We start from the raw sequence: 57,671 nt of genomic DNA on the forward strand, positions 1-57,671 counted from the left end.
AATTTTCGATCGTTTTAATACAGATGATTTCTATGGTAAGGCCGAACATCAATTTGTACCTCATTTTACAATTGCTCAAGGTCTTTCAAGCCAAGAATTTGAAGATATTTATGGTCAAGTAGAGTTAGCAGGGGTAGATCATAAAGAGACAATCGAAGAATTATCATTACTACAATTTAGCACTGAAGAAGACAAATGGAAAGTTATCGATACATTTAAATTAAATTAGAAATAAAAAATAGTTATAAAAAAATGGAGTGAGATAGTGGAATCTATGGTACATAGATCTTTATCTCACTCCATTTTTAATTACTTAGCTCGTTTTCTATTTATAAAGTAATAGCCATAGAATAATGCTAAAACTAAGAAAATAAGTGCAGAAAAATAGAATGTATTATTTAAATTATTAGTAAACTGTGTAATTAAGCCCCCTAATAAAGGACCAATCATAGAACCAAAGCCTTGAACACTATTAAATACACCCCAAGTTTCTTCTTGTTCTTTTGGATTAATATGTCCAGCCATAAATGTGTTCCATGCCGGTAATAAGATGCCGTACATGAGACCAATGAATAGCGCGATACCCCACACAATATATATATTAGTGATTAGAGATAATCCAAATATCATAAGTGTGTATAAGATGAACCCACCGAATATAATACTATACATAAATCCTTTACTATTTTTATCAATTATTTTTGAAAGAAATAGCATTGAAACAGCACAACCAATTCCACCAATCATGATTGCGATTGTATATTCAATCGTTGATACATGTACAATTTTTGTAGCGTATGTAGGTAGAATAGGTATTAATGCTGAAATCGCAGCACCTTGGAGTAATATACCAGGGAATAAAACAATGTGTCGTTTAGTTACATTTATAATCTGTAATAATTGTTCTTTAACAGGCTTAGTATTGTAATTAGTCAATTGAATATTAACGAAGTAGTATAATATCCATGCGATTAATACTACTAAAGACATCATAAATACAAAATGTAATGGATGTATTTTAATTAAGAAGTTCATTACGACCCAACCAACTAATAAACCTAACAACCATGCAAAATATACATAGCCCATTTGTTTACCACGTTTATCTTCTTGAACGCTTGATAACATAATAACCCAAATAGGGCTAACGGCTATACCTAGCATGATAGCACTAATAATGATGACAATTGGTGATGATGGAAACCAAATGACTAAGAATAAACTTAGAAATGCTAATAAAAACCCAGAAGTTAATACTAGCTTAGCACCAAACTTCTTTAATAAAAAACCTATCACAAAATTTGTTGCTGCATCTGCAATAAAATGAATAGAAAATGCTAATGACGTCACTGCAACTGCAATTGAAGTGACAGTAGGTAGGTAGTTTATATAACTTAATATGTACATACCTCTCGCAAATTCCATAAGAAATAAAATGACTAGCATTATAATAAAATTTTTATTATTAGAATAGTTATTTAACGAAGAATCTTGCATATAAAGGCACCTTTCCATAAATCTCTTCTGGTTGCGAAGAATGGCCTAATAGTTCTAATAGATCTTTGCATAACTTTTGAGTGGCATACTCAATTTTAGATTCTTTCATGTTTGAAGTCATTTTATTTAATATTGATTCATTATTTGTAAGATGTGTAACGATATCTATAGCTTCATCTGGTGTATTGGCAATTTTACCAAATTCCATATCCTCAAAATAATTAGCATTTTCTAATTCTTGTCCAGGAGCTGGATTTAAGAAAATCATTGGAATACAACGAGTAAGTCCCTCTGAAATTGTAATACCACCAGGTTTTGTAACCATTAATTGACTTGATGCCATCCATTCATTCATATGTTTTGTGAAACCTAGAATGAGAACATCAGGATGATCTTTGAATTGAGCTTGTAAAGAACGTTTTAATTCTTTGCTACGGCCACAAATCATAACAACTTGTGAATGTTTACTTTTCTCTAAGATTTCATTAATCATTTGGTCGAACCCTTTTGAAACACCAAAAGCACCTGCAGACATTAATATTGTAGGTCTATCAGGATCTAAGTGATGTTTACTTAACCAAGCTCTTTGATCAATATGTTCTTCGAATTTATCTGAAATCGGGATTCCCGTGACTTTAATTTGTGAGGCTGGTACGCCTACTTCTATAAAATCATTTTTGGTATCTTTAGTTGCTACATAATAGCGATCTGATTCAGGTGTAATCCAGTTTTTATGCATTCTATAATCAGTCATCACTGTAGCTACTGGAATATTGATATTAAATTGTTCTGTTAAAACAGACATGACTGGTGTAGGGAATGTTAATAAAATTAAATCCGGTTTCTCATTAATGAGTATATTAATCAATTTATTTAGACCGTAATATTTATAAAAACATTTATCTAGTTGATCAGGGCGGCTATAATAAAAGTTTTTATACATATTTCTGAAATATCTAAAGCTATTGATATACCATTTTTTACATATAGAAGTTAAAATAGGATGCGCTTCCATAAATAAGTCGTGTTGAATCACACTTAAATGGTCCAAATTCATTTCATTTAATTGGTTTACGATGCTTTGAGTAACTTGCATATGACCGTTACCGAAAGAACCAGTAATAATCAATATCTTTTTATTTTGAGTAACCATTAAAAGCCACCCTCCGTTAATTTTTAAAATTTATAATAAGTGTAACGTATTTTAATACATTATAAAAGGAATATCGTGATTACATGTACATGAAATACCATTGATTTGTAGCAATTTAGTCTTAATTACAATTTAAAAGGGTAATTAGACACTGCCCGAAAATTTGTATTTATGCATTATACCACAACTAACTTAAAAATAAATTTGAAAGAACTTAATACAAGTGATGTATTATCTTTATAATTACTTTAAATAAGGTTGATAATCTATTTATAATGTTAGCATGGTTTAACAAGTATGTATTATTAAAACCTATCAAATAACAAGAATTTTAGTTTTATTTAATAGTAAATTAATAAATGGGGTATAAATTTACATTTTCATAGCTTTGAATGAGCTAAATGATTATCTTTCGTGGGCTTACAAGAGGTATAACCTCATTTAATATATGTAAGAAAAATCAAAATGATGATATAAGAAATTGGCTTGAAATAAGTTAGTTTTTGTTGTTTTAGAATAACCAATATTTAATACAGTTAAATAGAAAGAATAAATTTATCATAGTCATCAAAACGTGTATAATAGACTTATTGTAAAAAAAGGAGCGATTCATTTTGAATGCGAGTGTATTGTTCGAAAAAATTCGAGTAAAACAAGTTATAGGAACATTAGATAAAGAAGTAGTAGATATCACTACAGACTCAAGAACAGCTAAAGAAGGCAGTATTTTTGTCGCATCAAAAGGTTATACAGTTGATAGCCATAAGTTTTGTCAAAATGTAGTAGATCAAGGATGTAGTATCATTGTAGTCAATAGAGAGCAAGACTTAAAAGGTGAAGTTACTCAAATTATTGTACCTGACACTTTAAGAGTAGCGAGCTTATTAGCACATGAATTATTTGACTTTCCAAGTCATCAATTAGTTACATATGGTGTAACAGGAACAAATGGTAAAACATCTATAGCAACAATGATTCATTTAATTTATAGAAAATTAAATAAAAGTAGTGCTTATTTAGGAACGAATGGTTTTCAAATTAATGAAACAAAAACAAAAGGTGCGAATACAACACCAGAAACAGTATCTCTAACTAAAAAAATCAAAGAAGCTGTTGATGAAGGTGCTGAAGCAATGACAATGGAAGTATCTAGTCATGGTTTATCATTAGGTCGATTAAGAGGCGTGGAATTTGATGTTGCGATTTTTTCTAATTTAACGCAAGATCATTTAGATTTTCATGGAACAATGGAAGCATATGGACATGCTAAATCACTATTATTTAGTCAATTAGGAGAGGACCTCGCTAAAGAAAAATATGTAGTATTAAATAATGATGACGATTTTTCAGAGTATCTAGCTTCTGTTACGCCGTATGAGGTGTTTACATATGGTATAGATCATGATGCACAGTTTAAAGCAATTAATGTAGAAGAATCTTTACAAGGTGTTAAATTTGAATTTGACACACCATTTGGTAGTTATCAAGTTGAAAGTCCATATGTAGGTAAATTCAATATTTCAAACATTATGGCAGCTATGATAGCGGTTTGGAGTAAAGGTGCGACATTTGAAGACATCATTGAAGCGGTCAAATCGCTTGAACCAGTAGAGGGACGTTTAGAAGTATTAGACCCTAATTTGCCAATAGATTTAATTATAGATTATGCACATACTGCAGATGGAATGAATAAACTCATTGATGCAGTTAAACCATTTGTGAAACAAAAACTTATCTTCTTAGTAGGTATGGCTGGTGAAAGAGACATGACTAAAACGCCTGAAATGGGTAGTGTCGCTTGTCGTGCTGATTACGTTATTTTCACGCCTGATAATCCTGCCAATGATGATCCTAAAATGCTTACAGCTGAATTAGCTAAGGGTGCCACTCACTCAAATTATATTGAATTTGAAGATAGAGCAGAAGGTATTAAACATGCCATTGATGTTGCAGAACCTGGTGATACTGTAGTATTAGCTTCAAAAGGTAGAGAACCTTATCAAATTATGCCCGGGCATGTAAAGGTACCACACCGTGATGACTTAATTGGTTTAGAAGCGGCTTATAAAAAATTTGACGGTGGGCCTGTTGAAGATTAGAGAATATACAGAAGGAACATACGTATTTCAAGTATATTTTCAAAGATTGAATGATACAATGCTTATTGCTATACCTGATCAATTTTGGTCAGTTGAAGTCGCCATTGATTTAACTAGGTCAGAAATAAACGATACGTTATTGATGCAATTTTTCACATTTAATGATGAAGAAGAAGCTCAAAAATTAGCAAATGTTATAACCAATTGGTTTGAAACAATATTAAAGGAGAATGATTAATGAATATAAAGGAAGAAGTAGAGTCAAGAAAGACTTTTGCTATTATATCCCATCCGGATGCTGGGAAAACAACCTTAACTGAAAAACTACTATTCTTCAGTGGTGCTATTCGTGAAGCAGGTACTGTTAAAGGTAAGAAAACAGGTAAGTTCGCTACAAGTGACTGGATGAAAGTAGAACAAGAACGTGGTATTTCAGTAACGAGTTCTGTAATGCAATTTGATTATGATGATTATAAGATTAATATTTTAGATACACCAGGTCACGAAGACTTTTCAGAAGATACGTATCGTACTTTAATGGCAGTAGATAGTGCTGTGATGGTAATTGACTGTGCGAAAGGTATAGAGCCCCAAACACTCAAATTATTTAAAGTTTGTAAGATGCGAGGTATTCCTATCTTTACCTTTATTAACAAGTTAGACCGTGTTGGTAAGGAACCATTTGAATTATTGGATGAAATTGAAGAAACATTAAATATTGATACTTATCCAATGAATTGGCCAGTAGGTATGGGTCAAAACTTCTTTGGTATTATTGATAGAAAATCTAAATCTATTGAACCGTTTAGAGATGAAGAAAATATCTTACACCTAAATGACGATTATGAATTAGAAGAAGATCATGCGATTAAAAATGATAGTGCATTCGAACAAGCGATTGAAGAATTAATGTTAGTAGAAGAAGCAGGAGAAAATTTTGATAATGAAGCATTATTAAATGGTGAATTGACACCAGTATTCTTCGGATCAGCATTAGCTAATTTCGGAGTTCAAAACTTTTTAAATGCTTATGTCGATCATGCACCAATGCCAAATGCTCGTCAAACTAAAGAAGATGTTGAAGTAAGTCCTTTTGATACTGACTTTTCAGGATTTATATTTAAAATTCAAGCAAACATGGACCCGAAACATAGAGATAGAATTGCATTTATGAGAGTAGTCAGCGGTGCATTTGAACGTGGTATGGATGTAACCTTACAACGTACGAGCAAAAAACAAAAGATTACACGATCAACATCATTTATGGCGGATGATAAAGAAACAGTTAATCATGCAGTCGCAGGAGATATTATAGGTTTATATGATACAGGAAATTATCAAATTGGAGACACATTAGTTGGTGGGAAACAAAACTTTAGTTTCCAAGATTTACCACAATTTACACCTGAAATATTTATGAAAGTATCTGCGAAAAATGTTATGAAACAAAAGCATTTTCATAAAGGCATTGAGCAATTAGTACAAGAGGGTGCGATTCAATACTATAAAACATTGCACACGAATCAAATTATTTTAGGTGCAGTTGGACAGCTACAATTTGAAGTTTTTGAACATCGAATGAACAATGAATACAACGTAGATGTAGTGATGGAACCAGTAGGCCGTAAAATTGCAAGATGGATTGAAAACGAGGAAGATATTAAAGATAATATGAATACATCTCGTTCGATACTTGTACACGATCGTTATGATAATTATGTATTTTTATTTGAAAATGAATTTGCGACACGTTGGTTTGAAGAAAAATTCCCAGACATTAAATTATATAGTTTATTGTAAAATGTTTGGCTATATATATATGTGGGTATCGCTTTTAATGTAATGATGATGTTATTAAATAATAAATTGTCATTATAGCAATTAACCTGTATAATATTTATATTCACAAATAAATACCTATGACACTCATGTCAGAGGGGAGTAACTTGATGGTCACTTAAATGATTTAAGTGATTTTACGCTTTATCGTCATTACGAAGTATTCACTTCCGGTAAAGTGGGCAATAATATTTGCTAAGTGAGACCTTTGCTATTATTTAGCATAGGTCTCTTTATTTGTATAAAATTTAAAGGAGTTGTCCACTATGGATCCGAGTTTGTTGTTATCCTATGCATGGGTATTACTAGTCTTAGTATTTTTAGAGGGTCTTTTAGCTGCCGATAATGCAATAGTAATGGCAGTTATGGTAAAGCATTTACCACCTGAGCAAAGAAAGAAAGCACTATTTTATGGTTTATTAGGCGCATTTATATTTAGATTTTTAGCATTATTCTTAATTAGTATTATTGCTAATTTCTGGTTTATTCAAGCAGCAGGAGCTGTATATTTAATCTATATGTCAATTAAAAATTTATGGGAATTCTTCCATAAGAAAGATGACAAGAATCAGGAAAATGTTGGAGATGACCATCACTTTGACGAAGAAGGTCAAGAAAAGAAAGTTGGTCCCAAAGCATTCTGGGGTACTGTATTTAAAGTAGAATTCGCAGACATTGCATTTGCTATTGATTCCATGTTAGCAGCATTAGCAATCGCTGTGACTTTACCAAAAGTAGGTATACATTTTGGTGGCATGGATTTAGGTCAATTCTCAGTGATGTTTTTAGGCGGAATGATAGGCGTTATTTTAATGCGTTTCGCAGCAACATGGTTTGTTGAATTATTAAATAAATATCCTGGTTTAGAAGGCGCAGCTTTCGCGATTGTAGGTTGGGTCGGAATTAAATTAGTCGTATTAGTATTAGCACATAAAGACGTAGGTATCTTACCAGAAGAATTCCCACATACAGTTTTATGGCAATCTATTTTCTGGGCAGTCCTAATATTACTAGTTGTTATCGGTTGGTTAACATCAGCTGTAAGTAATAAAAAGAAAAAGAAATAATAATCTAAGGCTTCGTATATTAATACGAAGTCTTATTTAATATTTGTTAAACATTGCAGTTTTAATAATAAAATATTAAAATTTATATATACATAATACTATTTATTGAGGTTATACATATCGCAGTGAAAAATGTTACCTTAAACCCATTGAGTATGTCATAATAAAAGTAATTGATTGAAATGATAGGAGTGGCTATCTAGTGGATAAAAATAAAAAACAAGTAATTCCTCGTAAAAGCTATCGACGTCAACGTCGTGAATTTTTTCATAATGAAGAAAGAGAAGAAAGAGTAGAAAAACAAAGACAAAAAGAAAGAATTCAAGCTAAAAAAGAAGAATACCAAGCTAAAGTTAATGAAGAAAGGGTTAAAGATAACTTAAGAAAAGCAAGAATAGAAAAGCTAACTAAAGAAGAAATCCAACAACAACAAAATCAAGTATCAAATCAAAATGATAAAACGAATAAAACGCAACAAGATCAAGAAAATGATAAGTCGAAATTAACATTACCTGAGGAACAACAACTTAAACGAACGCAAAATCGTAAAAATCAATCATCAAATGATAGCAAACAAGAAGATCATGAAAAATCTACTTATGGGGAGCATCAAAGTGATAGATTAGCATCAAAAGCATCTCAAGAAAATCACCTAAATAACGGTAGTGAAATTGAAAGTGAAAAGAAAAACAATAAAACAGAATCTAGTAAGAAGTTAAATAAACAATCAACTTCTGTTGAAAATCGTGATTTTGATACTGAAAAGAAACATCAGCATCATAGCAAGCAAAGTGCTAAACAAAATCAATTTGAAACAAAGAAAGATAATGCATCTTCAACTCAAAATAAAGTAGAAAATAAAACGGATTATCTAGATATTATCAAGTCATTCTTTAAGGAACATTGGCCTAAAATAGCGATTATTATAGGCGTGATATTATTAATTATTATACTTAACGCTATTTTTACTAATGTTAATAAAAATGACCATACAAATGACAGTGCTTTAACACCTACGAATAAACATTATACTGACACAATGAAAAGTGCGAATAGTACAGTAAAATCTGTAGTAACAGTAGAGAACGAAGGGACAAAAAATACTTCAGTTCCAAATAATACATCTAAAGCAGATAATGAAATTGGTTCAGGTGTCGTCTACAAAAAAGTGGACGACTCTCTTTTTATTATGACAAATGCTCACGTAGTTGGTAATAAGGATAAACAAAAGATAACATTTGGTAATAATAAGTCGGTTCAAGGAAAAGTGATTGGTACCGATAAATGGTCTGATATAGCAGTCATTAAAGCTAAAAGTGCAGATGATTCTGTAAAAGCCATCACTACTGGTAATTCTAATCATCTTGTTTTAGGAGAACCTATTATTGTAGTGGGTAATCCATTAGGTGTTGACTTCAAAGAAAGTGTATCTGATGGTATAGTCTCTGGTTTAGATAGGCATGTACCAGTAGATATTGATAAAGACGATAGCTATGATGTACTAATGAAAGCCTTCCAAATTAATGCTCCTGTGAATCCTGGTAATTCAGGTGGTGCAGTTGTAGATAGAGATGGTAAACTGATAGGTATTGTTTCTCTGAAGATTGATATGGATAATGTGGAAGGTATGGGATTTGCAATACCAATTAATGATGCTCAAAAAATAGCTGCTCATTTAGAGAAAGAAGGTAAAATTGAATATCCTAATACTGGAATCAAAATTAAAAATGTAGCAGATATTGATGATGACGAACGCCAATCAATCAAATTACCCGATAGTGTTAAAAATGGTATTATAGTTGGTGAAGTAAAGCCTAATGCCCCTGGCGATAAATCAGGGTTGAAAAAAGATGATGTCATAGTAGAATTAGATGGGAAAAGAATTGAAGATAATTTAAGATATAGACAAATTATATTTAATCATAGAGAAGACAAAAGTACATTAAAAGCTAAAGTGTATAGAGATGGAAAAGTCATTAATATAGATATAAAACTAAAATAATGTTGAGGTGAAATGAATGTCGATATTTGGCCAACTATTAAAAAGATCCAGTCCTCAACAAGGGATAGTTCTATACTATTTAGCAGCAATTGTTGTCGCGTTCTTGTTGTTAAATCTACCATATGTACACAAATCTGGAGTCGACGTTAATCCAATAGATACATTATTTGTAGCAGTATCTGGAATAAGCGTTACGGGATTAACACCAATTAGTATTGTTGATACGTATTCTACGTTTGGTCAAATTATTATACTAGTCATTTTAAATATTGGCGGTATCGGTGTGATGGCCATTGGAACATTATTGTGGGTCGTATTAGGTAAACATATAGGTATTCGTGAACGCCAGCTAATTATGCTTGATAACAATAAAGATACAATGAGTGGGACTGTAAAATTAATCTTAGAAATAGTTAGAACCATATTTGTAATTGAATTTATAGGTGCACTTTTACTTGCATTTTATTTTTATAGAGATAATCCCGATTTAAAATATGCTATTATGCAGGGGATATTTGTTTCTATATCAGCCACAACTAATGGCGGTCTCGATATCACAGGTGATTCACTTGTCCCATATGCAAAAGATTATTTTGTGCAAACGATTGTAATGTTCCTAATCGTTTTAGGTTCTATTGGCTTTCCAGTGTTGCTTGAAGTCAAAGCCTACATTAAAAATAGAGTAACAAATTTTAGATTTTCATTATTTACGAAAATTACAACATCAACATATTTATTCTTATTTGTTTTTGGTGTTATCATTATTTTCTTACTTGAACATAACCATGCATTCAAAGGGATGAGTTGGCATCAGTCGTTGTTTTATTCGCTGTTTCAATCAGCTACAACTAGGAGTGCAGGATTACAAACCATTGATGTATCCCACTTTAGTGATGCAACAAATATCATTATGAGCATTTTGATGTTTATAGGTTCATCTCCTAGTTCAGTAGGTGGTGGTATCCGTACTACTACTTTCGCTATTTTAATTTTATTTGTCATTAATTTTAGTAATTCTGCAGATAAAATTTCAATTAAAGTATTCAATAGAGAAATTCATATTATGGATATACAACGATCATTTATGGTATTTACCATGGCTTCCATTTTGACCTTCACAAGCATGATTATTATATCTGTAGCAGAGCAAGGAAAACTATCGTTTTTACAAGTTTTCTTTGAAGTTATGTCGGCGTTTGGTACATGTGGTTTAACACTAGGTGTAACAGATGATGTAAGCAATATTACAAAAATTGTATTAATGATATTAATGTTTATAGGACGTGTAGGTTTAATTTCCTTTATTATAATGATAGCTGGAAGAAAAGAGCCTAAAAAATTTAGCTACCCTAAAGAACGTATACAAATTGGATAAATTTAAATTAAAGACATTTTAAGTATCAAAGACAGTTTATACTTAAAATGTCTTTTGTATTATTGTTGATAAAATAAGTTATCTATCCAAAGAGATATCACTTAAACAAAAATACATGTTAAACTAACCATAATGAGAGGTGTGTTGAGATGGAGAGAAATGAGAATATCGATGTAGATGTCATAGCAACTTCTGATATGCATAGTCATTTTTTAAACGGAGATTATGGCTCAAATATATATCGTGCCGGAACTTTTGTTAAACAAGTAAGAGACAATAATCAAAATGTAATCTTATTAGATAGTGGCGGTAGTTTGGCAGGGTCATTAGCAGCATTTTATTATGCTATTGTTGCACCATATAAGCGCCATCCAATGATAAAGTTAATGAATGCCATGCAATATGATGCTAGTGGTATTAGCCCTAACGAATTTAAATTTGGATTGTCATTTTTAACGCGTTCTGTTGCATTATCTAGATTTCCATGGTTATCGGCTAATATAGAATATATCAAAACGAAAGAACCATACTTTTCAACACCATATTCTATTCAACATTTTGATAATTTAAAAATTGCAATAGTAGGATTAACAGCTGATGGCCTTATGAAAAATGAATATGCAGAGATGGAAGAAGATGTGAGTATTGAAAAAACATTATTATCAGCTAAAAGATGGATTAGATATATACATGAAATCGAAGAACCAGATTTTTTAATAGTGATATATCATGGTGGATTAGACAAAATTAGCAAATCTAATAAGAAACACGAGGTAAATGTCAATGAAGCTGAAGTATTGATGGAGGAATTAGGGGTTATAGATCTCATCATTACAGCACATCAGCATCAAACTTTAGTTGGTCAAGATCATGGAACAATTTATGTACAAGCTGGACAAAATGCAGAAGAACTCGTGCATGTGAAAATTAGATTTAAAAAAAGAACTAATACCTATGAGGTTGAGGAAATTTTACCTGAAGTCATTGATTTGAATAATTATGATGAAGATGAAGATTTACTTAATGTCACGTATTACGATCGAAAAGCAGTTGAGCATTGGGCAGGCGAAGAGATAAACGAAACTGAAATAAACGCATCAGTTAAAGATTTAGCAGAGTTAGTTGGACAACCACATCCTTTTGCTCAATTATTACATGATAGCATTAGATTAGCCTATAATTATCAAATTAGTTGTGTACATATACCACGAAATGGTGAAGAAGGACTAGACGGCGTCATAACGAATAGAGTTTTATATGATGCGTACCCATATCCAGATAAACCTGTTGATTTAACAATTAAAGGGCAATGTATTAAAGATATATTAGAATTTTCATATTCATATCTTGAATTTGAATCAGACACTTTAAAATCTACACTGATTGATGAAACGTTATGTACATTTTGGCAAGGATTTAACTATACCATTGACATGAATCAAGCACCATTTAACCGAGTAACTTTAGATGGTATTGATTTAAATGGATTATATAGAATAAATATGACTGATTATTGTTATAGAAACTATCAAGCATATTTAAAAGATGCTATTATTCATCAAACTAGTGAAAGTACAATGAGTACACTAATTGCCAAAAATTTATCAGATAAGCACTATTCAATTGAATTAATAAATAATTTTAAAGTGATTAAGTAATTCGATATCATTTCACCTTCATATTAATTAACGTATGTGTCGAAATAATTACTTTAAAAAATAAATAGAGCTCTAAATCATGTAAGGACACATGGTTTGGAGCTCTAAACTTATACTTTAAATATTTATTTTCTAATCATTTAATATTCTAAAAATTATCCGTGAAAAATTAATAAAAGAATAATAGCAACAATTTGTGCAATAGATGTTGTAGCAATACGTCTTGTATATTCATAACTAATTGACAGTAGTAATTGAGTTATAAAAATAAACAGTACTATCCACCAATTATCTAAATATATAAATAGAGAGCTTGAACAAATTGCAGTGATTAAGATAGATAACCAATTCGGCAAATTGTACTTATTTAACTCATTTTGTAAAACAGTGCGCATATATAATTCATGACACGGTATAACGAATGCTAATGTTACTAACATTTGCCATTTCCAGTGTACACCAGTTTTGGCTAATTCTTTTATTAATGAAGCATAAGTTAGTTCAGACGTCATGAGTGATAAGATCAATTGAATAATGATTAAAATAATACTGGCAATAATCCCAATACCTATGGATGTTAATAACCGTTTAGAATGTATATCACGTTGATAAAATACATAACTAATACCAGCTATTAGCATAATTCCAGTATACAAATACCAATATTCTTGATGTTCACCCCACATAACAAATAAAATGGCATGAAAAACTATGAAACTAATTATAAACCATAATAAAGCTTTCGAAACTTTTTTCATTACAACTAACCTTCTTGTTCAACAATTTTATAACGTTTATGATTAATAACCGTTTTTTCAGGTAAGTCTAGTGAGTTAAAGTTTTCCATTATTGTTAAGTCTACAATAACTGAGTTATCATTTATTTTTTCAACTCGGCCTCTTAAACCATCATAAAATTCTACGATATTACCTACTTCTGCAACAGTCATTTCGAGTCCTCCCTTAATTCATAGCTAGACTATATTGTACTAAAAAAAACACTACAAATAAACTAATAACACTAAAAACGCTTAGAATTAATGCATAAATTATGAAAATTTTGTCATTATTGAGTAAATAATTGGAATTTTAAATGTAAATTGTGCATAAATAAAGTAAGGGCATATATAGAGAATCTATAAGGAGCGTTTGTTATGAAATTTGTTAGTAATAATGATATAACTGATCCAACACTTAACTTAGCTATGGAAGAATATGTATTAAAAAATCTGCCGTCAGAAGAAAGTTATTTTTTATTTTATGTAAATAGACCTTCCATTATTGTTGGTAAAAATCAGAACACGATTGAAGAGGTCAATAAATCATATGTTGATGAAAAAGGTATAGATGTTGTACGTAGAATCTCTGGCGGTGGTGCAGTTTATCATGATACAGGTAATTTAAACTTTAGTTTTATTACAGATGATGATGGTAATAGCTTCCATAACTTTAAGAAGTTTACAGAACCTATCGTTCAAGCTTTACAATCATTGGGCGTAGACGCAGAAATGACAGGACGAAACGATATTCAAGTTGGTGCTGCTAAAATTTCAGGAAATGCAATGGTTAAAGTTAAAGATAGAATGTTTAGTCACGGAACATTAATGCTAAACAGTGAACTTGATGAAGTTCAAAATGCATTGAAAGTTAATCCAGCTAAAATTAAATCAAAAGGTGTTAAATCTGTTAGAAAACGTGTGGCTAATATTGAAGAATTTTTAACAGAGTCTATAGATATTGACCAATTTAAACAGATCATTTTAAAATCAATATTTGGTGAACAACAAGTTGAAGAGTATGTATTAACTGATGAAGATTGGAAAAATATCGAGAAATTAAGTAATGAAAAATACCGTACTTGGGACTGGAATTATGGTAAAAATCCAAAATATAATTTTGAACGAGAAGAAAAATTCGAGAAAGGATTTATTCAAGTCAAATTTGATGTGAAAAAAGGTAAAATTGAACATGCAAAAATCTTCGGTGATTTCTTTGGTGAAGGGGATATTAGTGATTTAGAACATGCCTTAGAAGGGGGCCTTCATGACTTTAACCATTTAGAAGAAGCATTGGCAAATTATAACTTATATTATTATTTTGGTGATATAGATAAAAATGAAATATTAAGATTAATGTCTTAATGTCTAATAAATTAAAAGGTCTATTCTCTAACTTTTTAGTAGGGAATAGACCTTATTTTGAATGACTCGAATCTAAATTATTCACTGAGAAATGCCTCCAAATTTTTATATTCTGTCGTGTACTCATTGAATGCTTTCTCATCTTTATTTACTAAAGCTTCATCAATTAGTAATTTCAATTCTTTTTTTCTAACTTCTCTAAGTGCTTCATCAATGACTAGTTCAACGCCTAAATCATTAACCGTAGTTACAAATTCTTCAAGTGTCGTATGTTTCACATTTGTATTATGATTCATAGGGATCTCGACCTTTCGTTTGAATTTAATATATAAATATTATACATTTTTTAAATTTTGAAATCAATGAATATTCTGACATTTTATGCGAAAAAATGTACCATATTACACTTTAAGAATAACTTGACTTTTGACATTTTTATTATAAAATAAAAAACATATTATTGGTTCTATAAAATAGAATTGATAATAAAACTTAATAAAGCGAGGTTTTCCCAATGACAACTCAGAATATATACGTAATTAGAAAGGGAGACATGGTGATTAGGCCTAATTATGATGATCAAAATCAACCAAATGGTTCAGAAATTATTCGGTTTGATAAGACAGTCCTACAAAGTCCATATAAAGTTCAGAAGATTATTGAGAGGTCATGTAAATTTTATGGCAACAATTATTTAAGTAAAAAGGCTGAAACCAATCGAATTACAGGTATCTCTAGTAAACCCCCAATTTTATTAACTCCTTTATTCCCAACTTACTTTTTTCCTACTCATTCAGATCGACAAGAAGAAAATTTATGGATTAACATGCATTATGTTGATTCTATTAAAGAATTAAAACATCGTAAATGTAAAATCATATTTGCAAACAATGAAACCATTACCCTAAATGTATCATTCCACAGTTTATGGCATCAGTATACGAACGCAATCTTCTTTTATTATATGGTAGATAAACAATCCCGTATGAAATCTAATGACCCCGATAAACCTATCGATTATGAAAAATCCTCACTAAACATTTTTGAAGCATTATCACGTTATTCGCTATTTGTAGATAAATAAATTATGATGAAATTTAAAATATGCGGAACGTTATATTAATATAGTGTAAATGTTCCGTATATTTTTTTAAGTTATCTCTTGATAAATTACGTAAAATTGATATAATAATATTTGTGCTTGATAGAGAAAGCACTGCAATTTAATTATTCCACAGTAGCTCAGTGGTAGAGCTATCGGCTGTTAACCGATCGGTCGTAGGTTCGAGTCCTACCTGTGGAGCCATGGAAACGTACTCAAGTTGGCTGAAGAGGCGCCCCTGCTAAGGGTGTAGGTCGCGAGAGCGGCGCGAGGGTTCGAATCCCTCCGTTTCCGTTTTATAGTATAAATCAGTTTAATTCTGATTTTCTTAAACTACCTAGAACGTTGTTAAATCAACGTTCTTTTTTATTTTGTTAAAAATCCGTTTAAGTTTGTTTAATATATTTTGGTCAATATATGGTCAACACACTTTATTTAATGCGAATGGATAGTCCCTTCGTTACTATAAATAAGCCTAGAATGGTTTTAATCCATTCTAGGCTTATTTTTTTGACTTATTAAGAGTTGAACTTATTTATTTATAACATGTACTACGAAGAGTTAAGATTCTTTAGTGCGTGAGACCTTTAAAACGAAATACATTGAACATAGTAGCAAGCCAACTATGAGGCTAGGCGATAATTGAATATCATAGTATAAAAACACCATGAAATTAGAATCTAACCATAGGGCTGATTTAAAATCATGGTGTTTATTATTATAATATCAATGCAATACTTAAGCTGTATTCCTAAAGTGATAAGATACTTACAAAAGTCTGTTAATATTAAATAAAATGATTAGTAAAATTGTATCCACTTTTTCCAACTATAACTGCTCATCACTGCTACATTCATTACGATATGAATTACTTCGAACTCATAACCACTAACGTATCCTCGGGTTAACTTTAAGGTGAATATGGAACCTAACATCACACAAATATAGAAAACATTAACATACGGTGTTAAAATCCCAAATATCAAGAAGATACCTCCAACAACTTCACCAATTGACATTAAAATAGCAAGTAGTGGGGGTAAACCTAATGAACCTAGAAAATGTATCGTACCTTCTAGGTCTACAAATTTTAAAGTACCATGTACTAAAAAAGATGTCGCTAACATCCATCTAATTAATAAAATTCCAAATCTCATTGATAGACTGACCTCCAGATTGTTATAAAATAAAAAAGTAAATTTCATAAGTAATTAAGAATAAAAGACTTTAAATTTCTAATAAAAATTATAATACTTATAAAATTTATCTTATTATATAACGAATGGAAGGTTTTGTCTTTATTAAATGACCATTTATATAAAAAAGCCCATCAATAGTAATAAATACATTGACGAGCGATAATTTTGATAAAGCGTTCTTTATTTTTTACCGTTTGATTTACCTGAAATCAAATCACGGATAATTTTAACAATGTAACCTGTTATAAGCGATCTTACTACACGTTTAGTAATGTTCATCATGGTTATGTCTCCCTTTTGCTTTTACTTGATAGATATAATATACCCAGTTTTTTATGTTTTAAAAGTGAATGGAAGATAAATCGTTAGAATAGGATAAATATTATTATTCAAAAACAATGTAGCCATCTTTGTCAGCCTTTTTAGTAAAAGCGACAATAACAGCATGAATAATAGCCACAATACTTGGAATACCAGTCCAAAAGAAGGCAAGATGTAAAATACCTTGTCCAACTTTGTCAGCATAAAACTTATGAACACCAATACCGCCTAAAAAGATAGCTACTAATATATAAATGACTTTATTAACTCTCATTATGATTGCCTCCTAAAGATAAAATGTATCGTTTAAAGATTTAAGTACATGACAAACTTATAAATCTATTTTAGATAGTCCTTCTAATAATTCAATTCTACCACCGAAATTTTTAAAATCTATATGAGGTAGGTCCTTTGATTTATATTATATCGTAGATTCTATATAATGAAATTAAGACATACTTTAAGGAAGGATATATGATGATTAGACAAGCGCATCCAAGTGATAATAAGCATATCGCTGAATTATGTTATATGATTTGGGAAGATATGGAATTAGATATAGTTAATGAAATTAGTAAAGAAAGAATGATGAACATACTAGATTTAAGTGTTGTGAATGTTGAATATCGAAGTTATTATAAAAATGTTTGGGTTTATGAAGTGGATGGCAAAGTTGCAGGATGTGTCATTGCTTATGATGGTAAACATGAACTTGATTATGAGGAAAATTGGTTAAAGTTACCGCTTGATGAAGATATCCGTAAATATGGGACGCCTTTACCAGTGAAAGAAGCAGCGGACGATGAGATGTATATTGAAACTGTCGCTACGTTTCCCGAGTATCGAGGACAAGGTATAGCTACACAACTAATGACTTATCTCCTTGAGATGTACTCTGAGAAAAAATGGAGCTTAAATTGTGATTATGATAATGAAAAAGCGTTAGGATTATATGAAAAATTAGGGTTTAAAACTGTGAGTGATATAGATCTTTATGGTCATTTATATAGACATATGATTAAGCAATAAAAAACTCGACAATGAATGATTATCATTGCCGAGTAATTAAATGTCATTAAATTGCACCTAACAACGCACTAATATAAATGCCTAATGCATATAATAAACCGAAAATAGTATTTGTTTTACCTGTAGCAGCCATGGCAGGCATCATTGTTGCAGGTGTATCATTTTTGTTAAATCTTCTTACAGCTTTAATTGGCATTGGGAATGACAATAAAACTAATAAATAGAATAATGATCCACCAGATTTAAATAAGGCTGTAAATACTACAAGCGCATATGCAACGATATACATTATTGCCATAAAGATAACTGAGGCGCGTTTACCAAGTAAAATAGGTAGTGTTTTACGTCCACTAGCTTTATCTTTGACGCGGTCTCTAATGTTGTTAGCCATATTTATAAGGCCAATCGTTATGACGATAGGGATACTTAACCAAATGATTAGTCCTTGAACATTACCTGTTTGAATGAAAAAGGCTAATAAGATGATAATCATACCCATAAATACGCCTGAGAATAATTCGCCAAATGGCGTCCATGAAATTGGCATTGGTCCACCAGTATATAAATAACCAATTGCCATACAAAACACGCCTATTGGAATAATCCAAAATGAACTATGGAAAGCTAGGAATATACCCAGTAAAGCTGCGATAATATAAAAAGCAATTGCGATATTCATCACAAGTTTAGGACTCATACCGTTTCGTACAATTGCACCACCGATACCTACAGAAGTATGATCATCTAAGCCTTTTTTAAAATCATAGTATTCATTAAACATGTTTGTAGCTGCTTGGATTAATAAGCAAGCAATTAACATGGCTAAGAATAAACTAAATTTAAGATGATCTTCACTACCAAGTAGGAATAATTTAGCTGATGCTGTACCAACTAGTACTGGCACAACTGCGGCAGTTAAGGTATGAGGTCTCATCAATTGCCAATACTTTTTAACCGTTGAATATTGTTGATATTGATCTGACATTTTTTATAACCTCTTAATTTTTTTAGTTTTAACATTAATATTTTAAAGTAATTATGAATAAAGGTCAATTCACGTGAAAAATTGCATGTGATTATTAAGCAATTCACACCAAAATTGGTATTGAAAAATGATACAATATACTAATGAGTAAATATAGAAGAAAGAAGTGAGATGAATGACTGTTAACGTAAGAGAAGATGAGATTGTCGACAAGCTATATGGAAGTTCTAAGGATTGGGTCTCCGTTGAAGTAGAGATAGAAAAACAGTTAGATCCAAGTAAGTTATTTCATATAACTGAATCGCAAGCAGGTGATCGTTTTTATTTGCGATTAAATGACAATCAGTCTTCATATTTCGGTTATCATGCGATTCGAAAATTTGAAAATGATTTCGAAAATAAACAGTCTATCTTTAAAGAATGGGAAACGTTAAAAAAAGATATAGAATTAATTCATCCAGATTGTGATAAACATCATTTACGTTTGTGTGGTGGGTTCCAATTTTCAAAACATAAGTCTGATGATGAATGGCGAGCATATGGTTTAAATCATTTTGTGTTACCTGAGGTATTGATTTCTACAGAAAACGAACGAACATTTGTAACTTATACAACTGAAAAAAGTACATTTGATATGGAGACATTCAAGTCATTAGTAAATGATTTGGAACAAGCCAATGTTGATACAGAAGATGATCACCTGGGAAATGTTACACGTATGGAGGATATCTATTTAGATGAATGGCGAGATTTAGTACAAGAAGCGATTGATCATATTGACTATTCTAAGAAAATTGTACTTGCACGTAGAAGATTAATAAAATTTGATAAAAAGATTAGCATTCCATATATTTTAACTAGAGCATTAAAGAATGAAAAAAACAGTTATATCTTCTTACTTGAATCTAATGAATCTGTGTTCTTCTCACAAACACCTGAACAATTATTAAAGGTTGAAAATCAAGTGCTTTCAACCAAAGCAGTAGCAGGTACGATTAAACGTTCTCAAAATGAACAAGAAGATGAAGCAAACATACAAGCTTTTCTAAACGATAAAAAGAATTTAAATGAACATCAAATTGTAGTTGAGAGTATATTGAATGACATTCAACCCTATGTTGAAGATGTATACTACAATGAAACACCAAACATTTTAAAAAATGACCATTTGTATCATCTATTTACAAAAATAGAAGGTAATTTAAAAGAACAGTCTTATATTGGGTTAATTGATCGAATGCATCCTACACCAGCGTTAGGTGGTTATCCTAAAGATGAAGCACTAGAATTTATAGAACAAAAAGAATTTGGCACACGTGGTTTATACGGTTCACCGGTAGGATATATAGATGTCTATGATGATTGTGAGTTTATCGTAGCAATTCGATCTATGTTGATAAAAGGTGATCAAGCAACACTATTTGCTGGATGTGGCATAGTTAAAGATTCTGATCCAGATAGTGAGATTGCTGAAACAGCAGTGAAATTTTCACCAATGATGAATGCTTTAGGAGTAGATAAACATGAGTAATAAAAATGAAGCTTTAACGACACAAGTCTTTACATTTGCATCAGAACTATATGCTTATGGTGTGAGAGAAGTTGTTATTAGCCCGGGGTCACGTTCGACGCCATTAGCTATTGCGTTAGAAGCACACCCAAATATTAAAACGTGGATTCATCCGGATGAACGTAGTGCAGCATTTTTTGCATTAGGTTTAATCAAAGGTAGTCAAAGACCCGTCGCTATTTTATGTACATCTGGTACAGCAGCGGCTAATTACACTCCAGCAATTGCAGAAAGTCAAATTAGTCGAATACCACTCATTGTATTAACGAGTGATCGACCGCATGAACTAAGAAGTGTAGGTGCACCACAAGCAATTAATCAAGTAAATATGTTCAGTAATTATGTCAATTTCCAATTTGATATGCCAATTGCTGATGGCACAACCAATATGCTAGATACGATACATTATCAAATGCAAATCGCAAGTCAGTATCTTTATGGACCACATAAAGGGCCGATACATTTTAATATGCCATTTAGAGAACCATTAACACCTAATTTAGATAGAAAAGATCTATTGAAATCAGAAACAAAAACATTACCTCATTATCAAAAAATGGTACATGTTGATCCTATTAAGGATAAAATTGAAAAGCCTAAAGGTCTAATCATTGTTGGAGATATGCAACATCAAGAAGTAGATCAAATTCTAACTTATTCAACGGTTTTCGATATACCTGTGTTGGCAGACCCATTAAGCCAGTTAAGACGACATAATCATCCTAATGTCATTACAACCTATGATTTATTATATCGAGCAGGTATGGATTGGGATGTTGATTTCGTAATCAGAGTTGGTAAACCGGTTATTTCTAAAAAGTTAAATCAATGGTTAAAAACGACTACAGCATTTCAAATTTTAGTACAAAATAATGATAAAATTGATGTTTTCCCTGTACCGCCAGATGTGTCATACGAAATATCGGCTAATGACTTTTTCAGATCACTAATGGAAGAAAGAACAATAGACAGAAAAGCATGGTTACAACAATGGCAATCATTAGAAAAACAAGCTCGAATTGAAATCAATGATTTTCTACAACATGCCACTGATGAAGCGGCCTATGTCGGCACATTGCTTTCTAAATTAACTAATGAAGATGCTTTGTTTGTAAGTAATAGTATGCCTATTAGAGATATCGATAATTTACTATTTGATAATGAAGCGGAAATTTATGCTAATCGTGGCGCGAATGGTATTGATGGTGTTGTTTCTACGGCATTAGGTATGGCAGTACATAAAAATGTTACGTTACTCATTGGTGATTTAGCCTTTTATCATGATATGAACGGCTTACTTATGTCTAAAATTAATGACATACATTTAAACATAGTTTTATTAAATAACGATGGTGGTGGTATCTTTTCATATTTACCGCAAAAAGCATCAGCAGCAGAATATTTCGAGAGATTATTCGGAACACCAACTGGCTTAGATTTTGAACATGCGGCATTGTTATATGATTTTAATTTTAAGCGATTTGATCATTTAACTGATTTTAAATTTGAATCGTTATCTAAATTAGGTTCGAATGTTTATGAAGTCATCACCGATAGAGAAGATAATTTACAACAACATCAAATTTTATATAAGAAATTGAGGGAAATGATTAATGTTATATCATAATTTTTATCAATCAAAATCATCTTCCAAGCAATTGTTAGTTATGTTACACGGATTTATTAGCGATGGCAGAACTTTCGATAATCATATTGATAAGCTAACAGAACAAACTAACGTATTAGTCATTGATTTACCAGGTCATGGAAAAGATGAAACTTCTATGGATATAGAATGGAGCTTTGATTATATCAATCAAGCATTAAATCAAGTTTTATCTGAATATCAACAATATCAGTTATATTTATTTGGTTATTCAATGGGAGGTAGAGTAGCTTTATATTATGCGTTGCATGGTTCTATTGAACTTGCAGGTTTAATATTAGAAAGCACATCACCAGGTATTCAAAGTGAAGAAGATCGAATTGAGAGACAACAAGTAGATGCTGCAAGAGCGAAAGTATTAGAAATAGCTGGTTTAGAAATATTTGTCAATGATTGGGAACGATTACCATTGTTCCAATCACAATATGACTTAGAAAAATCAGTTAAAAAGCAAATTCGGAATAATAGAATGAGTCAAGATCCTCATCGTTTAGCAAAAGCATTACGAGATTATGGTACAGGACAGATGCCTAATCTATGGTCATTACTATCACAAATCGATATTTCAACATATATTATGGCAGGAGAGCTAGACGCGAAGTTTGTAAAAATTGCACAAAAATTGAAAGACTCAATTGTTAATAGCAGAAAAACAATAGTTTCTAATGTTGGGCATACAATTCATGTGGAAGATAGCACGGAATTTGATACAATGATATTAGGTTTTTTAAAGGAGGAGCAAAATGACTAGACAGTGGGAAACACTTAGAGAATATGATGAAATTAAATATGAATTTTTCGAAGGTATTGCAAAGGTAACTATTAATCGTCCTGAAGTACGTAATGCATTCACACCTAAGACAGTGGCTGAAATGATTGATGCATTTTCACGTGCACGTGATGATCAAAATGTTTCAGTGATTATCTTAACTGGAGAAGGAGATAAAGCATTCTGTTCAGGTGGAGATCAGAAGAAACGTGGACATGGTGGTTACGTTGGCGAAGACGAAATCCCTCGTTTAAATGTTTTAGATTTACAACGTTTAATTCGTGTTATTCCTAAACCAGTTATAGCAATGGTTCGTGGTTATGCTATCGGTGGCGGTAACGTATTAAATGTTGTATGTGATTTAACTATTGCAGCAGACAATGCGATTTTTGGTCAAACAGGTCCAAAAGTAGGTTCATTTGATGCTGGTTATGGTTCAGGCTATTTAGCTAGAATCGTTGGACACAAAAAAGCAAGAGAAATATGGTACTTATGTCGCCAATATAATGCACAAGAAGCATTAGACATGGGCTTAGTTAATACAGTGGTACCATTAGACAAAGTAGAAGATGAAACAGTTGCTTGGTGTCAAGATATTATGAAACATTCACCAACTGCTTTACGTTTCTTAAAAGCTGCAATGAATGCAGATACAGATGGTTTAGCTGGTTTACAACAAATGGCAGGCGATGCGACTTTACTTTATTATACAACTGATGAAGCTAAAGAAGGTCGTGACGCATTTAAAGAAAAACGTGACCCAGACTTTGACCAATTCCCTAAATTCCCATAGAATCTCATAATAAAACCACTTGTTTGTTATAAAGCGATGATGGATGCATCGCTTTATAACTACAAGTGGTTTTTTATTTATTAAGCAAATTGATTAGGGTAATACGTTTTTAAATACGTTTCTAAACGTTGCATGCCCTCTTTAAGTAAAGTCATATCGTAAGCGTAAGAAATACGAACATGGCCTTTACCGATATCTGTGAAAGATGAACCAGGTACCATAGCGAAGTGCGCTTTTTCTAAAACATCGACACAAAAGTTAAAATCATCTTCTGTGTAATTTTTTATACTTGGGAAAATGTAAAAGGCACCTTCGGGTTTAGCATTCAATTCAAATCCTAATGATTTTAATGTAGTGATTAAGTAATCTCGACGTTCTATATATGCTTTGTTCATATATTGTGGTGCTTCTAAGCCTTTAGTTAATGCAGCGATACACGCGTGTTGGGCAGGAACATTAGCACAAATACAGTTATAAGCATGCATGAATGTTAACTTTTCAATTAAATATTCTGGTCCCATTAGGAAACCTATACGAATGCCCGTAGCAGAGTGTGATTTACTTAAGCCACCTATAAGTAGTAATTGATCTCTAATAATGTCAAATTCAGCAAATGAAGTATGTTGACCATTAAAGGTATTTTCAGCATAAATTTCATCACTAATAATAAATATCTCATAATCAGATAAAGTTTTTGCAATAACTTCAACTTCAGACTGGGATAGGGTTACACCTGTAGGATTAGTTGGATAATTAAGCAAAATCGCTTTAGTTTGATCAGAAATATGTTGCTTGATTAACTCGGGTGTGATTTTAAACGCAGAAGCAGATGTATCAATAAATACAGGTTTACCCCCTAAAGTTTGTATTAAAGGAATGTAACCAGCATAAGTTGGTCCAGGAATTAATATTTCATCACCTGGATTGATGATACTTCTTAATGCGGTATCTAATGCTTCACTAGCCCCGTTGGTAACGATGATTTCATCTACGTTATAGTTAAAGCCATATTTATTGTTAAAGTACTGTCTGATTGCCTCTCTGGTTTCAGGTAAACCTTTATTATGAGAATATGTAGTTTTATTGTCTTCGATAGCTTTGATATAAGCTTTTTTAACAACATCAGGCATAGAAAAATCAGGTTGTCCAATGGTTAGATTAATACAATCATCAATGTGTTGCATACGATTAGAAAATTGACGAATACTAGGCGCTCTTAAAAATTTAGATTGCTCGTTCAATTGTAATTTCATTTATCTTAACTCCTCTAAAAAATACCAAAATATAGTACTGTAATTGTTTGAATAGTCATATAATTCTTTCAAATTATTACTATCATAACATATTTTTTAGTACTACATTTTGGTATGAAAACAAAAATTTTATAGTGATTTTTACCCTTTGAATTTAGAAGGGGGTTTCAAGTTAATAATTGGATTAGTCCATTTACATATTAAGCGATTGGATAAAAGATATACAATAACACCTGATGTTATTATTAAAAACAAATACGTCATTATGGAAACGGGAGACTTGAATGGGTATAGTCCGAATCCACGAATAATACCGATAATTAAACCATGTAATAAATACACATACATTGTTCGACTACCTATATAAGTGTAAAAGCGTAACTTTTGTGATGTTAAATTTAAAAATGCAAACATCGAAGTTAGTATTACAGCATAGAGTAATAAACGTTTAAGAGGACTATATACATCTTCAGCATTATGTTCAAGTGACGTATAGGGTGAACTGCCTAACAACCAATCTGCATTTATAGGATGTATAAGATACCCAATAAAATAAAGGACAAATACAACAATAGAAATAGGTACCCATTTTTTACTTCTAATTATCATACTTTGTTGTTTAGTAAATAAATGACCTAAATAAAAAATAGGGAAAAATACAATCGTACGAGAAATACTCATATATTCATCAATATTAGCAGAGAATCCAGCAAAGATTGAAACAAGTAAAGATGTTCCTAACACAATCATAGGATTATATCTTCTAACGATCACTAGTACAACGTGAAAGAAAAATAATGTTAGTAAGAACCACAATGCAAAGACTGGATTGAAAGGGTCCAATTGTAGACTATCACTTTTACCAGTTAAGAAATAATAAACTGAGTAAAATGCGAAAAATATAAAGTAAGGTAATAATAATTTTTTAGCAATATGTTCTAGATAATAGGGTTTATCCAAATTTTTCGCAAAATATCCTGAAATAAATAAAAATGTCGGCATATGGAAACTATAAATAACAAGATATAATGCAGATAAGTATTTATCTTCAGAAGTGTAAGGTTGCAATAGGTGTCCTAGCACCACTAAAAATATGAGTATTGCTCGGGCATTATCAAAGAAATAATCCCTTTCCTTGATGGAAGGCATATAAATGTCTCCTTTTTTCATGTTTGACTGTACTTAATTTATTATATTTTATGGCAATTATGCAACGATTTTGTCCGTAGTATAAAATTCTATTGTATATCTTATAAAAAAAGCATATAATATTATCAACTAAATAAAGTGGAGTAGAACAGCATGTATAAACAACTTGAAAAACTTATCACACTTACTAACAACGATTTAAATATAGTTAACCGACGCTTTGGACAAAGAACAGACATTACATCAGAACAATTAGAATTACTACGTATATTGTACAATTATGATCGTTTATCTCAATATGATTTAACGATGAAAGTGAGTAGAGAACAATCTATTGTTTCAAGATGGATTAAGAAACTTGTATTGAAAGGTTATATTACAAGTCATCAATCACATGAAGATTTAAGATGTAAAGAACTTGTACTCACTGATGAAGCACGTGCACTTATTAAACAGATCAATACAGCGCGTTGTGAGTTAATAGAAGCCCGTTGCCAATGTTTATCAGAAAGTGAGATTGAGAATTTAAACCAGCTATTAAATAAGTTGAATAGTCGTCATAGTTATATTTAATCATAACCGTGGAGTCAATGTTGTTGTAATAGAGATCATCTTACAATGGTTAGGGTGATCTCTTTTAATATTTAAATATATATAAGCCAGTAGATGAATTCATCTACTGGCTTTTTATCAGGGATTTAACCCGTTATTTTGTATTAAATTAAGCTTTGAATTTTGGAATATCGAAGAATTTACCAACTTCACCAATTTGATCATATAAACCTTTTAATACTTGTGCATTTGAATCTGCCCAATTAATATCTGTTGCATATTGGTGTGTACCAGGATTTTCTGGATTCCAACGCATTTTATATAACGTATTTTGTCCTGCTTTCACATAAGAATTGCCAATAAATTTAGCGCCACCAATAATAGCTTTTGAAACAGAATCCCAACCAGATGCTTTAGCAAATTTCACACCTTCACCTAAAGCATTATAGTCGTAGGCAGCGATACCGAATACATTGTGATATTTAGTTGCAGAACGTGTATTAACTGCACCATTTGTTATATTAGCACCTTTAGCTAATTGAGATTGGCCATTTCCTGTTTCTAATAAGGCATGTGAAATTAAATAAATTTCATTTAGTCCATATTGCTTAGCAGCTTGACTAAATGCAGCACCTTGATTTTCAAGAACGCCCTTACCTTTAAGTAATTTATTTAAAGTAGCTTCAGATAAATATTGTGGTTGATCTAAACGTAAAAATTGATATTTAGAAACTGGATCTTTAGCAAGTTTATTTGAATCCATGGCATTTTTAGTTTCACTAAATGTCGCATTTGACCATACACCAGGTGTTCTTTGTACCTGTGGGCCATAACTTAAGTTATTTTGAATCGACGCCATTTGATTTAATGTACGACCTGTATTTGAATATTTAACTAATTCTTTTGTTAGATCACTTTCTTTAATCCATACGTATTTACCATTAGTAAGTTTACCATAATACCAAGTCACACCATTTTGTTGTTTTTGTTTAATGACTACAAATGGTTTCTCAAAATATGTTTTTAAAGAATAGCCATTTTTAGCACTTGGTTCGTCGTAATAGTGACCATTGTTATTTTTGATAACGAAAGTATAGTTATAAGGTGTAGCTGGATTATTTGAGTTTGCTTGTTCTAAATCTTTAGCAGCAATCCAACCAGTACGATTATTTACAGTACCATATAAATATTTTTCTTTACCAACATATACTGCTTTTGAAGCATTAAATGTTTGATTTGCTAATTGGCTAGCAGGTAATAATTGTTGATTTTTAGTACCCCAAGCTATTGAATAAAGGCCATTGTTATTATTATTAACTTTATATTGACCTGTTAATTTTGCTTCATTACCTAAGTTCTGAACGTCAACATCATTGATATTAACCCAGCCTAAAGGTGTATTTGAAGCTGTATTTTGCAATAATACATAAGTTTGATCGCCTTCGGTTCTTTGTTTAGAAATAGTGAAGGTACGGTCAGCATATTTAGTACCACTCTTAGCAGTTTTATCGTATACAGAACTACGGATACCAGTATTATTTGCTTTCACTTGACCAATTTGTTTAGTAGCTTGTGTTGTATTCACATTAGTTGGTGATTGAGCTTTAGCTGCTTCATTATTAGTTGTATCATTTGACTTTATAGCCATTTTAGGTTGTGCAAGTGCTGTTCTTGTAGCAGTAGGCTCAGTTAAATAATATTTGCTAATCCAACCAGAGATACCATTGACAGTGCCATATAAGTAAGTAGCTTTGTCAATTTGTTGTTGCTTAGTAGCTTTAAAAGTTTGGTTAGCTTTACCAGATACTGTACCAGCTTCTTGTTTAAATGTACCCCAAGGGACTGTATAAGCTTTTGTACCAGGTTTAACATTATAAGATTTATTTACAGAAATAGGGGACTTAGCTGTATTGTAAGTAACATCACTTTGTTTAACCCATCCGTATTTTTTACCAGTATTATAATCTTGTACAAGGTAGAATTTATCATTACCTAAAGTAGCTGTTTTTGAAACTGCTAATGTTTTTTGAACTTGGTCAGTTGATTTACCTGTTTTATCATAAACAGTTGTATAAACACCACTGTTTGATGTCTTAATCTGTGCTACACCATTATTAGCAGCAACCGTTAATTGACTGTTAGTTGCAGGTTTAGAAGGTGTAGTTGGTTTAGTTGTATTAGATGTTGATGGTGTTGTTAAGAAACTTTTACTAATCCATCCATTTACACCATTAACAGAACCATATAAGTAAATAGCTTTATCAATTTGTTGTTGTTTTGTAGCTTTAAAAGTTTGGTTACCTTTACCAGATACAGTACCTGCAACTTGTTTATCAGTACCCCAAGGAACTGTATAAGCTTTAGTACCAGGCTTGACATTGTAAGATTGATTTACTTTAACAGGTGATTTAGCAGTGTTATAAACAACATCACCTTGTTTAACCCAACCAAATTTTTCACCAGTATTATAATCTTGTACAAGGTAGAATTTATTATTACCTAATGTTGCTGTTTTTGTTACAGATAATGCCTTTTGAGCTTGGTTAGTTGAATGACCTTTTTTAGCATAAACAGTTGTATATAAACCATTATTAGTTGGTTTAATTTGAGCCATACCGCTATTAGCAGCAACTGTTAATTTATCATTTGTTGATGGTTTTGTTGTTGAACCACCTGTAGAAGGCTTCGTAGTTGTACCACCAGTAGATGGTTTTGTAGTAGTTGTTGTACCCCAAGGTGCAACTTGGCCCATTTTAATTTTATATTTTTCATTAATTAAATCATATAATTCGTTGTAACTATAATTATGTTGTTGTAAGTAACCGTGTGGATCAGCATGGTCTGTTCCACCTAACCATCTACTAATTGCTGCGTGAGTCCATACAGTACCACTACCGTCGTTTTCTGCACTATTTGGTTTTAAGCCATAGTACTGTAATTGAGTGGCTGCATAATCAGCGTAATTGTTCATTGAACGTGCAAATGAATCATAGTCGTGTGTATGTACGATTTCAACGTTGATAAAACGGTTATTCGCATTTGGACCAGCACCCCATGATAAATAGTCAGTAGGTGCAGTTTCAATAATTCGGTTACCATCTACAAATGCATGTACGAAAGCTGAGTTGTAATTATTTTTCATGTAGTTGATTTCGCCAGTAATTGTAGAATTCTCATTTGCTGTATCGTGAACCACAATACCTTCTGGACGGCCTACACCATTTCTATAGCCATATTTAGGGAAGTATGATGAATAATCTTCTTCGATTTGTGGTGCTTTAAAGTTCTTTTTACGAATATAATCATTAATAGAAGATTTCACTTGTGGTTGATACTTTGGTAATGATGAAGTTGCTCTATTAGCAGTTGCATACATCATTCTTGGTTTAGCTACTGAATTGAATGTAGTGACTTGTTTAGCATTTTCTTTAGTAGCATTGTCATTAGACTGAGTAGATGAAACCTTAGCAGATTCATTTACCACGTTATTAGCTTTTAACTCGTTAGCTTTAGGTGTTGCTGACTGCGTTTTAGTATTAGAAGATGTAGCAACATTTTCTTTAGATTGTTGAGTTGCATGTGCCTTTTGTGAAGGTTCAACTGAATTAGCTTCATCGTCTACGTCATCTTCATCATCATCTAATCTGTAGCCACCATTATCCTTAACGGTTTGTTTAGCATTTTGATTAGTTGTATTAGTTTGTTGTTGAGCTTGTTTCTGAGTTGTAGTCTCAGATGTTTCTTCTTGTGCTGTTTGAGTCTCTTGTTTAGCATTTTGTTGAGCAACCTCTTGTTTGCTTTCTTCAGTTGAATTTTGTTGTGAAGATTGTTGTTTTTCATTGTTATCAAGGGCTTGATTTGATTCTTCTTGTTTCTGAGTTTCCTCAACAGTTGAATTTTCTTTGATTTGATTATTATTTTGATTAGACGCATCAGTAGTTTGAGCTTTTACATTTGTATTTTCATTAGTAGAAGTATTTTCAGTCTTCTGTTGATTAATTGATGCATCATTATTTTCTGTAGAAGTAGTTTTTACTGGTTTGACTTTAGTTGGATCTTGATAAGTTTGAGTACCAGAAATATTTTGTGTAGGATTACTCACTTCTTGTTTGGCATTGTTAGCTTGTTTTAGTGTTGCTTGGTCATCCAGTACATTTTTATTTTGTGTTTGATCTTGTGCTGTTTCTGCTGCATCTGCATGGTGAGCCGTAAATGCTGTTCCCAATAAAGTTACTGCAACCATTGACGGTAATTTGTAATTGAATTTTTTCGTCATTATATAATTACTCCTTGTATCTTTTGAATTTGTATTAATTATAGTATGAGAAAAGGAGTGTGTACGTCTTTTAACAGATTTGTAATAGAATTTTAACCTATAAAAATTTGCCATAGTAGGGATGTAAGGGCTTTAAACATTGATGGTACGCAAGTAATTTCATAGAAATTATTAATTTGAGTTTAATGAAATATTACAAAAGATATAGTGAAGATAAGTTATCAAGTAATCATATTTTTATTCATAACGATATGCTTAATATTTTCTTCATAAAAAGGTCGTCCAGAAGTGATATAACCTAACTTTTCATAAAAAGGGGTAGCATAATATTGTGCATGCATTGTCAAACGGGTAAGATGATGTTCACGAGCTATCGTTTCAATAAAAGTTAATAGTTTTAAACCTAACCCTAAGCCTCTATATTCTTTTAGAATTGCTACGCGTTCAACTTTACCTATATATTCATCTAAGAGTCGTATGCGTGCAGTTGCAATTGGTTGAGAATTATCCACATAACCAATAATATGTATTGCCACTTCTTCAAATTCATCTATCTCATGATCTTCGGCAACATGCTGTTCTTTTACAAAAACTTCTTTTCTAATTTTAAAACAATCTTCTAACATTTGTTCATTCGTCACTTTATTAAACATATTCAAACTCCTTTGGATATAAAATAGGGAAGGAGACAATTAATTCGATGTCTTCTTCCCTAAAGTAATCTATGATTTTATAAAGCTTCTTTTCTAATAATTGCGGTATATTGCCAAAATATTCTCATTTGAGCTATATTCCAATTGTTCATTCCCATTGTAAACCCAGACGGTTTAAATAGTGTTACATCCGTTACTTCAAGTGCCGCGGCAATTAAATATTGTAAAGGAACGCTAATACTTTTCATTTCTTCGGTAATACCATTTTCATCATATACCCAAGAAAATGGCAGTTCTGATTCGAAAATATCTACCTTATTAAAAATCTCTGGAAGAGCTACGATGTAACAAGCCCCATCTACAACAGGATTATGATTACTTTCTTTATAATAAATAAGTAGCGCTTCATAATTTTCTCTATGTTCATGATTCACATAGAAAAATTCATTTCTAAATAAAGCCATGTCTTTACTATGGATAATTTGTTGTTCTAAAACATTAAACATACCATTGATGTTGGCAATCTTTTCATATGTTTTTCGTGACATCTTAGCAACTCCTTTCCTATCATTATATAATTGGATTAATAAGCAGTTGTATCAATTTCTTGACCCTGTTGGGGCTGTTGTTGATTGTTTTGATTATTAACTGTGTCATTTGGTTGTTGTGCATTCATATCTGATTGCTGTGCATCCATATCGTTGCTTTGGGATTGATCATTACTACTATCTGATTGTTGATTCGCATCATTACTGTTATCTTTTTTATGCTTTTTATTTGTTGTATCATTTTGAGCTTTTCTTAATAACGAATCATCTAATTTAGTTAATGGAACTAATGAACCATAATGATCAATGACTCTTTCATTTAAGAAGTCATCTTTATCTGTAATTTTAGATAACCCTAAATCAGAGCGCAAGATATTTGAATATTTTTGAATACTTTTAATGCTAGGATTGTAATAATAAATATTTTCTAACATATCGTCTTTACCTTCTAGTTGTGATTTCTTCATCTCTACACTATCAGATAAATACATTTTAGCTAATGATTTAATTTCAGATTTAGTTAAATTATGTTTCGCATTTTTTCCGACAATACTAATGACTTCGTCTAACTTATCAAATGAATCTAACGTTTGGGCTTTTTGGAATAAGATTTTAATTAAGTCCATTTGACGTTGACCACGTTTTAAATCCGAATCATGGTGGCGTGTTCTAGCAACAGCTAAAGCTTCATCACCATTTAATTTTTGGTAGCCTTTTTTTATTTTAATTCTTCCCGTATCATCACTATTTGGTTCATTCAAATTATAAGGTACATCATAATATATACCACCGAGCTCATCAACAGCTTGAACGAACGCCTTCATATTAACACGTGCATAATAATCGACTGGTACATTCATTGTGGCCTCTACTGAATCCATAGCAGCAATAGCACCACCATATGCGTGTGCATGAGTTATTTTGTCATAATAGCCTACTTTAGGGATATAACTTATCGTATCACGAGGTATGCTTAACATTCTGATTTGATGTTTATCTTGATTAAAAGTTGATAGAATCATTGCATCTGATCTTGAATGTTCTAAACTCTGACCATTTTTTTCACGGCCTTCATTATCATCGATACCTAAGAATAAGATAGAGATTGGATCTTTTTCAGGGTCGATTTTTGAACTTCTTAAGTTAGATTGTCGATCAGCATTACTTTTATCTTGAGAAGATTCAAATGCTTTCTCCGATGATTTGAAAAGATTATTAGCAAAAACAACAGGGATTGCAATAAGAGCGAAGGTTAGTAGAATTAAAAAGAATTTAAAAAATTTATTCATATTTGTTGCTCCTAAATAGTATAAACTTATTTTTTTGTTTCATTAAAAGTTATGTTGTTTCTTGATATCGGTGTTAATTATTTTCCACACTATAGCCTTAAATTGTATTACTTTATTGTTAAAATTACAACACATACATATGCAAAAATATTTACATTATTAAAATTTAATTTACATATCATATTATAAATGATTCCACGTATTAAATGTGAATAGAGAATCATATTTATTGTGAAATTATAGAAAAGTACTGAAATTGATTAACCTATAACCAATGTTTGAATCATTATGTTATATATAGGTGATGCTTTTAAGAGTTTCAAGAAAAATTATGTTGTATATGCATAAATTATTGCATATTTATACCTTATAAATTTGCTATGATTTTATTTTTAACTAATAGTTATTAGTTGTTTGCAGATAAATAAAATAGAAATGACAAATCAGTATATTAAATAAATACTATGAAAGCTGATTCGTGGCTTTAATTAATTTTTGATGTTTATTTTACCTTTATGGTACTAAAGTACAATGGAAATATTTTTTTAAAGAGGTATTATTTAATTTAAAGTGATTTAAAAAGGGATATACGTTATAATTATGCATAGTGTATAAAAGGTTTACCATGTGAATCGACCATATTTTCATTTACTAGATAAGTGTGTATTTATATTAAAGTAGATTTACTTGTTTAAAGGAGGATGGTGTAAGTAAATTGAACATTAAATAAGGTAGTGTTGTGTTACTTCTGTATTCGAGAAAGAAAAAATAATAAAAGATTAATTAAAATATTTTTCTAGGCGTATTATGGATATAAAAAATGATTGTCATAATATCAAGATTTTATACTGACGAAAAGTATTGATATTAACAGGTGAGGCAAATAATAACATGAAACTAAATAAGACTAAAATTATATTTTTTATAATAGTATTAGTAATACTTATTATATTAATGATTATATTTGGAAGAAAGTGGAGCGAATACTTACAAACGGATAGCCGCATATTTCAGAAAAATGATAACGAAACATACATATTGAAAAAAGATAAACATGAAAAGGCACCTAAAAAACTTAAAAATGTGATGGATAAGAAAAATCCTGTCTATAAAGATATTGATAATTATTTGAAAGCAACTAACTTTAATGGTACTGCAACAGTATTCGAAAATGGGAAAGTTAAATTAGATAAAGGGTATGGATTTAAAAATTTTGAAAATGGTGAAAAAAATTCAGCTAATACGATGTATTTAATCGGATCTTCTCAAAAATTTACAACTGGATTGATATTAAAACAACTTGAAGTTGAAAATAAGGTTAATATCAATGATCCTGTGACAAAATACTTACCTTGGTTTAAAACTAGTAAGGAGATAACATTAAAAGATTTGATGCTATATGAGAGTGGTTTACATAAATATGAAGCATCTACAAATATTAAAAACTTAGACCAGGCTGTTAAATCAATTCAACAAAAAGGTATTGATGATAAGTTTTATCATAAGCATCAATATAATGATGGGAATTATTTAGTGCTTGCAAAAGTGATTGAAAAAGTAACGCATAAGCCTTATGTTGAAAATTATTATAATAGGTTGGCTAATCCATATAAATTAAAACATAGTGCTTTCTTTGATGAGAAAGTATATCAAAAGTATATGGCTAGGGGTTATAAAATCATTCATAATAAATTCTCTTTAATGCATCCTAAAATTCTTGATCAGTATTATGGTGCTGGTAACTTATATATGGCACCTCATGATATGGGACAATTAATACTTGCTTTACAACACTATAAAATATTTGATGCGGATGTGACGGATCCACTACTTCACGAATTTGATACAAAACAATATCCTAAGGAATACCGATACGGTTTTTATGTTATGCCGACAATAAACCGAGTGAATGGTGTATTCTTCGGACAGAAATTTACAGTTTATTACAATGACAAATATATCGTGATATTAGCAAGTAACTTAACTGTAGAAGGTGAAACAGCTGATGAAACTAATGAGAATAAAATGAAACATGTATTCTATGATATGCTTCATCAGAAAAAGCAATATAATGTTCCTGGAATTCAAGTGAAATAAGTTGAATGATAAAAATATAAACGCACATGTTGTCTATGAGACAGACAACATGTGCGTTTTTGTATTAATTTATTTACAGTGAGCAAGTGCTTGTAAAAAAGCTTGTTGGTAATGCTTTGAAATAGGGGAATGAACGACCTGACAGTTGGGTTCTATTGGATCAAAGTCTACAACAGTTGCCCCTTTAGTAAGTATACCTTGTAATTCTATTTGAACGTTAGCATCAAATACATTAAATAGGTCAGCATCGATTAAATATAAAATAGTGAATACATCATATAATTTGATACCTTCATGAACATTTTCAGTTCGATAATGTTGGAATAGTTGAAATAACATATCACCGGTCTGATTCATTGTTTTTATTTTTTTTATAAATTCATGAGAAAACATGGCTTGACGTGCTAAATCTAATCCAACCATAACCAATGGAAGTTGAGAATTAAAAACAATATTAGCTGCTTCAGGATCACAATATATATTAAATTCTGCAAGAGGTGTAACGTTACCTCTGCCGCTACTACCACCCATAATTACAATTTGCTTAATCTTTGATTTGATTTCTGGATAGGTAGCAAGTAGAAGCGCAATATTTGTTAATGGTCCAATAGCAACAATAGTAATGGGGGAAGTGCTTTCCTTTAATACATTTTTCATGGCTTCGATAGCGTTCATAGGTGAAATTGTTTCATCTGTAGGAGATTTAAAATCATAGCCATCCATACCGGATTCCCCATGAACTTCAGCTGCATCAACAGGATTTGAAATTAATGGACGTGATACGCCTTTAAAAACAGGAACACTGCTATTAAAAAATTGTTTTAATTTTAAAGCGTTAGCAGTAGTTTTATCAATATTTACATTACCATTTACAGTTGTAATCATTTTTACATCTAATTGAGGATGATTGAGTGCTAAGCTAATCGCTGCGGCATCATCAATGCCCGGATCGGTATCTATAATTAATGGGATCGTCATGTCTATCTGCTCCTTAATAATATTAGATAACTATATTTTGACGTAAAAAAGACCTGCTAGCAAATGCTAACAGGTCTAAAAGTATGATTTTTATACTTTTTATAAGTGGTGTGAGTGACCACCTTGCATAACCCAATATGTTCCGATAACAATAATTAGAGTTATGATAATTGCAAAGATAACTTTGAATAATTGAACTCGTCCATCTTTACCTTCAGTTAAATGCATGAACATTAATAATTGAAGTGCAGCTTGGATAAATGCAAATCCAAAAATAATAGTTACTTTTGCTTGGAAAGTCATTGATGTGTATAGAGTTACGAAAACTGCTAAAAGCGTTAATACGATAGAAGCAATAAATCCTACTGTATGTTTTACGATTGTATTCATCCGCTATACACCATCCCTATCATATATACGGCAGTGAAGATGAAGATCCAAACAACATCTAAGAAGTGCCAGTATAAACTTACTATAAATAATTTTGGAGCATTATATGAATCCAAACCACGAGTAGCAATTTGAATTAATAAGCAAATAATCCAAACAATACCAACTGATACGTGACAACCGTGTGTTCCTAATAGAATAAAGAAACTAGACCAGAAGGAACCGATAGTAGGGTTAACACCCTCAGTTGCGTAGTGTGCGAATTCGTAGATTTCGAAACCTACGAAAACAAGCCCTAGTAGTACAGTAAGAATCATCCAAAACATCATTAAGTTTTGTTTTTCTTTACGCATATAGTAAATTGCAATACCACATGTGTATGAACTTAATAATAACGCAAATGTCATTATTAAAACTAATGGTAATTCAAATAATTCTGTAGTCATCTTGCCAGCGTAATCGCCACCGTGTTGCAAAGTTAATAACGTTGCGAATAGGGTACCGAATAACGCGAATTCGGCTGTAAGGAAAATCCAAAAGCCAAGTTTATTTAATTCGCCTTCATGCGTACGTGAATCGATTGTATTAGTATCATGACTCATGACTTACAGCCTCCCTTTCTTTAATTCGTGCTTCTCTTAAACGTGCCTCAGTTTCAGCTACTTCAGAAGCAGGGATATGATAACCGTGGTCGATTTGGAAACTTCTCCAAATCATTGTACCAAAGATACCTGCTAAGCAGATGATCGCTGGAATGATTGTTTCAAAGATTAAGAAGAAACCACCAATTGTGAAGAAGATACCCATCCAGAAACCAACTGGAGTGTCATTTGGCATATGAATATCTTTGTAATTATGGTTGTCTAAGTAATGACGACCATGTTCCTTCATATCTACGAATGTATCATAGTCATTCCAATCTGGAGTGACAGCAAAGTTGTATTTAGGTGGAATTGCTGAAGCAGTAGTCCACTCTAATGTACGACCAAGGCCATCCCAGTTATCACCAGTAGCTTCACGTGGTGCTTTGATGTGACTGTATACAATACTTACCACTAAGAATAAGAAACCGACTGCCATTAATAAAGCACCGATAGTTGAAATGAAGTTCAATAAGAACCAACCATCAGAAGGCATATAAGTGTATAAACGACGTGGCATACCATCTAATCCAAGGATGAATTGTGGTAAGAAACAAACGTTAAATCCGATCATGAAGAACCAGAAGCACCATCTGTTTAACGTTTCGTTTAATTTGTAGCCCATCATTTTTGGATACCAGAAGATTAAACCAGCTAAGCAGGCAAATACTACACCAGTAACCAATGTATAGTGGAAGTGAGCTACTAAGAAATAAGTGTTGTGATATTGATAGTCAGCTGATGCCATCGCTAACATTACACCAGTAACCCCACCTAATAGGAAGTTAGGGATGAATGCTAATGAGAATAACATCGGTGACTCGAAAGTAATTCGACCTTTATACAATGTTAATAGCCAGTTGAATAGCTTAACTCCGGTAGGTACACCGATTAACATTGTTGAAATTGAGAAGAATGAGTTGATTAATGCACCATTACCCATTGTGAAGAAATGGTGAACCCAAACTAAGAAACTTAAGAACGCGATACCAGCAGTTGCCCAGACCATGCTTTGATGACCGAACAAGCGTTTACGCGCAAATGTTGGAATAATTTCAGAGTAAATACCAAATGCAGGTAAGATAACGATATATACTTCAGGGTGCCCCCATACCCAGAAGAAGTTCGCCCATAACATAGGCATACCGCCATCTGCTACTGTAAAGAATGCTGTTCCAAAAATTCTATCTACTGTCATTAAAGCTAAAGCCACTGTTAATACAGGGAAAGCTAAAATAACGATTAATGTAGTAATAAAAGTTGTTACAGTAAACATTGGCATTTGCATAAACTTCATTGTAGGTGTTTTACATCTTAAGATTGTTACAAAGAAGTTGATACCGGTCATTAAAGTACCTAAACCGGAGATTTGAATTGCAACTAGATAGTAGTTAACACCTGGACCTGGACTAAATTCACCAGCAAGTGGTGCATAGTTTGTCCAACCAGCAGCTGGTGATCCACCTATGATAAATGATAGGTTGAATAAAATCATACCAGCAAAGAATAGCCAGAAACTTACGTTGTTCATTACAGGGAAGGCAACATCACGTGCACCAATTTGTAATGGAACAACAATATTCCATAAACCAAAGATAAATGGCATAGCCATGAATATAATCATGATAACGCCGTGCGTACTGAAAATTTCATTGTAGTGATTTGATTCCAAGAATTTGTTATCTGGAATTGTTAATTGCGTACGAATAAGTAACGCGTCAATACCACCACGGACGAACATTAATACGGCACAGATTAAATACATAACACCGATTTTTTTATGGTCTACGGATGTGAACCATTCTTTATAAAGATATTTCCATAATTTGAAATACGTAATTACCGCTATAAGGCCGATAACTAAGAATGGCGCACCAATTTGTGCCATTGTAATCATCCAGTTACCTTTAACGATTAATTGATCCCATGGAAAATTCATTAATGTCCACCTCCATGATCATCTTTTTTAGACGGACTATCGTCTTTTGCTTCTTTGGAAATTTTTTCCATTTCCTTAGCATTGTGTTTTTCTTTCTTCTTGAATTCATTGTCGTATTTTTCATTGTTGCCAAGAATCATTGGTGTCATACCATGACGTTTGTAGTTAGCGTTTGAAATAGTAACCTTACGTGCTGGTTTCACTGGTTTATCTTTAACATCTTTATAAAGATCTTTTTCGTCGATGAAGTTAGGATCTTTTTGAACGTAATTATAACGTTTGTATGCGTGGAAGATATACTCAGGATCAGCTGCAGGGTCAACGAACGCCATATGAGTACCATTAAACGTTAATTCTTTGTTAGGTGTGCTTGGTAAGATTTGTTTATCAAATGTATCTTGATCTAACGTTTTCTTACTTTTAGCTTTTTTCACCCATTTGTTGAAATCACTTTGGCTTACAGAGTGAACATCAAATGTTTGACGTGAGAAACCTTCACCGTTGAAGTTTGAGTTTCTACCTCTGAAAGTACCTGTTTGATCTGCTGTTAATGTCCAATTCATAGTCATACCAGTCATGGCATATTTCTGACCACCTAATTGTGGGATCCAGAAACTTGTCATTGTATCCATAGATTGTAACTTGAATACAACTGGTCGATCTTTAGGAATTGTTAAAGTATTAACAGTTTCGATGTGTTGATCTGGGTAGGCAAAGAACCATTTGTAACCAGCGCTGACTGCGTAAACCACAAGTGGGTCTTTGTCTTTTTCTGGTGGTTTTTCATAATCGTATAATGTTTTAACAGTTGGAATTGCTAAAGCAATAACGATAATGATAGGTACCACAAACCAAATTGTTTCAATTAAAGAATTGTGGTGCATCTTACCTGATTCATCATTCTTATTGTAGCTATACTTAAAAATAAAGAATGCGAACATGGCAAGAACAACGACAACAATAACAAGCATGAAGATAATTGAATAGATGATCAAGAACTTCTGACTACTTGCTACTGGCCCTTTTGCATTGAAAACTTCAATGTTCGAACAACCACTAAGTAAAATTAGTGTTCCGACCATTAGAAGCAAAGACTTAAATTTTGACACTTTTTTGACCTCCTAATACTACAAATGTAGGGCTTACCATTAATTTTAGTTTATTACGCAATATTTACAAGTACCTAAAAGAAAAAAATTATTGATATAAGCAAAAAATTTTAAAAAATTTGAGATATGACGGGGATTGTAAGATTTGTTAAAATTGTGTGTACATTTTGTGAAAAGGGATAAATTTGTGAAATTGCAATAAATTATGATTTTCAAGATAGATATTTTGAAGAAATTCAGAAAATAAAAAAAGTTGAGAATTTAATCTCAACTAAATATAAAATATTATTTGACTTTAATATTTCTAATTGAAGTTTTTTGAGCACCGTCTGAATCTGTGACTTTGTACTTAACCTCATATGTACCTGATTTAGTAGTATCAACATCGCCATCAATTTTGATTTTATGTGTTAAATCACCATCTTCTTTATCATAAGCGCTAATGCCTTGAAGTAGGTTATAATCTTCACCTTTTTCGATGATGATGTCATTCACGCCTCTTAATTGAGGTTCCGAATTAGTTGTCGCTTCGGCATTTAGATTAGGTGTGACTAAAGTAGCAGATACTCCGATTGCTGATAGTGACTGAATTAGTTTATTCATAAAGTAACCTCCGAATGTTAGTCAACTACGATTTATGTATATCATACGTTAATTTTCAGAATAGTACATCATACTATAGTCTTAATATACCTGATTAATTAGATTTTTAAAACATATAATAAGAAATAAATAATTAAAATTATGTAAATTGAACGTTATGTGAACAATTTAACATTTCTTTGATTCAATATATATATAAGGTATAGAATGACAATGTAAAAAGTTTTGGTTTTAAATACGAGTTATCTGGGAGTGGAAATAATGTTAAGTGAAAGAGAAAAAGACGTAGTTAAAGAAACAGTACCTGTATTACAAGATAAAGGGGTAGAAATCACTTCGAATTTTTATGCACGCATGTTCAAACAACATCCTGAACTAAAAAACATGTTTAATCAAACAAATCAACAGCGAGGATTACAATCTACTGCGTTAGCACAATCTGTGTTAGCTGCGGCGGTTAATATTGATCATCTTGAAGCTATCCTACCTGTAGTTAAAGAAATCGCGTATAAACATTGCGCTTTACAAGTACCACCAGCAGGGTATGATATCGTTGGTGAAAATTTAATTGCAGCAATCAAAGATGTTGTTGGATTAGATGATGACCATGAAATTATCAAAACATGGAAGAAAGCATACCAAGAAATTGCAGATATTTTCATCTCTGTTGAAAAGGATATATACACAGAAATGTTATGGGATGGTTTCCAACCATTTAAAGTTGAAACAATAGAACAAGTATCTTCTGATATTAAGGCTTTCACAGTATCTTCAAATGAATATGATTTAAGTCAGTTTGTACCTGGTCAATATATTACCGTTGATGTGGGTAGTGAAAAAATGCCATACAGAGCTAAAAGACATTATTCAATTGTAAAAGGTGATCAAAACCATCTTACATTCGCAGTAAAAAGAGATGTCACTACAGAACATGAAGGTGAAGTATCTACAATTTTACACGATGAATATCAAGAAGGAGATAACATTAATTTAACAGCACCTGTAGGACCATTCCATGTTGTTGAAAAGAGTAATAAACAATTGTTCTTAGGATCTGGTATAGGTGTAACGCCACTCGTATCTATGTTTAATGAAGTAGTAAATGACAATGGTGAAGCTCGATTTATACAAGTGACAAATGACACGAATGATGCACCATTCTCATCATTACTAACTTCTATTGCTAATAAGAATGCACAAGCAACATATGACTTACATGATAAAAATAAAAACGGTTATATTGGTAGTGAGCAATTAAAACAGTGGATTGATGATGATACGGAAATCTATGTTTGTGGTGGAAAATCATTTATTCAATCAATGATTAAATCTTTAAAAGAATTAAATGTTGATGAATCTAAAATTCATTACGAAACATTTATACCTAAATTAAGTGTAGCGGTATAATTAGAATTGAATATAATATAAAAATAGCAGGAGGTCATGGCCTCCTGCTATTTTTATTTATACGGTTATTCAATACCTCGACGCATTTTCTCTGCTAGTAAAGTATTATTCAGTACCATTGTAATTGTTAAAGGACCAACGCCACCTGGTACAGGTGTAATAGCACTTGCGACTTCTTTTACTTCGTCAAATGCGACATCTCCTTTTAATTTACCATTTTCATCAGGTGTATTACCTACATCAATAATAACCGCGCCTTCTTTAACCATTTCTTTAGTAACTAATTCAGGTTTGCCGACTGCGCTGACAACGATATCGGCTTCTTTAACGAAACTCGCCATGTCTTTCGATCTTGAATGTAGTATTGTGACAGTTGCATTTTGTTGCAGTAAAAGTTTAGATACAGGTTGACCTACGATATGACTTCTACCAATAACCACAGCGTTTTTACCTTCGATATCAATATCAGCATGCTTTAAAATTTCCATGATACCTAGTGGTGTACAAGGTACAAAAGTTTGTTCATCAATATATAATTTACCAATATTACTTGGATGGAAGCCGTCTACATCTTTTTCTGGATTAATAGCTTCTAATACTTTTTGTTCACTAACTTGTTTTGGAAGAGGTACTTGAACTAGGATACCACTGACAGAATCATCATTATTTAAACGTTCTAATTCTGATAAAACATCTTCTTCAGAAGTATCTTCGCTTAAATGAACGATTTCAGAAATCATACCAATTTTTTCTGCAGCTTTCTTTTTAGACCTAACATAGCTTTGGCTAGCACCATCGTTACCGACTAATATGACTGATAATTTTGGTGTATATCCTTTAGATTTAAGTACTTCAACTTGATCTTTTAAACCTTGACGATAATCTTTAGCGATTTGTTTACCATCTAATAATTTTGCTACCACAATATCTCCTCCTAATTTTTCAATAACTTAACTTTAACATTAAATTTACACAATTTAATAGCTAAAAGACGTAAATTTAATTAAAATTTCAAATTAAAGTTCGATTTTTTGATTGAAAAAGCATTTGATGATTGTTATGCTATATCTGTAATATACAACTTACTGATAAATAAATCCAAAGTTTTGAAAGGGTGTACATCTTGAAAGTAGCAGTCATTATGGGTAGTTCTTCCGATTGGGAAATTATGAGTGAAAGTTGCACAATGCTTGAACAATTTGAAATTCCGTATGAAAAGAAAGTCGTTTCAGCGCATCGTACGCCTCATTTAATGGTAGATTTTGCGAGTCATGCATGTAACAACGGTTATGATTTAATCATAGCTGGAGCCGGTGGTGCAGCACATTTACCGGGGATGGTGGCATCGATGACTACATTACCTGTTATTGGTGTACCTATTGAATCTAAAAGTTTAAAAGGGATGGATTCACTGTTGTCAATTGTTCAGATGCCAGGCGGAATTCCAGTCGCGACGACAGCTATTGGTAAAGCAGGTGCCAAAAATGCCGGTATACTAGCTGCAAGAATATTAGGTATTAGTCATTCATCAGTTCGTAAAAATTTGGAAAATTATGAAAAAACATTGGTACAAAAAGTGGAGGAAATGCAAAATGAACTTCAATAAACTATCATTTGGCGCAACCATAGGAATTATTGGTGGTGGTCAATTAGGTAAGATGATGGCACAATCAGCACAAAAAATGGGATATAAAGTGATTGTTTTAGATCCAAGTTCTGATTGTCCATGTCGATATGTGGCACATGAATTTATAGAAGCGAATTATGATGACGAACGTGCACTTCAACAATTAGGTGAAAGTTCGGATGTCATCACTTATGAATTTGAAAATATATCAGCAGAGCAACTTAAGGTGTTAACCGAAAAATATAATATTCCTCAAGGCTATCAAGCCATACAATTACTTCAAGATCGTTTAACTGAAAAACAAACATTAGAACAAGCAGGGACACAAATTGTTCCTTATACCTCAATCAAACAAAAAGATGATTTATCAAAGGCAATTAACACACTTGGTTATCCATTCATTGTTAAAACACGTTTCGGTGGTTATGACGGCAAAGGTCAAATATTAGTTCAATCTGATGAAGATATCGAAGAAGCAGTTAGACTCGTATCAAATCAAGAATGTGTCGCAGAACAATTTTTAAATATAAATAAAGAAGTGTCACTTACTGTGACCATTGGTAATCATCAACAAATCACATACTTCCCACTACAAGAAAACGAACATAGAAATCAAATTTTATTTAAAACAGTAGTCCCAGCAAGATGTAATCAAACAGAGAATGCAAAACGAGAAGTTGAAAAAATTATAAAATCTGTCCATTTTGTAGGAACTTTTACAGTTGAATTTTTCATAGATGATAAAGACCAATTGTATGTAAATGAAATTGCACCACGACCTCATAATTCTGGACATTATTCCATTGAGTCATGTGATTATTCACAATTTGATACTCATATTTTAGCTGTCACTGGTCAAACGTTGCCTGACAAGATAGAGATACTAAAACCTGCTGTCATGATGAATTTATTAGGTAAGGATTTAGATTTATTAGAAGATGAATTTGGAGAACATCCTGAATGGCATGTCCATATTTACGGTAAATCTGAGCGTAAACCAAATAGAAAGATGGGGCACATGACTATATTAACGAACCAAATCGATGACACTGAAAAGGACATGTTGAAGCGTTTTGAAGGGAGAGACCAATAAATGTCATTACTTTATGAAGGTAAAGCTAAAAGAATATATACAACGGATAAACCCAATGAGTTACGTGTTGAATACAAAGATGAAGTGACTGCTGGCAATGGTGCTAAAAAGGATGCCATGTCTGGCAAAGGAAAACTAAATAATCGTATTACTTCCATTATCTTTGAATACTTAGAAAATAATGGTTTGAAAAGCCATTTTATCAAACAATTATCGGATACTGAACAATTAGTAGAATCAGTGAAAATTATTCCATTAGAAGTGGTAGTTAGAAATATTGCAGCAGGTTCTATTACACAAAGACTTGGATTTGAAAAAGGATATCAATTTGATGCGCCATTGGTTGAATTTTTCTATAAAAATGATGAGTTAAATGATCCATTGATTACAGAAGACCATATTAAGTTATTACACATCGCTTATGATGATCAAATTTCAACATTAAAATCAATGGCACTCGATATTAACAAAGTTCTTATTCAACTTATGGACGAAATGGAATTAAGACTTGTAGATTTTAAAATTGAATTTGGTATTACAGATGAAGGAAATATTTTATTAGCTGATGAAATTTCACCAGACACATGCAGAATATGGGATAAACACTCAGATACGAATTTCGATAAAGATGTCTATCGAAATGATACAGGCTCATTAATTGAAACATATCAATCATTTTTAAATAAATTGGAGGATTTAAAATAATGAAAACAATTGAATTACATGTCACTTTACAACCCCAAGTATTAGATACACAAGGTCAAGCATTAAATCGTGCAGTTCATGATTTAGGATATAAACAAGTTAATGATATTCGTGTAGGAAAGGTATTATACATGACTGTTGATGAAGCTACGGATGAAGCGGTTGATAATATTATTACAACATTAAGTGAAAAGCTATTTGCTAACACAGTGATTGAAGAATATAGCTATAAAGTGATTGATGAAAAGGAGAATGCATAACATGAAATTTGCTGTTCTTGTATTTCCTGGTTCAAATTGTGATAGAGATATGTATAATGCAGCAATCAAATCAGGTGTTGAAGCAGAATATGTTGATTATAGAACGACAACATTAGCAGGGTTTGATGGTGTACTTATTCCTGGAGGGTTCTCATTTGGAGATTATTTAAGATCAGGTGCTATGGCAAGTGTCGCACCAGTTATCAATGAAGTGAAAAGATTAGCGAATGAAGGTAAACCAGTGCTAGGTGTATGTAATGGATTTCAAATTTTAACAGAAATCGGTTTACTACCAGGTGCATTACTTCATAATGATTCACATTTATTTGTCAGTCGTAATGAATCTTTACGTATTGTAAATAATCAAACGCCATTCACTAATTTATATGAAGAAAATAAATTAGTTGTTTATCCAGTAGCACACGGAGAAGGACATTACTACTGTAATGAAGACATTTATAACGATTTGATTACTAACAATCAAATTATTTTGAAATACACTGACAATCCTAATGGGTCATACGCTGATATAGCAGGTATTGTTAATAAAGCAGGCAATGTTTGCGGTATGATGCCACATCCTGAAAGAGCAATGGAATCATTATTAGGTACTGATAGCGGTATTAAATTATTTGAGGCTATGGTGAATAGTTGGAGGGAACAAAATGTCTAAATTTATCGAACCAAGTGTTGAAGAAATTAAGTTAGAAAAACTATATCAAGATATGGGATTGAGCGATAAAGAATACGCTAAAGTATGTGAGATCTTAGGCAGAGAACCCAATTTTACTGAAACAGGTATCTTTTCAGTAATGTGGAGTGAACACTGTTCTTACAAACATTCAAAGCCATTTTTAAAACAGTTTCCTACTACTGGTGAACATGTATTAATGGGACCTGGAGAAGGTGCAGGTGTTGTAGATATTGGTGACAATCAAGCAGTCGTTTTTAAAGTGGAATCACATAACCATCCTTCAGCTATTGAACCTTATCAAGGTGCTGCTACAGGTGTAGGAGGAATCATTAGAGATATTGTTTCTATTGGAGCACGTCCTATTAATTTATTAAATAGCTTACGCTTTGGTGAGTTATCAAACAAGCAAAATCAGAGACTGCTTAAAGGCGTAGTTAGTGGTATCGGTGGCTATGGTAACTGTATTGGTATTCCAACAACTGCTGGTGAAATCGAGTTTGATGACCGCTATGATGGTAATCCTCTTGTTAATGCTATGTGTGTCGGCATTATTGATCATGACATGGTACAAAAAGGGACAGCTAAAGGTGTAGGTAATTCTGTTATTTATGTAGGTTTAAAAACAGGTAGAGATGGTATTCACGGAGCAACGTTTGCATCTGAAGAATTAACTGAAGAAAGTGAAAGCAAACGACCATCTGTCCAAATTGGTGACCCGTTTGTTGGTAAGAAATTAATGGAAGCAACATTAGAAGCTATAACATTTGATGAATTAGTCGGAATTCAAGATATGGGAGCGGCAGGATTAACTTCTTCTTCTTCAGAAATGGCGGCTAAAGGTGGCAGTGGTCTCCACTTAAGATTAGACCAAGTTCCAACAAGAGAACCAGGTATCTCACCATATGAAATGATGCTATCTGAAACTCAAGAAAGAATGTTACTTGTTGTCGAAAAGGGAACAGAACAAAAGTTTTTAGATTTATTTGAAAAACATGAATTAGATAGTGCAGTCATTGGAGAAGTGACTGATACAAATCGCTTTGTATTAACATACGAAGATGAAGTGTTTGCAGATATTCCAGTACAACCCTTATCAGACGAAGCACCAGTATATGTTCTTGAAGGTGAAGAGAAAGCGTACAATACATCTAAAAATGACTATAGTCATATAGATACTGAGAATGTATTTGACCAGTTATTACAACACCCAACGATTGCATCAAAACATTATTTATATGAGCAATATGATCAACAAGTTGGTGCAAATACGATTATTAAACCAGGATTACAGGCATCAGTGGTAAGAGTTGAAGGCACGAATAAAGCGATTGCTTCAACGATTGATGGTGAAGCACGATATGTATTTAATCAACCTTATGAAGGCGGAAAAATGGTAGTAGCAGAAGCGTATCGCAATTTGATTGCTGTGGGTGCGACGCCACTAGCAATGACAGATTGTTTGAATTATGGATCTCCAGAGAAAAAAGAAATTTACCAACAATTAATTGATTCTACAAAAGGAATGGCAGAAGCTTGTGATGTATTAAAAACGCCTGTTGTATCAGGTAATGTATCGTTATACAACGAAACAAGAGGTACATCTATCTTCCCGACGCCGGTAGTTGGTATGGTTGGGTTAATTGATGATGTTAATTATTTAGCTAATTTTAAACCACAGTCTGGAGAAACATTATATCTCGTTGGTGATACAAGAGATGACTTCGGCGGTAGCCAATTAGAAAAATTATTATATGGCACAGTGAATCATGAATTTGAATCAATTGATTTAAGTGATGAAGTTGCAAAAGGTGAAGCGGTGAAATCAGCTATTAGAAGCGGTGCTGCATCACATGTTCAAACAGTCGGAAAAGGTGGTTTATTAATTACACTAGCAAAAATGAGTGCTCATTATAATTTAGGATTAGAGGCTAATATAGATGTTTCTAATGCTCAGTTATTTAGCGAATCTCAAGGTAGATATATCATTTCTGTTAAAGAAAATGAATCACTAAACATTGAAAATGCTATTGAAATTGGTCAATTTAATAGTGGTAGTCAGTTCAAAGTGTCAAATAACCAAACAACGATTATCAAAAATGTAGCAGATATCAAAGATGTTTGGGAAGGAGCTATTAGCCAATGTTTAACTACTCAGGACTAAATGAGGAATGTGGTGTTTTTGGCATTTGGAATCATCCAGATGCTGCTCAATTAACGTATATGGGATTGCATAGTTTACAACATAGAGGTCAAGAAGGTGCTGGAATAGTAGCTGCCAATCATGAAAAATTAGTAGGTGAAAGAGGACTTGGTTTACTTACTGAGGCTATTAAAGATGATCAATTATCGAGACTAAAGGATTATCATAATGCAATTGGACATGTGAGATACGCTACTTCTGGTAACAAAGGTATAGAAAATATTCAACCTTTCTTATATCACTTTTATGATATGAGTGTTGCGATTTGCCATAATGGAAATCTGATTAATGCGCAATCTTTAAGACAAAATCTTGAAAAACATGGTGCGATTTTCCATTCGTCATCTGATACTGAAGTGATTATGCATTTAATTCGTAGAAGTAAAGCACCTACATTTGAAGAAGCTTTAAAAGAAAGTTTACGTCAAATTAAAGGTGGATTCACATTCGCAGTGTTAACTAAAGATGCATTATATGGTGCAGTTGATCCTAATGCTATTAGACCTTTAGTAGTCGGTAAAATGCAAGATAACACTTATATTCTAGCTAGTGAAACGTGCGCTATTGATTTTTTGGGAGCAGAGTTTGTACAAGATATTCATGCTGGTGAATATGTCATTATTAACGATGATGGTGTCCAAGTTAAATCATATACAAGACATACGAATACTGCAATTTCAGCCATGGAATATATCTATTTTGCCAGACCAGATTCTACGATTGCCGGAAAAAATGTTCATGCAGTTCGTAAAGCCTCTGGTAAACGTTTAGCACAAGAAAGTCCAGTAGAAGCTGACATGGTTATTGGTGTGCCTAATTCGTCGTTATCAGCAGCAAGCGGTTATGCCGAAGAGATAGGATTACCTTATGAAATGGGTCTTGTTAAAAATCAATACGTAGCGAGAACATTTATTCAACCGACACAACAACTTCGTGAACAGGGTGTACGTGTTAAATTGTCAGCGGTCAAAGATATTGTTGAAGGTCAGAATATTATCCTAGTCGATGATTCTATAGTTAGAGGAACAACATCTAAACGAATTGTGAAAATGTTGAAAGATTCAGGGGCCAATGAAGTCCACGTTAGAATTGCATCACCAGAATTTATGTTCCCAAGTTTCTATGGTATTGATGTATCAACAACTGCTGAATTAATATCAGCGAGTAAATCACCTGAAGAAATTTGTGAATATATAGGTGCTGATTCGCTTGCGTATCTTAGCGTAGATGGATTAATTGAATCGATTGGTTTAGATTATGATGCACCATATAGTGGTTTGTGTGTTGAGAGCTTCACTGGAGATTACCCAGCTGGATTGTTTGATTACGAAGAGAATTATAAAAAGCATTTAAGTGATCGTCAAAAAGCATATATTAATGAAAATAAACATTATTTTGATAGTGAGGGAAATATAAATGTCTAAAGCATACGAACAATCAGGTGTAGATATTCATGCAGGTTATGAAGCGGTAGAAAGAATGTCTAGTCATGTTAAACGTACGATGCGTAAGGAAGTTATCGGTGGTTTAGGTGGCTTTGGTGCCACATTTGATTTATCTCAACTCAATATGAAAGCCCCAGTATTAGTTTCAGGTACTGATGGTGTAGGTACCAAATTGAAATTAGCAATTGACCACGCTAAGCATGATTCAATAGGTATAGATGCGGTGGCCATGTGTGTGAATGATATTTTAACTACAGGTGCAGAGCCACTTTACTTTTTAGATTATATTGCAACGCATAAAGTAGTTCCTGAAATCATTGAACAAATCGTTAAAGGTATCAGTGATGCTTGTGAAGAAACTAATACAGCTTTAATCGGTGGCGAAACTGCCGAAATAGGTGAAATGTATCATGAAGGTGAATATGATTTGGCCGGCTTTGCAGTTGGCGCTGTTGAGAAAGATGAATATATTGATGGTTCAGACGTGAAACCTGGTCAAATCATTATAGGTTTAGCATCTAACGGCATTCATTCCAATGGATACAGTCTAGTTAGACAACTCATTAAAAAGTCAGGTATAAACCTTAACGATACATTTGAGCAACATACTTATTTAGAGACATTTTTAGCACCAACCCAATTATATGTAAAACCAATATTAGAATTAAAAAAACATGTGTCAATAAAAGCTATGAACCATATTACTGGTGGTGGATTTTATGAAAATATTCCTCGTTCTTTACCAGACGGATTATCTGCAGACATAGATGCAAATGCGTTTCCGACACCAGCAATATTCGATTGGTTGCAGGAACAGGGTAATATTAGTACAGATGAAATGTATAACATATTTAACATGGGCATTGGTTTTACTGTTATTGTCGATGAACATGATAAAACTCAGACATTAGAAATATTAAAACAACAGAATGTGAATGCCTATGAAATCGGTCGAATTGTAGAAGATAGCCATAAACCGATTCGTATTCAGGGGGTATAAACGTGGTCAAAGTAGCAATCTTTGCATCAGGTTCTGGAAGTAACTTTGAAAACATCGCACGACATGTTCAACAAGGACATTTAGAGGACATTGATATTACTGCACTTTATACAGATCATCATGATGCTTATTGTGTTAATAGAGCAGAACAACTTGGTATACCAGTACATATCAATGAACCAAAACATTTTGAATCAAAATCTCATTATGAACAACATTTATTATCTTTACTTTCTGCAGAAGGGGTTCAGTGGATTGTATTGGCCGGTTATATGAGATTAATTGGGGAGGATATTTTAACAGCTTATCCTCATAAAATATTAAACATTCATCCATCATTATTGCCGAAATATAAGGGGATAGACGCAATTGGACAAGCATTTCGTAGCGGGGATTCAATAACAGGATCAACGGTACATTATGTTGATAGTGGTATGGATACGGGAGAAATTATTGAACAAAGACAATGTGATATCAAAACGGACGATACTATTGAAATGTTAGAAGAGAGAGTCAAACAATTAGAGTACCAATTATATCCAAGCGTTATTGCGAAAATCATTCGATAGAGGAGTATAGCGAACAATGAAAAGAGCAATTTTAAGTGTTTCAAATAAAAACGGTATTGTAGAATTTGCGACATCTTTAAAGGAATTAGGTTATGAGCTTTATTCAACAGGTGGAACGAAACGTATTTTAGAAGAGACACAAGTTGAAGTGAAATCTGTATCTGAATTAACACAATTTCCTGAAATTATGGATGGACGTGTTAAAACTTTACATCCAGCAGTACATGGTGGGATTTTAGCAGATAGAGATAAATCAGAACATTTGGATGAATTAAAAGAACAACACATTGATTTAATAGATTTAGTAGTCGTTAATTTATATCCATTCCAAAAAACAGTAGAAAATCCAGATGTTACAGAAATGGATGCGATTGAAAATATTGATATTGGTGGTCCGACAATGTTAAGAGCAGCTGCCAAGAATTTTAAACATGTGACAACCGTTGTACACCCTGCTGATTATAATGAAGTGATTAGTAGAATAAAAAATGACCAATTAGACGAAGAATACCGCAAATCACTTATGATAAAAGTATTTGAACATACAACTCAATATGATGAAGCTATTGTGAATTTCTTTAAAGGAAATAAAGAAACCTTACGCTATGGTGAGAACCCACAACAATCTGCTTACTTTGTAAGAACAACTGATGCTAAACATACAATTGCTGGAGCTAAACAATTACATGGTAAGCAACTTAGCTTCAATAATATTAAAGATGCTGATGCAGCACTTTCATTAGTTAAAAAATTTGAAGAACCAACTACGATTGCCGTAAAACATATGAATCCATGTGGTGTAGGGATTGGAAATACAATTGAAGAGGCTTTCCAAAATGCTTTTGATGCAGATAATCAATCCATTTTTGGTGGAATTATTGCATTAAATCGACCAGTGACAGCGACGTTAGCTGAAACACTACATTCTATCTTTTTAGAAGTCGTTATCGCACCTCTATTTACGAAAGAGGCTTTAGATATTTTAACGAAAAAGAAAAATATTCGACTATTAGAAATAGATACAACAATTGATAATAGAGAACAAGAATTTGTGTCAGTATCTGGTGGCTATTTAGTACAGGATAAAGATAACTTTGAAGTAAGTCGTGATGAAATGACTGTTGCTACAGAAGTACAACCAACCGAAGCGCAATGGGAAGCAATGTTGTTAGGTTGGAAAGTGGTAGGTGCCGTTAAGAGTAATGCAGTAATATTAAGTAATGCAAAACAAACAGTAGGTATTGGTGCTGGTCAAATGAATCGCGTAGGTTCAGCCAAAATTGCATTGGAAAGAGCAATTGAAATTAATGATAATGTTGCATTAGTATCAGATGGCTTTTTCCCAATGGATGACACTGTAGAATTAGCTGCTCAAAATGGTATTAAAGCAATTATTCAACCTGGTGGATCAATTAAGGATCAAGATTCTATCGATATGGCAAATAAATATGGCATTACAATGGTAATGACAGGAAGGCGACATTTTAAACACTAATCATAAGATGTTGAAGGGAGAAAAGTCATGAAAGTACTCGTTATTGGTGCAGGTGGACGTGAACATGTATTAGCCTATAAATTAAGTCAATCATCAATAGTAGACCAAGTTCATGTGATACCAGGCAATGAAGCAATGGTTAATGTGGCACAAATCCATACTAATATTAAAGAAAATGATCACGAAGCTATCTTAGAATTTGTCACTAATCATCAAATAGAATGGGTTGTAATCGGACCTGAACAACCATTGATAGATGGTTTACCTGATTTATTAAGAAACCATCAAATTAAAGTATTTGGTCCTAATAGCGATGCAGCACAAATTGAAGGCTCAAAGGCATTTGCTAAAAGAATAATGGCTAAATATGATATTCCTACTGCACAATATAAGGAAATTAATAATAAGGAAGAGGCATTAGTTTTCGTTGAAACATGTGACTTGCCAATCGTTATTAAAAAAGATGGTTTAGCTGCAGGAAAAGGTGTAGTGATTGCTACAAAAAGAGATGAAGCTAAAGAAGCAGTTCAACAAATGTTTGAAGAAAAATCAGGAACAATTGTATTTGAAGAATTTTTAGAAGGTGAAGAATTCTCTTTAATGACATTTGTTAATGGTAAGAGAGCTGTTCCATTTGATTGTATTGCTCAAGATCATAAACGTGCTTATGATTACGATAAAGGGCCAAATACAGGTGGTATGGGTGCATATTGTCCAGTACCTCATATTAGTAATGATATAATTGCTAGAACAAATGAGGAGATTGCTCAACCGATTGCAGATGCAATGGCTAAAGAAGGCCACCATTTCTTTGGACTATTATACATCGGTGCTATTTTGACTCAAGAAGGGCCGAAAGTCATAGAGTTTAATGCAAGATTTGGTGATCCAGAAGCACAAGTGTTATTGACAAGAATGAATAGCGATTTAATGCATCATATTGTTGCACTTGATAATGACGAGCCGATTCATTTTGAATGGAAGGATGAATCAGTGGTTGGTGTTATGTTGGCTTCTAAAGGCTATCCAGGTAATTACGAAAAAGGGCATCAAGTTAGTGGATTTGAACTAGACTCAAATTACTTTGTAAGTGGTTTGAAGAAGGATAATGACCAGTTTGTTAACAGTGGTGGACGCGTCCTATTAGCTATAGGTGAAGGGCAAAATATAAAAGAAGCGCAAGCCGCTGCCTATAAACGTGTTAAAAAGATAAAGAGCAATCACTTGTTTTATAGAACAGACATCGGAAATAAAGCATTGAAATAAAAGAATAATTAAAGAGAACAGGACAGAAATAACATGTTACTAAAATTTATTTCCTTGTCCTGTTTCAACAAGATTGACTATAATTGTAAAAACTTTATATTAGAGCATCTTTATAATTCATTACTTAGACGGTTGTAATTATGGACTTTAGCTCATGTATATTCCTATAGTTTATCTGAATATATAAGTTGATATACATGTGTAAGCCGTTCTAATTTCTATGAGAAAAAGAATATGCCTACAGTCAACTACTATAATTATATGATTAAATCCTGAGACATTATTTTTGTCCCAGGATTTTTTATTTATATATGGAATGAATGGATAAAATACTTTATTCTAATCTACCTATTCGAACATCATGGATACCAGTTATTGGCAAGGTAGATGATAAATAATAAGAAAGTCCGATAATAATTAATAAACATATAATCAATATAATATCTTTGTATGAGAGTGGTGCGTGATAATAATACGTTCTAGGACCATCTTTAAAACCTTTAGACTCCATTGCAACAGATAGTTGATGTGCACGTCGTATGTTTTGACTTAATAACGGAATAATTAAATGTTTAAGTCTTTTGAACCCTCTATAATTAGATTTGTTTATCATTTGATATCTCATTTTTAAAGAACGACGTAATTGAATTAAAGAACTGATGATTAACGGTATCATTCTAATTGCGGCCATAAAGGCATAGGCAACTTTAGGCTTTACTTTTAAATGTTGCATTAGACTATAAAAAATCATGACTACTTGTGACGTTAATGCTATAAGAATACCAAACATCGACACTGTAATTGTACGAAGAGAAAGGTGAATACCTCTGACGATACTTTCCGTACTAATTTGAATGATGCCAAATTTAAATAAAATGTGGTCACCATCACCGTATAAAATCATGAATAGTGATGACAATAGAGCAAAGAACGTGGTTGCTAGTATAAAAGCACCAGTAATTTTAAATTGCGTTCCGTTAAACATAAGTAAAAAGATAAACATGAGACAAACGATGTAAATCATAAAGTCAAAATTATGAATAAAAATAATAAAGAAAAATAGTAAAACGCCTAAAACGAGTTTAGTGATAATATTGACGTCATCCATAAAGGTGTGTCTAATTTTCCAATGTTCAAACATGTTGATCACCTTTGATTTCTGTTAAATATTGGTTTTCAATTATCCATTGACGTGTTGGATAGCGTTTAATAATCTCTGGATCATGTGTAACCATAATGATACTTTGCCCCTTAGATACTCTCTCTTGAAATAGTTTTATTAATTGAAATGTATTGTGGCTATCCAAACCAAATGTTGGTTCATCTAAAAGGATGATATCTGCATTTGAACTTAATGCCGTTGCTACACTTAACCTACGTTTTTGACCCATTGATAATTCGTAAGGATGTTGATTTTTAACATTGGTTAAGTCTAGTAAATCTAATAAGTCGAGGGTTTTAGATTCTGCAATAGATGAATCTAAATGGTTAAAATGAATCAATATTTCATCATAGACAGAGTTAGTGATAAATTGAAGTTCTGGATTCTGATACACAAGATACATGTGCTTTGCAGCATCTTTAATTTTACGCAATTCCTGACCTTGAAATGTCATTACGCCTTTATATTTGATTAATTGTAATATGGATTCTAATAATGAGGTTTTACCAGTACCATTTTGACCAGTTATCGTGATCCACTCACCTGAATGAATAGCTAATTGATCCACTTTGAATAAATCTTTCTTATTACGAATAACAGCACCATTTTCAAATTTAAATAATGGCGCTTCAGATGAGGGAGCCATATATTTAGGCTCAGGAGCGTAATGCCATGCATTTGGATGCCACACGCCGTATTCACTAAGTAAATGTTCATAATGCTTTAAAATATGATTTGGCGTATCATCAGCAATAATTTGTCCTTCATAGTTCATTAATAAAACTCTATCCACATGTTGCCAAATATGTTCGACCTTATGTTCGACTATAAGTACTGTTTGGTCTTTCCAGAGCTTGATTAAACGTTGCCATAAATCTGATGTCGCATTAACATCTAACATTGCAGTGGGTTCATCTAAAAATAGCGTATCTGCTTGTTGTAATATGGTTTCAACTATAGCTAATTTTTGCTTCATACCGCCACTTAATTGATTGATTTGTGTATTT

At 32.2% G+C, this 57,671-nt stretch carries 53 protein-coding genes and 2 tRNA genes (2 of these 55 running past the window's edge); 31 read left to right on the top strand and 24 right to left on the bottom strand.

Features of this window, described 5'->3' with window-relative positions:
• Positions 1-229, top strand: partial view of a YjcG family protein gene (locus tag AC2D8K_RS03535; RefSeq protein ID WP_002450758.1) — the final stretch only. 281 nt of this gene lie to the left of the window's left edge; 229 of the gene's 510 nt are visible here — the last part of the coding sequence; the start codon falls outside the window, past its left edge; it ends in the stop codon at positions 227-229.
• Positions 230-309: 80 nt separating this feature from the next.
• Here AC2D8K_RS03535 and ltaA read toward each other — a convergent pair whose 3' ends face one another.
• Both ltaA and AC2D8K_RS03545 read right to left on the bottom strand, forming a co-directional pair.
• Entirely contained in the window at positions 310-1,497 is a 1,188-nt protein-coding gene (gene ltaA / locus AC2D8K_RS03540) for a lipoteichoic acid biosynthesis MFS flippase LtaA (RefSeq protein WP_002450757.1), read from the bottom strand.
• Positions 1,475-2,650, bottom strand: a complete 1,176-nt coding sequence (locus tag AC2D8K_RS03545; protein WP_075778097.1) for a diglucosyl diacylglycerol synthase — start codon at positions 2,648-2,650, stop codon at positions 1,475-1,477. Before AC2D8K_RS03545 ends, ltaA begins: the two co-directional genes overlap by 23 nt.
• A 614-nt stretch (positions 2,651-3,264) precedes the next feature.
• Here AC2D8K_RS03545 and AC2D8K_RS03550 point away from each other — a divergent pair.
• The 7 genes from AC2D8K_RS03550 to AC2D8K_RS03580 all read left to right on the top strand — a co-directional run bounded on the left by AC2D8K_RS03550 (position 3,265) and on the right by AC2D8K_RS03580 (position 12,690).
• The gene (locus tag AC2D8K_RS03550) at positions 3,265-4,749 is read left to right on the top strand and encodes a UDP-N-acetylmuramoyl-L-alanyl-D-glutamate--L-lysine ligase (protein WP_484698025.1); all 1,485 of its coding nucleotides are present in this window, start codon (positions 3,265-3,267) and stop codon (positions 4,747-4,749) included.
• On the top strand, positions 4,730-4,987 hold the full coding sequence (locus AC2D8K_RS03555; RefSeq protein WP_484698058.1) for a YueH family protein: 258 nt from the start codon (positions 4,730-4,732) through the stop codon (positions 4,985-4,987). Before AC2D8K_RS03550 ends, AC2D8K_RS03555 begins: the two co-directional genes overlap by 20 nt.
• Positions 4,987-6,549 (top strand): peptide chain release factor 3, encoded by a 1,563-nt coding sequence (locus AC2D8K_RS03560; protein ID WP_002450753.1) that lies wholly within the window; start codon positions 4,987-4,989, stop codon positions 6,547-6,549. The genes AC2D8K_RS03555 and AC2D8K_RS03560 overlap by 1 nt, the downstream gene beginning before the upstream one ends.
• Positions 6,550-6,854: 305 nt before the next feature.
• Entirely contained in the window at positions 6,855-7,655 is an 801-nt protein-coding gene (locus tag AC2D8K_RS03565; protein WP_002450752.1) for a TerC family protein, read from the top strand.
• 202 nt (positions 7,656-7,857) lie between these two features.
• Complete coding sequence (locus AC2D8K_RS03570) at positions 7,858-9,657, top strand: S1C family serine protease (RefSeq protein WP_002450751.1); 1,800 nt, start codon at positions 7,858-7,860, stop codon at positions 9,655-9,657.
• A 16-nt stretch (positions 9,658-9,673) separates the two neighbouring features.
• Complete coding sequence (locus AC2D8K_RS03575) at positions 9,674-11,032, top strand: TrkH family potassium uptake protein (protein ID WP_002450750.1); 1,359 nt, start codon at positions 9,674-9,676, stop codon at positions 11,030-11,032.
• Positions 11,033-11,181: 149 nt separating this feature from the next.
• A complete protein-coding gene (locus AC2D8K_RS03580) occupies positions 11,182-12,690 on the top strand; it encodes a bifunctional metallophosphatase/5'-nucleotidase (RefSeq protein WP_002450749.1) in 1,509 nt (502 codons plus the stop codon).
• A gap of 155 nt (positions 12,691-12,845) precedes the next feature.
• Here AC2D8K_RS03580 and AC2D8K_RS03585 read toward each other — a convergent pair whose 3' ends face one another.
• Together AC2D8K_RS03585 and AC2D8K_RS03590 are read right to left on the bottom strand one after the other, a co-directional pair.
• Positions 12,846-13,448 carry a CPBP family glutamic-type intramembrane protease gene (locus tag AC2D8K_RS03585; protein WP_002450748.1) on the bottom strand — a complete coding sequence of 201 codons (603 nt, stop codon included), beginning with the start codon at positions 13,446-13,448 and terminating at the stop codon, positions 12,846-12,848.
• 5 nt (positions 13,449-13,453) lie between these two features.
• The gene (locus tag AC2D8K_RS03590; protein ID WP_002450747.1) at positions 13,454-13,639 is read right to left on the bottom strand and encodes a YkvS family protein; all 186 of its coding nucleotides are present in this window, start codon (positions 13,637-13,639) and stop codon (positions 13,454-13,456) included.
• Positions 13,640-13,843: 204 nt separating this feature from the next.
• On the opposite strand from AC2D8K_RS03590, the gene lplA reads away from it, so the two are divergent.
• A complete protein-coding gene (lplA, locus tag AC2D8K_RS03595) occupies positions 13,844-14,830 on the top strand; it encodes a lipoate--protein ligase (protein WP_002450746.1) in 987 nt (328 codons plus the stop codon).
• 77 nt (positions 14,831-14,907) lie between these two features.
• On the opposite strand, the gene AC2D8K_RS03600 is transcribed toward lplA, so the two are convergent.
• A complete protein-coding gene (locus AC2D8K_RS03600) occupies positions 14,908-15,126 on the bottom strand; it encodes an IDEAL domain-containing protein (RefSeq protein ID WP_002450745.1) in 219 nt (72 codons plus the stop codon).
• 218 nt (positions 15,127-15,344) lie between these two features.
• Between AC2D8K_RS03600 and AC2D8K_RS03605 the strand changes: the two genes are divergently transcribed.
• The 3 genes from AC2D8K_RS03605 to AC2D8K_RS03615 all read left to right on the top strand — a co-directional run bounded on the left by AC2D8K_RS03605 (position 15,345) and on the right by AC2D8K_RS03615 (position 16,226).
• Entirely contained in the window at positions 15,345-15,914 is a 570-nt protein-coding gene (locus tag AC2D8K_RS03605; RefSeq protein ID WP_002450744.1) for a competence protein ComK, read from the top strand.
• 147 nt (positions 15,915-16,061) lie between these two features.
• Positions 16,062-16,136 (top strand) — tRNA-Asn (locus AC2D8K_RS03610).
• A 1-nt stretch (position 16,137) separates the two neighbouring features.
• Positions 16,138-16,226: transfer RNA gene (locus AC2D8K_RS03615), tRNA-Ser, on the top strand.
• A gap of 506 nt (positions 16,227-16,732) precedes the next feature.
• Here the strand turns inward: AC2D8K_RS03615 and AC2D8K_RS03620 are convergent.
• The 3 genes from AC2D8K_RS03620 to AC2D8K_RS03630 all read right to left on the bottom strand — a co-directional run bounded on the left by AC2D8K_RS03620 (position 16,733) and on the right by AC2D8K_RS03630 (position 17,726).
• Positions 16,733-17,089 (bottom strand): DoxX family protein, encoded by a 357-nt coding sequence (locus AC2D8K_RS03620; protein WP_002450743.1) that lies wholly within the window; start codon positions 17,087-17,089, stop codon positions 16,733-16,735.
• Positions 17,090-17,311: 222 nt separating this feature from the next.
• Positions 17,312-17,413 carry an SAR1012 family small protein gene (locus AC2D8K_RS03625; RefSeq protein ID WP_254388422.1) on the bottom strand — a complete coding sequence of 34 codons (102 nt, stop codon included), beginning with the start codon at positions 17,411-17,413 and terminating at the stop codon, positions 17,312-17,314.
• A 103-nt stretch (positions 17,414-17,516) separates the two neighbouring features.
• On the bottom strand, positions 17,517-17,726 hold the full coding sequence (locus tag AC2D8K_RS03630) for a TM2 domain-containing protein (protein WP_002450742.1): 210 nt from the start codon (positions 17,724-17,726) through the stop codon (positions 17,517-17,519).
• 203 nt (positions 17,727-17,929) lie between these two features.
• On the opposite strand from AC2D8K_RS03630, the gene AC2D8K_RS03635 reads away from it, so the two are divergent.
• Entirely contained in the window at positions 17,930-18,481 is a 552-nt protein-coding gene (locus tag AC2D8K_RS03635; protein ID WP_037551950.1) for a GNAT family N-acetyltransferase, read from the top strand.
• Positions 18,482-18,527: 46 nt separating this feature from the next.
• Here AC2D8K_RS03635 and AC2D8K_RS03640 read toward each other — a convergent pair whose 3' ends face one another.
• A complete protein-coding gene (locus AC2D8K_RS03640) occupies positions 18,528-19,466 on the bottom strand; it encodes a 1,4-dihydroxy-2-naphthoate polyprenyltransferase (RefSeq protein WP_002450740.1) in 939 nt (312 codons plus the stop codon).
• Positions 19,467-19,641: 175 nt separating this feature from the next.
• On the opposite strand from AC2D8K_RS03640, the gene AC2D8K_RS03645 reads away from it, so the two are divergent.
• Genes AC2D8K_RS03645 through menB form a run of 4 tightly spaced genes read left to right on the top strand, consistent with a single transcriptional unit; the run spans position 19,642 to position 24,264 of the window.
• Entirely contained in the window at positions 19,642-20,997 is a 1,356-nt protein-coding gene (locus tag AC2D8K_RS03645; RefSeq protein ID WP_002450739.1) for an isochorismate synthase, read from the top strand.
• On the top strand, positions 20,990-22,663 hold the full coding sequence (menD, locus tag AC2D8K_RS03650) for a 2-succinyl-5-enolpyruvyl-6-hydroxy-3-cyclohexene-1-carboxylic-acid synthase (protein WP_002450738.1): 1,674 nt from the start codon (positions 20,990-20,992) through the stop codon (positions 22,661-22,663). Before AC2D8K_RS03645 ends, menD begins: the two co-directional genes overlap by 8 nt.
• On the top strand, positions 22,650-23,453 hold the full coding sequence (gene menH, locus AC2D8K_RS03655) for a 2-succinyl-6-hydroxy-2,4-cyclohexadiene-1-carboxylate synthase (RefSeq protein ID WP_002450737.1): 804 nt from the start codon (positions 22,650-22,652) through the stop codon (positions 23,451-23,453). Before menD ends, menH begins: the two co-directional genes overlap by 14 nt.
• A complete protein-coding gene (gene menB, locus AC2D8K_RS03660; RefSeq protein ID WP_002450736.1) occupies positions 23,446-24,264 on the top strand; it encodes a 1,4-dihydroxy-2-naphthoyl-CoA synthase in 819 nt (272 codons plus the stop codon). The genes menH and menB overlap by 8 nt, the downstream gene beginning before the upstream one ends.
• A gap of 80 nt (positions 24,265-24,344) precedes the next feature.
• Here menB and AC2D8K_RS03665 read toward each other — a convergent pair whose 3' ends face one another.
• Positions 24,345-25,517, bottom strand: coding sequence for an aminotransferase class I/II-fold pyridoxal phosphate-dependent enzyme (locus AC2D8K_RS03665; protein WP_484698032.1), 1,173 nt, complete (start codon positions 25,515-25,517; stop codon positions 24,345-24,347).
• Between the two features lie 141 nt (positions 25,518-25,658).
• The gene (locus tag AC2D8K_RS03670) at positions 25,659-26,666 is read right to left on the bottom strand and encodes an acyltransferase family protein (RefSeq protein ID WP_107532390.1); all 1,008 of its coding nucleotides are present in this window, start codon (positions 26,664-26,666) and stop codon (positions 25,659-25,661) included.
• Between the two features lie 153 nt (positions 26,667-26,819).
• Between AC2D8K_RS03670 and AC2D8K_RS03675 the strand changes: the two genes are divergently transcribed.
• Positions 26,820-27,239, top strand: coding sequence for a MarR family transcriptional regulator (locus AC2D8K_RS03675; protein WP_002450733.1), 420 nt, complete (start codon positions 26,820-26,822; stop codon positions 27,237-27,239).
• Positions 27,240-27,387: 148 nt separating this feature from the next.
• Here AC2D8K_RS03675 and AC2D8K_RS03680 read toward each other — a convergent pair whose 3' ends face one another.
• The 4 genes from AC2D8K_RS03680 to AC2D8K_RS03695 all read right to left on the bottom strand — a co-directional run bounded on the left by AC2D8K_RS03680 (position 27,388) and on the right by AC2D8K_RS03695 (position 33,984).
• Positions 27,388-31,494 (bottom strand): GW dipeptide domain-containing protein, encoded by a 4,107-nt coding sequence (locus tag AC2D8K_RS03680; RefSeq protein ID WP_484698035.1) that lies wholly within the window; start codon positions 31,492-31,494, stop codon positions 27,388-27,390.
• A gap of 221 nt (positions 31,495-31,715) precedes the next feature.
• Positions 31,716-32,147, bottom strand: a complete 432-nt coding sequence (locus AC2D8K_RS03685) for a GNAT family N-acetyltransferase (RefSeq protein WP_002450731.1) — start codon at positions 32,145-32,147, stop codon at positions 31,716-31,718.
• A gap of 77 nt (positions 32,148-32,224) precedes the next feature.
• A complete protein-coding gene (locus AC2D8K_RS03690; RefSeq protein ID WP_002450730.1) occupies positions 32,225-32,695 on the bottom strand; it encodes a DUF2538 family protein in 471 nt (156 codons plus the stop codon).
• Between the two features lie 35 nt (positions 32,696-32,730).
• Positions 32,731-33,984, bottom strand: a complete 1,254-nt coding sequence (locus tag AC2D8K_RS03695) for an LCP family protein (RefSeq protein ID WP_002450729.1) — start codon at positions 33,982-33,984, stop codon at positions 32,731-32,733.
• 891 nt (positions 33,985-34,875) lie between these two features.
• Here AC2D8K_RS03695 and AC2D8K_RS03700 point away from each other — a divergent pair.
• On the top strand, positions 34,876-36,081 hold the full coding sequence (locus AC2D8K_RS03700) for a serine hydrolase domain-containing protein (RefSeq protein WP_207022954.1): 1,206 nt from the start codon (positions 34,876-34,878) through the stop codon (positions 36,079-36,081).
• A gap of 69 nt (positions 36,082-36,150) precedes the next feature.
• Here the strand turns inward: AC2D8K_RS03700 and rihC are convergent, their stop codons facing one another.
• The 6 genes from rihC to AC2D8K_RS03730 form a co-directional block, all read right to left on the bottom strand.
• Positions 36,151-37,059: a ribonucleoside hydrolase RihC gene (gene rihC, locus AC2D8K_RS03705; protein WP_484698038.1), complete on the bottom strand. Its 909-nt coding sequence runs from the start codon at positions 37,057-37,059 to the stop codon at positions 36,151-36,153.
• 99 nt (positions 37,060-37,158) lie between these two features.
• Positions 37,159-37,449, bottom strand: a complete 291-nt coding sequence (gene qoxD / locus AC2D8K_RS03710) for a cytochrome aa3 quinol oxidase subunit IV (RefSeq protein ID WP_002450726.1) — start codon at positions 37,447-37,449, stop codon at positions 37,159-37,161.
• Positions 37,446-38,051 carry a cytochrome aa3 quinol oxidase subunit III gene (gene qoxC / locus AC2D8K_RS03715; protein WP_002450725.1) on the bottom strand — a complete coding sequence of 202 codons (606 nt, stop codon included), beginning with the start codon at positions 38,049-38,051 and terminating at the stop codon, positions 37,446-37,448. Before qoxC ends, qoxD begins: the two co-directional genes overlap by 4 nt.
• Positions 38,041-40,029, bottom strand: a complete 1,989-nt coding sequence (qoxB, locus tag AC2D8K_RS03720; RefSeq protein WP_484698041.1) for a cytochrome aa3 quinol oxidase subunit I — start codon at positions 40,027-40,029, stop codon at positions 38,041-38,043. The genes qoxC and qoxB overlap by 11 nt, the downstream gene beginning before the upstream one ends.
• Positions 40,029-41,138 (bottom strand): cytochrome aa3 quinol oxidase subunit II, encoded by a 1,110-nt coding sequence (gene qoxA / locus AC2D8K_RS03725; protein WP_002450723.1) that lies wholly within the window; start codon positions 41,136-41,138, stop codon positions 40,029-40,031. Before qoxA ends, qoxB begins: the two co-directional genes overlap by 1 nt.
• 285 nt (positions 41,139-41,423) lie before the next feature.
• Complete coding sequence (locus AC2D8K_RS03730) at positions 41,424-41,741, bottom strand: DUF5011 domain-containing protein (protein WP_002450722.1); 318 nt, start codon at positions 41,739-41,741, stop codon at positions 41,424-41,426.
• Between the two features lie 261 nt (positions 41,742-42,002).
• Here AC2D8K_RS03730 and AC2D8K_RS03735 point away from each other — a divergent pair, with 261 nt between their 5' ends.
• Complete coding sequence (locus AC2D8K_RS03735) at positions 42,003-43,148, top strand: globin domain-containing protein (RefSeq protein ID WP_002450721.1); 1,146 nt, start codon at positions 42,003-42,005, stop codon at positions 43,146-43,148.
• A gap of 65 nt (positions 43,149-43,213) precedes the next feature.
• Here AC2D8K_RS03735 and folD read toward each other — a convergent pair whose 3' ends face one another.
• Positions 43,214-44,071, bottom strand: coding sequence for a bifunctional methylenetetrahydrofolate dehydrogenase/methenyltetrahydrofolate cyclohydrolase FolD (folD, locus tag AC2D8K_RS03740; RefSeq protein WP_002450720.1), 858 nt, complete (start codon positions 44,069-44,071; stop codon positions 43,214-43,216).
• A 200-nt stretch (positions 44,072-44,271) separates the two neighbouring features.
• Between folD and purE the strand changes: the two genes are divergently transcribed.
• Genes purE through purD form a run of 11 tightly spaced genes read left to right on the top strand, consistent with a single transcriptional unit; the run spans position 44,272 to position 55,502 of the window.
• Complete coding sequence (gene purE / locus AC2D8K_RS03745) at positions 44,272-44,754, top strand: 5-(carboxyamino)imidazole ribonucleotide mutase (RefSeq protein WP_049423542.1); 483 nt, start codon at positions 44,272-44,274, stop codon at positions 44,752-44,754.
• A complete protein-coding gene (gene purK / locus AC2D8K_RS03750; RefSeq protein WP_002450718.1) occupies positions 44,741-45,868 on the top strand; it encodes a 5-(carboxyamino)imidazole ribonucleotide synthase in 1,128 nt (375 codons plus the stop codon). The genes purE and purK overlap by 14 nt, the downstream gene beginning before the upstream one ends.
• Positions 45,869-46,573, top strand: a complete 705-nt coding sequence (purC, locus tag AC2D8K_RS03755) for a phosphoribosylaminoimidazolesuccinocarboxamide synthase (protein WP_002450717.1) — start codon at positions 45,869-45,871, stop codon at positions 46,571-46,573. It begins immediately after the preceding gene.
• Positions 46,573-46,833 (top strand): phosphoribosylformylglycinamidine synthase subunit PurS, encoded by a 261-nt coding sequence (gene purS / locus AC2D8K_RS03760; protein ID WP_002450716.1) that lies wholly within the window; start codon positions 46,573-46,575, stop codon positions 46,831-46,833. The genes purC and purS overlap by 1 nt, the downstream gene beginning before the upstream one ends.
• 1 nt (position 46,834) lies before the next feature.
• Entirely contained in the window at positions 46,835-47,506 is a 672-nt protein-coding gene (gene purQ, locus AC2D8K_RS03765) for a phosphoribosylformylglycinamidine synthase I (RefSeq protein ID WP_484698046.1), read from the top strand.
• Entirely contained in the window at positions 47,499-49,688 is a 2,190-nt protein-coding gene (gene purL, locus AC2D8K_RS03770; protein ID WP_002450714.1) for a phosphoribosylformylglycinamidine synthase subunit PurL, read from the top strand. Before purQ ends, purL begins: the two co-directional genes overlap by 8 nt.
• Positions 49,667-51,151: an amidophosphoribosyltransferase gene (gene purF / locus AC2D8K_RS03775; RefSeq protein WP_484698047.1), complete on the top strand. Its 1,485-nt coding sequence runs from the start codon at positions 49,667-49,669 to the stop codon at positions 51,149-51,151. The genes purL and purF overlap by 22 nt, the downstream gene beginning before the upstream one ends.
• The gene (gene purM / locus AC2D8K_RS03780; protein WP_002450712.1) at positions 51,144-52,172 is read left to right on the top strand and encodes a phosphoribosylformylglycinamidine cyclo-ligase; all 1,029 of its coding nucleotides are present in this window, start codon (positions 51,144-51,146) and stop codon (positions 52,170-52,172) included. The genes purF and purM overlap by 8 nt, the downstream gene beginning before the upstream one ends.
• Before the next feature lie 2 nt (positions 52,173-52,174).
• Entirely contained in the window at positions 52,175-52,741 is a 567-nt protein-coding gene (gene purN, locus AC2D8K_RS03785; RefSeq protein WP_002450711.1) for a phosphoribosylglycinamide formyltransferase, read from the top strand.
• Positions 52,742-52,757: 16 nt separating this feature from the next.
• Positions 52,758-54,236, top strand: coding sequence for a bifunctional phosphoribosylaminoimidazolecarboxamide formyltransferase/IMP cyclohydrolase (purH, locus tag AC2D8K_RS03790; protein WP_002450710.1), 1,479 nt, complete (start codon positions 52,758-52,760; stop codon positions 54,234-54,236).
• A gap of 27 nt (positions 54,237-54,263) precedes the next feature.
• On the top strand, positions 54,264-55,502 hold the full coding sequence (gene purD, locus AC2D8K_RS03795; protein WP_002450709.1) for a phosphoribosylamine--glycine ligase: 1,239 nt from the start codon (positions 54,264-54,266) through the stop codon (positions 55,500-55,502).
• Positions 55,503-55,836: 334 nt separating this feature from the next.
• Here purD and AC2D8K_RS03800 read toward each other — a convergent pair whose 3' ends face one another.
• Positions 55,837-56,643 (bottom strand): energy-coupling factor transporter transmembrane component T family protein, encoded by an 807-nt coding sequence (locus tag AC2D8K_RS03800; RefSeq protein ID WP_002450708.1) that lies wholly within the window; start codon positions 56,641-56,643, stop codon positions 55,837-55,839.
• A protein-coding gene (locus AC2D8K_RS03805; protein WP_002450707.1) for an ABC transporter ATP-binding protein crosses the window boundary here: on the bottom strand, positions 56,636-57,671 show its 3' portion. It continues 368 nt past the right edge of the window; only the last 1,036 of its 1,404 coding nucleotides appear in the window; its start codon lies off the right edge, out of view — the gene reads right to left on this strand; its stop codon occupies positions 56,636-56,638. The genes AC2D8K_RS03800 and AC2D8K_RS03805 overlap by 8 nt, the downstream gene beginning before the upstream one ends.

The organism is Staphylococcus sp. 510 (assembly GCF_057219715.1).

Bases quoted from the DNA above. Each gene is read 5' to 3' on its own strand.
- AC2D8K_RS03700 (WP_207022954.1), top strand. From the start codon at position 34,876: ATGAAACTAAATAAGACTAAAATTATATTTTTTATAATAGTATTAGTA.
- AC2D8K_RS03565 (WP_002450752.1), top strand. From the start codon at position 6,855: ATGGATCCGAGTTTGTTGTTATCCTATGCATGGGTATTACTAGTCTTA.
- AC2D8K_RS03620 (WP_002450743.1), bottom strand. From the start codon at position 17,089: ATGAGATTTGGAATTTTATTAATTAGATGGATGTTAGCGACATCTTTT.
- ltaA (WP_002450757.1), bottom strand. From the start codon at position 1,497: ATGCAAGATTCTTCGTTAAATAACTATTCTAATAATAAAAATTTTATT.
- purF (WP_484698047.1), top strand. From the start codon at position 49,667: ATGTTTAACTACTCAGGACTAAATGAGGAATGTGGTGTTTTTGGCATT.
- AC2D8K_RS03630 (WP_002450742.1), bottom strand. From the start codon at position 17,726: ATGAGAGTTAATAAAGTCATTTATATATTAGTAGCTATCTTTTTAGGC.
- AC2D8K_RS03685 (WP_002450731.1), bottom strand. From the start codon at position 32,147: ATGTTTAATAAAGTGACGAATGAACAAATGTTAGAAGATTGTTTTAAA.
- AC2D8K_RS03585 (WP_002450748.1), bottom strand. From the start codon at position 13,448: ATGAAAAAAGTTTCGAAAGCTTTATTATGGTTTATAATTAGTTTCATA.
- AC2D8K_RS03625 (WP_254388422.1), bottom strand. From the start codon at position 17,413: ATGATGAACATTACTAAACGTGTAGTAAGATCGCTTATAACAGGTTAC.
- purM (WP_002450712.1), top strand. From the start codon at position 51,144: ATGTCTAAAGCATACGAACAATCAGGTGTAGATATTCATGCAGGTTAT.
- AC2D8K_RS03680 (WP_484698035.1), bottom strand. From the start codon at position 31,494: ATGACGAAAAAATTCAATTACAAATTACCGTCAATGGTTGCAGTAACT.
- AC2D8K_RS03730 (WP_002450722.1), bottom strand. From the start codon at position 41,741: ATGAATAAACTAATTCAGTCACTATCAGCAATCGGAGTATCTGCTACT.
- purD (WP_002450709.1), top strand. From the start codon at position 54,264: ATGAAAGTACTCGTTATTGGTGCAGGTGGACGTGAACATGTATTAGCC.
- qoxD (WP_002450726.1), bottom strand. From the start codon at position 37,449: ATGAATACAATCGTAAAACATACAGTAGGATTTATTGCTTCTATCGTA.
- AC2D8K_RS03690 (WP_002450730.1), bottom strand. From the start codon at position 32,695: ATGTCACGAAAAACATATGAAAAGATTGCCAACATCAATGGTATGTTT.
- AC2D8K_RS03675 (WP_002450733.1), top strand. From the start codon at position 26,820: ATGTATAAACAACTTGAAAAACTTATCACACTTACTAACAACGATTTA.
- purH (WP_002450710.1), top strand. From the start codon at position 52,758: ATGAAAAGAGCAATTTTAAGTGTTTCAAATAAAAACGGTATTGTAGAA.
- purL (WP_002450714.1), top strand. From the start codon at position 47,499: ATGTCTAAATTTATCGAACCAAGTGTTGAAGAAATTAAGTTAGAAAAA.
- qoxB (WP_484698041.1), bottom strand. From the start codon at position 40,029: ATGAATTTTCCATGGGATCAATTAATCGTTAAAGGTAACTGGATGATT.
- AC2D8K_RS03695 (WP_002450729.1), bottom strand. From the start codon at position 33,984: ATGAATAAATTTTTTAAATTCTTTTTAATTCTACTAACCTTCGCTCTT.
- AC2D8K_RS03800 (WP_002450708.1), bottom strand. From the start codon at position 56,643: ATGTTTGAACATTGGAAAATTAGACACACCTTTATGGATGACGTCAAT.
- purK (WP_002450718.1), top strand. From the start codon at position 44,741: ATGAACTTCAATAAACTATCATTTGGCGCAACCATAGGAATTATTGGT.
- AC2D8K_RS03580 (WP_002450749.1), top strand. From the start codon at position 11,182: ATGGAGAGAAATGAGAATATCGATGTAGATGTCATAGCAACTTCTGAT.
- AC2D8K_RS03560 (WP_002450753.1), top strand. From the start codon at position 4,987: ATGAATATAAAGGAAGAAGTAGAGTCAAGAAAGACTTTTGCTATTATA.
- qoxC (WP_002450725.1), bottom strand. From the start codon at position 38,051: ATGAGTCATGATACTAATACAATCGATTCACGTACGCATGAAGGCGAA.
- AC2D8K_RS03575 (WP_002450750.1), top strand. From the start codon at position 9,674: ATGTCGATATTTGGCCAACTATTAAAAAGATCCAGTCCTCAACAAGGG.
- AC2D8K_RS03640 (WP_002450740.1), bottom strand. From the start codon at position 19,466: ATGTCAGATCAATATCAACAATATTCAACGGTTAAAAAGTATTGGCAA.
- purQ (WP_484698046.1), top strand. From the start codon at position 46,835: ATGAAATTTGCTGTTCTTGTATTTCCTGGTTCAAATTGTGATAGAGAT.
- menB (WP_002450736.1), top strand. From the start codon at position 23,446: ATGACTAGACAGTGGGAAACACTTAGAGAATATGATGAAATTAAATAT.
- purC (WP_002450717.1), top strand. From the start codon at position 45,869: ATGTCATTACTTTATGAAGGTAAAGCTAAAAGAATATATACAACGGAT.
- menH (WP_002450737.1), top strand. From the start codon at position 22,650: ATGTTATATCATAATTTTTATCAATCAAAATCATCTTCCAAGCAATTG.
- AC2D8K_RS03635 (WP_037551950.1), top strand. From the start codon at position 17,930: ATGATTAGACAAGCGCATCCAAGTGATAATAAGCATATCGCTGAATTA.
- AC2D8K_RS03665 (WP_484698032.1), bottom strand. From the start codon at position 25,517: ATGAAATTACAATTGAACGAGCAATCTAAATTTTTAAGAGCGCCTAGT.
- AC2D8K_RS03645 (WP_002450739.1), top strand. From the start codon at position 19,642: ATGACTGTTAACGTAAGAGAAGATGAGATTGTCGACAAGCTATATGGA.
- lplA (WP_002450746.1), top strand. From the start codon at position 13,844: ATGAAATTTGTTAGTAATAATGATATAACTGATCCAACACTTAACTTA.
- AC2D8K_RS03590 (WP_002450747.1), bottom strand. From the start codon at position 13,639: ATGACTGTTGCAGAAGTAGGTAATATCGTAGAATTTTATGATGGTTTA.
- menD (WP_002450738.1), top strand. From the start codon at position 20,990: ATGAGTAATAAAAATGAAGCTTTAACGACACAAGTCTTTACATTTGCA.
- AC2D8K_RS03545 (WP_075778097.1), bottom strand. From the start codon at position 2,650: ATGGTTACTCAAAATAAAAAGATATTGATTATTACTGGTTCTTTCGGT.
- AC2D8K_RS03670 (WP_107532390.1), bottom strand. From the start codon at position 26,666: ATGCCTTCCATCAAGGAAAGGGATTATTTCTTTGATAATGCCCGAGCA.
- purS (WP_002450716.1), top strand. From the start codon at position 46,573: ATGAAAACAATTGAATTACATGTCACTTTACAACCCCAAGTATTAGAT.
- AC2D8K_RS03600 (WP_002450745.1), bottom strand. From the start codon at position 15,126: ATGAATCATAATACAAATGTGAAACATACGACACTTGAAGAATTTGTA.
- AC2D8K_RS03735 (WP_002450721.1), top strand. From the start codon at position 42,003: ATGTTAAGTGAAAGAGAAAAAGACGTAGTTAAAGAAACAGTACCTGTA.
- AC2D8K_RS03605 (WP_002450744.1), top strand. From the start codon at position 15,345: ATGACAACTCAGAATATATACGTAATTAGAAAGGGAGACATGGTGATT.
- rihC (WP_484698038.1), bottom strand. From the start codon at position 37,059: ATGACGATCCCATTAATTATAGATACCGATCCGGGCATTGATGATGCC.